At 66.0% G+C, this 56728-nt stretch carries 52 protein-coding genes and 1 tRNA gene (2 of these 53 running past the window's edge); 18 read left to right on the top strand and 35 right to left on the bottom strand.

All coding sequences use genetic code 11. From position 1 onward, the window contains the following. Together uvrA and A9D12_RS13660 are read left to right on the top strand one after the other, a co-directional pair. Positions 1-772, top strand: partial view of an excinuclease ABC subunit UvrA gene (uvrA, locus tag A9D12_RS13665; RefSeq protein ID WP_068352805.1) — the 3' portion only. Its footprint begins 2126 nt before the window's first position; the window shows 772 of its 2898 coding nt (coding positions 2127-2898); its start codon lies beyond the left edge, outside the window; it ends in the stop codon at positions 770-772. 274 nt (positions 773-1046) lie between these two features. Next, positions 1047-1682, top strand: a complete 636-nt coding sequence (locus A9D12_RS13660) for a hypothetical protein (protein WP_068352802.1) — start codon at positions 1047-1049, stop codon at positions 1680-1682. 114 nt (positions 1683-1796) lie between these two features. Here the strand turns inward: A9D12_RS13660 and A9D12_RS13655 are convergent, their stop codons facing one another. Together A9D12_RS13655 and A9D12_RS13650 are read right to left on the bottom strand one after the other, a co-directional pair. Next, positions 1797-2348, bottom strand: a complete 552-nt coding sequence (locus tag A9D12_RS13655) for a septal ring lytic transglycosylase RlpA family protein (RefSeq protein WP_082925569.1) — start codon at positions 2346-2348, stop codon at positions 1797-1799. A 239-nt stretch (positions 2349-2587) separates the two neighbouring features. Next, positions 2588-3808 carry an argininosuccinate synthase gene (locus A9D12_RS13650; RefSeq protein ID WP_068352799.1) on the bottom strand — a complete coding sequence of 407 codons (1221 nt, stop codon included), beginning with the start codon at positions 3806-3808 and terminating at the stop codon, positions 2588-2590. Positions 3809-3981: 173 nt separating this feature from the next. Here A9D12_RS13650 and A9D12_RS13645 point away from each other — a divergent pair, with 173 nt between their 5' ends. Next, positions 3982-5343 (top strand): acyltransferase family protein, encoded by a 1362-nt coding sequence (locus A9D12_RS13645; RefSeq protein WP_082925568.1) that lies wholly within the window; start codon positions 3982-3984, stop codon positions 5341-5343. Here the strand turns inward: A9D12_RS13645 and A9D12_RS13640 are convergent. Then, on the bottom strand, positions 5340-6566 hold the full coding sequence (locus tag A9D12_RS13640) for an SAM-dependent methyltransferase (protein ID WP_068352793.1): 1227 nt from the start codon (positions 6564-6566) through the stop codon (positions 5340-5342). The genes A9D12_RS13645 and A9D12_RS13640 overlap by 4 nt on opposite strands. Before the next feature lie 87 nt (positions 6567-6653). On the opposite strand from A9D12_RS13640, the gene A9D12_RS13635 reads away from it, so the two are divergent. After that, positions 6654-7094 carry a DUF1801 domain-containing protein gene (locus tag A9D12_RS13635; RefSeq protein WP_068352790.1) on the top strand — a complete coding sequence of 147 codons (441 nt, stop codon included), beginning with the start codon at positions 6654-6656 and terminating at the stop codon, positions 7092-7094. Here the strand turns inward: A9D12_RS13635 and A9D12_RS13630 are convergent. From A9D12_RS13630 to A9D12_RS13585, 10 genes are all read right to left on the bottom strand, one after another. After that, a complete protein-coding gene (locus A9D12_RS13630; protein ID WP_068352787.1) occupies positions 7091-7840 on the bottom strand; it encodes a molybdopterin-dependent oxidoreductase in 750 nt (249 codons plus the stop codon). The genes A9D12_RS13635 and A9D12_RS13630 overlap by 4 nt on opposite strands. Then, entirely contained in the window at positions 7833-8516 is a 684-nt protein-coding gene (locus A9D12_RS13625) for a cytochrome b/b6 domain-containing protein (RefSeq protein ID WP_068352784.1), read from the bottom strand. The genes A9D12_RS13630 and A9D12_RS13625 overlap by 8 nt, the downstream gene beginning before the upstream one ends. 13 nt (positions 8517-8529) lie before the next feature. After that, positions 8530-9321: an SDR family oxidoreductase gene (locus tag A9D12_RS13620; RefSeq protein ID WP_068352782.1), complete on the bottom strand. Its 792-nt coding sequence runs from the start codon at positions 9319-9321 to the stop codon at positions 8530-8532. Positions 9322-9406: 85 nt separating this feature from the next. After that, positions 9407-9781, bottom strand: coding sequence for a glycine zipper 2TM domain-containing protein (locus tag A9D12_RS13615; RefSeq protein ID WP_068352778.1), 375 nt, complete (start codon positions 9779-9781; stop codon positions 9407-9409). Between the two features lie 100 nt (positions 9782-9881). Further along, the gene (locus A9D12_RS13610; RefSeq protein ID WP_068352772.1) at positions 9882-10340 is read right to left on the bottom strand and encodes a glycine zipper 2TM domain-containing protein; all 459 of its coding nucleotides are present in this window, start codon (positions 10338-10340) and stop codon (positions 9882-9884) included. Between the two features lie 136 nt (positions 10341-10476). Continuing rightward, positions 10477-11118 carry an MOSC domain-containing protein gene (locus A9D12_RS13605; protein ID WP_068352769.1) on the bottom strand — a complete coding sequence of 214 codons (642 nt, stop codon included), beginning with the start codon at positions 11116-11118 and terminating at the stop codon, positions 10477-10479. 29 nt (positions 11119-11147) lie between these two features. Continuing rightward, on the bottom strand, positions 11148-12413 hold the full coding sequence (rlmN, locus tag A9D12_RS13600; protein ID WP_068352763.1) for a dual-specificity RNA methyltransferase RlmN: 1266 nt from the start codon (positions 12411-12413) through the stop codon (positions 11148-11150). 40 nt (positions 12414-12453) lie between these two features. Further along, positions 12454-12924 (bottom strand): hypothetical protein, encoded by a 471-nt coding sequence (locus A9D12_RS13595; RefSeq protein ID WP_068352761.1) that lies wholly within the window; start codon positions 12922-12924, stop codon positions 12454-12456. Then, a complete protein-coding gene (gene greB, locus A9D12_RS13590; protein WP_068352758.1) occupies positions 12917-13396 on the bottom strand; it encodes a transcription elongation factor GreB in 480 nt (159 codons plus the stop codon). The genes A9D12_RS13595 and greB overlap by 8 nt, the downstream gene beginning before the upstream one ends. An 11-nt stretch (positions 13397-13407) precedes the next feature. Beyond that, on the bottom strand, positions 13408-15300 hold the full coding sequence (locus tag A9D12_RS13585; protein ID WP_231889639.1) for a lytic transglycosylase domain-containing protein: 1893 nt from the start codon (positions 15298-15300) through the stop codon (positions 13408-13410). A 171-nt stretch (positions 15301-15471) separates the two neighbouring features. Between A9D12_RS13585 and dapA the strand changes: the two genes are divergently transcribed. Further along, a complete protein-coding gene (gene dapA / locus A9D12_RS13580) occupies positions 15472-16359 on the top strand; it encodes a 4-hydroxy-tetrahydrodipicolinate synthase (protein WP_068352755.1) in 888 nt (295 codons plus the stop codon). A 184-nt stretch (positions 16360-16543) separates the two neighbouring features. Here dapA and A9D12_RS13575 read toward each other — a convergent pair whose 3' ends face one another. Next, on the bottom strand, positions 16544-17614 hold the full coding sequence (locus A9D12_RS13575) for a succinylglutamate desuccinylase/aspartoacylase family protein (protein WP_231889638.1): 1071 nt from the start codon (positions 17612-17614) through the stop codon (positions 16544-16546). Between the two features lie 100 nt (positions 17615-17714). Between A9D12_RS13575 and smpB the strand changes: the two genes are divergently transcribed. The 7 genes from smpB to alaS all read left to right on the top strand — a co-directional run bounded on the left by smpB (position 17715) and on the right by alaS (position 28972). Further along, positions 17715-18197: an SsrA-binding protein SmpB gene (gene smpB / locus A9D12_RS13570; RefSeq protein WP_068352747.1), complete on the top strand. Its 483-nt coding sequence runs from the start codon at positions 17715-17717 to the stop codon at positions 18195-18197. 193 nt (positions 18198-18390) lie between these two features. Next, a complete protein-coding gene (locus A9D12_RS13565) occupies positions 18391-18945 on the top strand; it encodes a DUF2062 domain-containing protein (RefSeq protein ID WP_068354560.1) in 555 nt (184 codons plus the stop codon). A 127-nt stretch (positions 18946-19072) separates the two neighbouring features. Further along, on the top strand, positions 19073-21514 hold the full coding sequence (locus A9D12_RS13560; RefSeq protein WP_068354557.1) for a PAS domain-containing sensor histidine kinase: 2442 nt from the start codon (positions 19073-19075) through the stop codon (positions 21512-21514). A gap of 131 nt (positions 21515-21645) precedes the next feature. Further along, positions 21646-23154: a DUF4139 domain-containing protein gene (locus A9D12_RS13555; RefSeq protein WP_068352744.1), complete on the top strand. Its 1509-nt coding sequence runs from the start codon at positions 21646-21648 to the stop codon at positions 23152-23154. A 14-nt stretch (positions 23155-23168) separates the two neighbouring features. Further along, complete coding sequence (locus A9D12_RS13550; protein ID WP_156522891.1) at positions 23169-24791, top strand: DUF4139 domain-containing protein; 1623 nt, start codon at positions 23169-23171, stop codon at positions 24789-24791. A gap of 145 nt (positions 24792-24936) precedes the next feature. Beyond that, positions 24937-26004 (top strand): recombinase RecA, encoded by a 1068-nt coding sequence (gene recA, locus A9D12_RS13545; RefSeq protein WP_068352740.1) that lies wholly within the window; start codon positions 24937-24939, stop codon positions 26002-26004. Between the two features lie 310 nt (positions 26005-26314). Beyond that, positions 26315-28972: an alanine--tRNA ligase gene (gene alaS / locus A9D12_RS13540; protein WP_068352737.1), complete on the top strand. Its 2658-nt coding sequence runs from the start codon at positions 26315-26317 to the stop codon at positions 28970-28972. Between the two features lie 10 nt (positions 28973-28982). Here alaS and A9D12_RS13535 read toward each other — a convergent pair whose 3' ends face one another. The 4 genes from A9D12_RS13535 to cpdR all read right to left on the bottom strand — a co-directional run bounded on the left by A9D12_RS13535 (position 28983) and on the right by cpdR (position 32867). Then, positions 28983-30758: a cation:proton antiporter domain-containing protein gene (locus A9D12_RS13535; RefSeq protein WP_068352736.1), complete on the bottom strand. Its 1776-nt coding sequence runs from the start codon at positions 30756-30758 to the stop codon at positions 28983-28985. Between the two features lie 104 nt (positions 30759-30862). Then, positions 30863-32086 carry an NADP-dependent isocitrate dehydrogenase gene (locus A9D12_RS13530; RefSeq protein ID WP_068352735.1) on the bottom strand — a complete coding sequence of 408 codons (1224 nt, stop codon included), beginning with the start codon at positions 32084-32086 and terminating at the stop codon, positions 30863-30865. Positions 32087-32316: 230 nt separating this feature from the next. Further along, positions 32317-32391 (bottom strand) — tRNA-Val (locus tag A9D12_RS13525). A gap of 86 nt (positions 32392-32477) precedes the next feature. Next, positions 32478-32867: a cell cycle two-component system response regulator CpdR gene (gene cpdR / locus A9D12_RS13520; protein ID WP_068352732.1), complete on the bottom strand. Its 390-nt coding sequence runs from the start codon at positions 32865-32867 to the stop codon at positions 32478-32480. A 141-nt stretch (positions 32868-33008) separates the two neighbouring features. Between cpdR and A9D12_RS13515 the strand changes: the two genes are divergently transcribed. Continuing rightward, complete coding sequence (locus A9D12_RS13515; RefSeq protein WP_197489830.1) at positions 33009-33998, top strand: N-formylglutamate amidohydrolase; 990 nt, start codon at positions 33009-33011, stop codon at positions 33996-33998. A 97-nt stretch (positions 33999-34095) separates the two neighbouring features. Here the strand turns inward: A9D12_RS13515 and A9D12_RS13510 are convergent, their stop codons facing one another. After that, on the bottom strand, positions 34096-34890 hold the full coding sequence (locus tag A9D12_RS13510; RefSeq protein ID WP_068352729.1) for a SapC family protein: 795 nt from the start codon (positions 34888-34890) through the stop codon (positions 34096-34098). 75 nt (positions 34891-34965) lie between these two features. Continuing rightward, positions 34966-36465: an FAD-binding oxidoreductase gene (locus A9D12_RS13505; protein ID WP_068352726.1), complete on the bottom strand. Its 1500-nt coding sequence runs from the start codon at positions 36463-36465 to the stop codon at positions 34966-34968. Positions 36466-36643: 178 nt separating this feature from the next. Here A9D12_RS13505 and A9D12_RS13500 point away from each other — a divergent pair, with 178 nt between their 5' ends. The 3 genes from A9D12_RS13500 to A9D12_RS13490 all read left to right on the top strand — a co-directional run bounded on the left by A9D12_RS13500 (position 36644) and on the right by A9D12_RS13490 (position 39700). Beyond that, positions 36644-37234 carry a hypothetical protein gene (locus tag A9D12_RS13500; protein ID WP_068352724.1) on the top strand — a complete coding sequence of 197 codons (591 nt, stop codon included), beginning with the start codon at positions 36644-36646 and terminating at the stop codon, positions 37232-37234. Between the two features lie 147 nt (positions 37235-37381). Then, complete coding sequence (locus A9D12_RS13495; protein WP_068352722.1) at positions 37382-38818, top strand: DEAD/DEAH box helicase; 1437 nt, start codon at positions 37382-37384, stop codon at positions 38816-38818. Positions 38819-38857: 39 nt separating this feature from the next. Beyond that, a complete protein-coding gene (locus tag A9D12_RS13490; RefSeq protein ID WP_231889637.1) occupies positions 38858-39700 on the top strand; it encodes a sterol desaturase family protein in 843 nt (280 codons plus the stop codon). Positions 39701-39718: 18 nt separating this feature from the next. On the opposite strand, the gene A9D12_RS13485 is transcribed toward A9D12_RS13490, so the two are convergent. Then, a complete protein-coding gene (locus A9D12_RS13485) occupies positions 39719-42022 on the bottom strand; it encodes an ATP-dependent helicase (protein WP_068352715.1) in 2304 nt (767 codons plus the stop codon). A 282-nt stretch (positions 42023-42304) separates the two neighbouring features. Here A9D12_RS13485 and A9D12_RS13475 point away from each other — a divergent pair, with 282 nt between their 5' ends. Continuing rightward, positions 42305-42766, top strand: coding sequence for a hypothetical protein (locus A9D12_RS13475; protein ID WP_068352709.1), 462 nt, complete (start codon positions 42305-42307; stop codon positions 42764-42766). A gap of 3 nt (positions 42767-42769) precedes the next feature. On the opposite strand, the gene rsmD is transcribed toward A9D12_RS13475, so the two are convergent. From rsmD to A9D12_RS13460, 3 genes are read right to left on the bottom strand one after another with little or no spacing between them, the layout of a single operon-like run. Then, positions 42770-43345, bottom strand: coding sequence for a 16S rRNA (guanine(966)-N(2))-methyltransferase RsmD (gene rsmD, locus A9D12_RS13470; RefSeq protein ID WP_068352707.1), 576 nt, complete (start codon positions 43343-43345; stop codon positions 42770-42772). Then, positions 43345-44469, bottom strand: coding sequence for a pseudouridine synthase (locus tag A9D12_RS15160; protein WP_335645779.1), 1125 nt, complete (start codon positions 44467-44469; stop codon positions 43345-43347). Before A9D12_RS15160 ends, rsmD begins: the two co-directional genes overlap by 1 nt. 54 nt (positions 44470-44523) lie before the next feature. Further along, positions 44524-45675, bottom strand: a complete 1152-nt coding sequence (locus tag A9D12_RS13460) for an aromatic ring-hydroxylating oxygenase subunit alpha (protein WP_231889636.1) — start codon at positions 45673-45675, stop codon at positions 44524-44526. Positions 45676-45780: 105 nt separating this feature from the next. Here A9D12_RS13460 and A9D12_RS13455 point away from each other — a divergent pair, with 105 nt between their 5' ends. Further along, a complete protein-coding gene (locus tag A9D12_RS13455; RefSeq protein ID WP_068352701.1) occupies positions 45781-47493 on the top strand; it encodes an AmpG family muropeptide MFS transporter in 1713 nt (570 codons plus the stop codon). A gap of 154 nt (positions 47494-47647) precedes the next feature. Here A9D12_RS13455 and A9D12_RS13450 read toward each other — a convergent pair whose 3' ends face one another. The 11 genes from A9D12_RS13450 to A9D12_RS13400 all read right to left on the bottom strand — a co-directional run. Further along, positions 47648-48958: a bifunctional folylpolyglutamate synthase/dihydrofolate synthase gene (locus A9D12_RS13450; RefSeq protein ID WP_068352698.1), complete on the bottom strand. Its 1311-nt coding sequence runs from the start codon at positions 48956-48958 to the stop codon at positions 47648-47650. A gap of 9 nt (positions 48959-48967) precedes the next feature. Then, positions 48968-49819, bottom strand: a complete 852-nt coding sequence (accD, locus tag A9D12_RS13445) for an acetyl-CoA carboxylase, carboxyltransferase subunit beta (RefSeq protein ID WP_068352688.1) — start codon at positions 49817-49819, stop codon at positions 48968-48970. 5 nt (positions 49820-49824) lie between these two features. Next, entirely contained in the window at positions 49825-50610 is a 786-nt protein-coding gene (gene trpA / locus A9D12_RS13440) for a tryptophan synthase subunit alpha (protein WP_068352685.1), read from the bottom strand. Next, positions 50607-50963 carry a hypothetical protein gene (locus tag A9D12_RS13435; RefSeq protein WP_156522890.1) on the bottom strand — a complete coding sequence of 119 codons (357 nt, stop codon included), beginning with the start codon at positions 50961-50963 and terminating at the stop codon, positions 50607-50609. Before A9D12_RS13435 ends, trpA begins: the two co-directional genes overlap by 4 nt. Further along, a complete protein-coding gene (gene trpB / locus A9D12_RS13430; protein ID WP_068352678.1) occupies positions 50960-52174 on the bottom strand; it encodes a tryptophan synthase subunit beta in 1215 nt (404 codons plus the stop codon). Before trpB ends, A9D12_RS13435 begins: the two co-directional genes overlap by 4 nt. Further along, entirely contained in the window at positions 52171-52800 is a 630-nt protein-coding gene (locus tag A9D12_RS13425; protein WP_068352677.1) for a phosphoribosylanthranilate isomerase, read from the bottom strand. Before A9D12_RS13425 ends, trpB begins: the two co-directional genes overlap by 4 nt. Before the next feature lie 11 nt (positions 52801-52811). Continuing rightward, positions 52812-53318, bottom strand: coding sequence for a GNAT family N-acetyltransferase (locus A9D12_RS13420; protein ID WP_197489829.1), 507 nt, complete (start codon positions 53316-53318; stop codon positions 52812-52814). Next, a complete protein-coding gene (pyrF, locus tag A9D12_RS13415; RefSeq protein ID WP_068352675.1) occupies positions 53315-54001 on the bottom strand; it encodes an orotidine-5'-phosphate decarboxylase in 687 nt (228 codons plus the stop codon). Before pyrF ends, A9D12_RS13420 begins: the two co-directional genes overlap by 4 nt. Beyond that, complete coding sequence (locus tag A9D12_RS13410; protein WP_068352672.1) at positions 53998-54411, bottom strand: LapA family protein; 414 nt, start codon at positions 54409-54411, stop codon at positions 53998-54000. Before A9D12_RS13410 ends, pyrF begins: the two co-directional genes overlap by 4 nt. 75 nt (positions 54412-54486) lie before the next feature. Beyond that, positions 54487-55797, bottom strand: coding sequence for an adenylosuccinate lyase (gene purB / locus A9D12_RS13405; RefSeq protein ID WP_068352669.1), 1311 nt, complete (start codon positions 55795-55797; stop codon positions 54487-54489). A 59-nt stretch (positions 55798-55856) separates the two neighbouring features. Then, positions 55857-56728, bottom strand: the end of a protein-coding gene (locus A9D12_RS13400) for an acyltransferase family protein (RefSeq protein WP_068352666.1). It continues 1051 nt past the right edge of the window; the window shows 872 of its 1923 coding nt (coding positions 1052-1923); the start codon falls outside the window, past its right edge — the gene reads right to left on this strand; its stop codon occupies positions 55857-55859.

Genomic DNA, 56728 nt, shown 5'->3' with positions numbered 1-56728 from the left:
CGAAATCGACCAGTCGCCGATCGGCCGCACCCCGCGCTCCAACCCCGCGACCTACACCGGCGCCTTCACCCAGATCCGCGACTGGTTCGCCGGCCTCCCCGAAAGCCTCGCGCGCGGGTACAAGCCCGGGCGCTTCAGCTTCAACGTCAAGGGCGGCCGCTGCGAGAAGTGCCAGGGCGACGGCCTCATCAAGATCGAGATGCACTTCCTCCCCGACGTCTATGTCACCTGCGAGGAATGTGGCGGCAAGCGTTACAACCGCGAAACGCTCGAGGTGAAGTTCAAGGGCCACTCGATCGCAGACGTGCTCGACATGACGATCGAGGACGCGGAAGAATTCTTCAAGGCCGTCCCCCCGATCCGTGAGAAGATGCGGATGCTCAACGAAGTCGGCCTCGGCTACGTCAAGGTCGGCCAGCAGGCGACCACGCTGTCAGGCGGCGAGGCGCAGCGCGTGAAACTCGCCAAGGAACTCGCCCGCCGCAGCACCGGCCAAACGCTCTACATCCTCGACGAACCCACCACCGGCCTGCATTTCGAGGACGTGCGCAAGCTGCTCGAAGTGCTTCACCGGCTGGTGGAGGGCGGCAATTCGGTGGTGGTGATCGAACACAACCTCGACGTGATCAAGACCGCCGACTGGATCATCGATCTCGGCCCCGAAGGCGGGGTGCGCGGCGGGGAGATTGTCGCGGTCGGCACGCCCGAGACCGTGGTGAAAGAGCCGCGCAGCTTCACGGGTCAGTATCTGGCGCCGTTGCTGGTGCGGTGATCGCCTGCCCCTTCCGGCTTTGCGGGAGGGGCATTGTCGTCGGGAGGCGATGAAACCCGCAAGATCGCGATTGCCGACGGGTGCCCGATTTTCGGACGCGATGCCGTGCGTCCCCGAATGGCCAGGCGCAGTCCGTCGGGCATCGCCCCGCGCGCGGGGCTGCTGATGCCGGCTTGCGGCCCCCCAATCTCCATTTTCCTACTCTTGTTGCCCGCTGATATCCTCGCCGCCCTTCGCGCCCCTGTGCGGTGCGTCATGCCTGAGGAGTGGTGCCGTGTCCGATCAGCTATCCGAAAACCTGCCGACCTCTGCCGACAGCGCGGCGGCGCCCGATGATGCGCGTGCGCTGGTCGATGGCGGGGTGCTGCCCGATGCCCTGCCGCGCGAAGGCATGGCGACTTTCATCGAGGCGCTCGCGCAATGGGGCAATGTCCGCGCGGCGGCCTTGCAGGCGGGGATGAGCCGCGCGCATCTTTACCGGTTGCGGCGTGCCTGCGCCGAGTTCCGGCAATTGTGGGATGCGGCGCTGGTGCTCGCGCGCCCGCAGGTCGAGGAGGTGCTCGCCGACCGCGCCTTGAACGGGGTGCAGGAGGTGGTGTTCTACCACGGCGAGGAAGTGGCGACGCGCACGCGCTTCGACACGCGGCTGCTGCTGGCGCATCTGGCGCGGCTCGACCGGGTGGAGAAGACGGGCGGGACGTTCGGCGTTGCGGCCGAGTTCGACGAACGACTGGCGCGCCTGCGCGAACCGCCGGTCGCCGTTGAATGGGACGATGCGGAGGCGGACGACGAGGACGACGACGACGACCTGCTGTGGGACGAGGACGACGATTATGACGATGAGGATTTCGACGACGGCGAAGCCGCGGACACGGACCCGGGCATTGCGGAGCGCGCGGCGGGCGGTTGAACCCGGCTTATGCGGCAGGCCGGTTTTTCGCTCCTGGACAGTGTCTCATGTGTCTCCAACACCTGTGCGAAAGTTACCGGAGCGGGGCGGAGACGGGGCCTCTTAACGGCGTGATCAGCCCGCGATCAGCGCCAGTTCGACATCGCCGTGGCCGCGCGCGACAAGGCCCAGCTGGTCGGCAGCGGCGCGGCTGACGTCGATCATGCGCCCGCGGGTGAAGGGGCCGCGGTCGTTGATCCGCACCACCACGCTGCGGCCATTGGCGACATTGGTCACCCGCACGCGGCTGCCGAAGGGCAGGGTGCGATGTGCGGCGGTGAGGTCGGCGTTGTCGAACCGCTCGCCGCTGGCGGTGCGGCGGCCGTTGAAATGCGCGGCGTAATAGGATGCGCTCCCGCGTCCGACGATGCTTTCGCGCGGGGCGGAAGGCGCGGCCTCGGCGGTTTGCGCGACCGGCGCGGGAAGTTCGGCGACGGTGGTCAGCGGGACCATCTCGACCGCAGCGGCGCTGGCAACGGGTTGCACCTGCGGGCCCTGTTCCGGCGCTGCGGCGAAGGAAGCCGCGAGCGGGGCAACCCCGAACGCGCCTGCGACGAGCAGCGCAGCGATGTTGCGATGGGCGGTCTTGCGGGTCTGGTTGCCCGGGGTGCGATCTTGGTTCCGCATGGCGACGCGGTTAAGCGGAGCGCGCGAGCGATGGCAAACCAGGTTAGAATTTCATCGGCGGGAGACTTCGACTGAAGGTTGACCTGTCTCGGAAATGCGACGAGCTGTTGAGGCGAAGTGTGATCGCGTGGAACAATTCCCGCCGTTTTCGCTTGGCGACTCGAACGATCGGAGCCTTTCCGGCGCGAAAACCGCTGTGCGACAAGGCGCACGACCGCGCCTTATCGCAACAGAAGCGGTCAAGCGTCGCGGTTGCGGCGCGACAGCAGGCGCAGGCGCAAGCCGTTGAGCTTGATGAACCCTTCGGCGTCCTTCTGATCGTAAGCGCCCGCATCATCCTCGAAGGTGACATGCGCTTCGGAATAGAGCGAGTAGGGCGACTTGCGGCCCACGACGCTGGCGAGGCCCTTGTAGAGCTTGAGGCGGACCGTGCCGGTCACCTTGTCCTGGCTATGGTCGATCGCCGCCTGCAGCATCTCGCGTTCGGGGCTGAACCAGAAGCCGTTGTAGATGAGCTCGGCATACTTGGGCATCAGCTCGTCCTTGAGATGCGCCGCGCCGCGATCGAGCGTGATCTGCTCGATCCCGCGGTGCGCGCGGGCGTAGATCTCGCCGCCGGGGGTCTCGTACATCCCGCGGCTCTTCATGCCGACGAAGCGATTCTCGACCAGATCGAGCCGGCCGATGCCGTGCTTGCGGCCGAGGTCGTTCAATGCGGCGAGCAGCGTGGCGGCGCTCATCGCCGCGCCGTTGAGGGCGACGCCGTCACCCTTCTCGAAATCGATGGTGATGTATTCGGGCTGGTCCGGCGCGTCCTCGGGGTTGACCGTGCGGCTGTAGACGTAGTCGGGCGTCTCTTCCCACGGATCTTCCAGCACCTTGCCTTCCGACGAGGTGTGGAGCAGGTTCGCGTCGGTCGAGAACGGGCTGTCGCCGCGCTTGTCGCGGGGCACCTGGATCTGATGTGCCTCGGCCCACGCGATCAGCGACGTTCGGCTGGTGAGGTCCCATTCGCGCCAGGGGGCGATCACCTTGATGTCCGGGTCAAGCGCGTAGGCCGAAAGCTCGAAGCGAACCTGATCGTTGCCCTTGCCGGTCGCGCCGTGGGCGATGAAATCGGCGCCGGTCTGGTGCGCGATCTCGACCAGCCGCTTGGAGATCAGCGGGCGTGCGATCGAGGTGCCGAGCAGGTAGTCGCCTTCATAGCGGGCATTGGCGCGCATCATCGGAAAGACGAAATCGCGCACGAACTCCTCGCGCACGTCCTCGATGAAGATGTGATCGTCGGGAATGCCCATCGCGCGCGCCTTGGCGCGGGCGGGTTCGATTTCCTCGCCCTGACCCAGATCGGCGGTGAAGGTGACGACCTCGAGCCCGCGCTCCACGCTCAGCCACTTGGCGATGACGCTGGTATCGAGACCGCCCGAATAGGCGAGGACGACTTTCTGAGGCTGGGCCATGAGCAAGGGTTCCTTGGGATGGGAAAGTGCGCGGCCACCTATCAGCGCCGGGGCAAAGGGGCAATCGGCCAATCTTTGCGGGGGAAGGGCCGTTGGCGGCCATGCTCTTTTTACCAAAGGGCTGATAAGGCGGGACGAGGTGGCCGGATCGCGGCTGGAACACTGGGGAACCCATGCTGAGAATGTGGAGCAAGGCGCGTGAACTGGCCGAAATGACCCCGCCGGAACGCAACCGCTGGGTCGATTTCCTTCGCGCGGTGTCGATCATGGCGGTGGTGGTGGGTCACTGGATGATGGCGGGCCTGTATGTCGGCGCGGACGGGCAGTTGCAGCGCGGCGATCTCCTCACCGTCGCGCCGTGGGCGCACTGGTTGACGTGGGGCTTTCAGGTGATGCCGGTGTTCTTCCTTGTCGGCGGCTATGCCAATCAGGTGAGCTGGGCAGCGACCACCGCCAAGGCTGCGCCCGATCAGCCCGGCGTCTATCGCGACTGGCTGGCAAGCCGCGTGCAGCGACTGGTGACGCCGACCTTCCCCGTGCTGCTGCTGTGGGCGGCGCTCGCGCTGGCGATGACGCAGGCGGGGCTGCCGCGCGCGCAGGTGCGCATGGCGACCGAGGCGGCGCTGATCCCGGTGTGGTTCCTTGCGGTCTATCTGCTGGTCACCGCTTTCACCCCGCTGGCGCAGCGATTGTGGACGCGGCTCGGCTGGGGCAGCTTCGCACTGTTCGTGCCGCTGGCGATGGTGACCGACTGGCTGCGGTTCGTGCATGATGTGCCGTGGATCGGTTTTGCCAATTTCCTCTGGGTGTTCATCGGCCTGCACCAGCTCGGCTTTGCGTGGCGTGCGGGCAGGTTCGGCAGACAATGGTTCGCCTGGGGCTGGTTCGCAGTGTCGCTGGCGATCCTCGTCGCGATCACGGTCTACGGCTTCTACCCCGTCTCGATGGTGTCCGCGCCCGACGGCTTTTCCAATTCGCTTCCGCCGACCCTCGCGTTGTTCGCGCTGGGGTGCATGCAGGTGGGGCTGGTGCTCGCGCTTGAACCAGCGGGGCGGCGGATGCTCGAGAGCGTGCGTGTCTGGACCGCGACCGTGCTGATGAACGGGATGATCATGACGGTGTTCCTTTGGCACCTTACCGCCTTCGTGCTGGTGATGGCGGCCGACTGGTTGCTGCTGGGCGGCTGGGGGCTGGAGCCGGTGCCGGGAACGGGGCCGTGGTGGGTGACACGGCCGCTTTGGATCGTGATCTATGTCATCGCGCTCTTGCCGCTGATCGCGATCTTTGCGCGGCATGAGCGCAGCTTTGGCCCGGTGCGCGGCGGGCGCACGGTGCCGCGCTTACGCGCGGTGCTGGGCGTGCTCGCGATCTGCGCCGGGCTGGGCGCTACGGCGGGGTTGACGATCGCCAGCCCCGAAGGCGTGTCGGGCGTGCGCTGGTGGGTGATCGCGCTGCCGCTGGTGGGGGCGGCGCTGATGGGGTTCGGCCCGGTCTATTTCCCGCGCCAGCGCCCCGATGCCAACGAGGTCGCCTAAGCGGGGTAGAGGTAATCGCGCGTGATCGGCAGCGCGTGGCGGCTGCGGACATACTGGATCTGGTAATTGCCCATCCCGCCGTTCTCGAACACGGTCGCCGCGCCCGCGAGGTAGAACATCCACATCCGGAAAAAGCGCTCGTCATACATCGCCACGATCGCCTCGCGGTTGGCGAGACAGGCGGCATACCAGGCGTGGATCGTCCGGGCATAATGCAACCGCAGCGTTTCCACGTCGGCGGCGATCAGGCGGTATTTCTCCGACGCTGCCAGCGTCTCGGACAGGGCGGGGATGTAACCGCCGGGGAAGATGTATTTGCGGGTGAAGGCATCGGTGGTGCCCGGCCCGCCGAACCGGCCGATCGTGTGGAGCAGCATCACCCCGTCATCGGCCAGCATCCGGGCGCAGGCGGCAAAGAAGGTGTCGAACTGCGCGCGGCCGACGTGTTCGAACATGCCGACCGAAACGATCCGGTCGAACCGGCGCCCGCTTGCCGCGGTGTCGCGATAGTCTTCGAGCAGGATCGTGACGCGGTCCGCCACCCCCGCATCGCGCACCCGCGTGCGGGCGAGCGCGGCCTGTTCTTCCGACAGTGTGATCCCGGTGACATGGACATTGTGTTCGCGCGCCAGATGGATCGCCATCCCGCCCCAGCCGCACCCTATATCGAGCACATCCTGCCCGGGCGACAGGTTGAGCTTGCGCGCGATATGCGCCAGTTTCGCCCCCTGCGCTTCGCCCAGCGTCGTCACGCCTTCGGGCCAGTAGGCGCAGGAATATTGCCAATGTTCGGGATCGAGCATCAGCCGGTAGAAATCGTTCCCGATATCATAGTGATGCGCGACGTTCCTCTTCGAGCCGACACGATTGTTGATCTGTTCGGCAGCGAAACTCGCCCGGCCCAGCAGGCGTTTTAGCGGGCTGGGCTTGCCGATATCGCCGCCCTTGTCCCACGGATTGTTGGCGCGCAGCAGGCTGACGAGGCCCATCACATCGCCTTCCTCGATCACCAGCCGCCCGTCGATGAAGGCCTCGGCCGCGCCCAATCGCGGGTCGAGCAGGATATCGCGCGGCACCGCGGCATCGGTGAAACGGATGACGATGTCGGGAAAGCCCTCGGCTTCGGCGCCATAGGTGGCTGCGCTGCCATCGGCATGGACGACGCCGAGGCGGCCCTGCTTTACCGCGCGCGACAAAAAGCGGTCGAGGAGAGGCTTGCTCATGGTGCTCCTTTCACGGATATTTGCCGCGCAAGGTAACGCAGGCGGCGATGATCGCAATATGGCGCAGTGCCGTTCGGGAGGAGGGACATGGCAGAGGCCAAGACAGGCATCACCGGCGCGTCGGTTGACGACTTCATCGCCAGCGTCGAGCCGGCAGGCAAGCGCAGCGAAGCACAGGTGCTCGACGCGTTGTTCAGGAAGGTGACGGGGGCGACGCCGCAGATGTGGGGGCCCTCGATCATCGGATACGGCGAATATCGCACCACCTATGACAGCGGGCGACAAGTGCACTGGATGAGGGCAGGCTTCAGCCCGAAAAAGGCGAAACATTCGCTCTATCTGATGGGCGGATACGCCGACCCCGCGACCGGCGCCGAGCGCGATGCCGCGCTGACGCGGCTTGGAAAGCACGCGATGGGGGCAAGCTGTCTTTATGTGAACAAGCTCGCCCACATCGACATGGGCGTGCTCGAGGAGATCATCGCGGCCGACTGGGCGGCGATGCAGCGGCTCTATCCCGAAGGCTAGATGCCGGCATACCACTGATACCCGGCGATATCCTCCCAGAAACCGCCGCGGCCCTGACCGATGGCGGCAAAGCTTTCGACCGCTTCGATTGCCTTGACATATTTGGCGTGCTTGTAGCCCAGCTGCCGCTCGATCCGCATGCGCAGCGGCGCGCCGTTCTTTTCGGGCAGGGCCTCGCCGTTGAGCGTGTGCGCAAGAATGGTTTGCGGGTGATAGGCATCGACCAGATCGATGCTCTCGTAATAATCGCGCCCGTAGAGCACATCGGCACAGCGAAAGACGATGAACTTCGCGCTTGGCTTCACCCTGGCCGCATCGAGCAGCGCGGCGAGCGGCACCCCCTGCCATTCGCCGATCGCGCTCCACCCTTCGACGCAGTCGTGACGGGTGATCTGGGTGCGCTGGGGCAGCGCCTTGATCTGGTTGAGGTCCAGAGACAATGGCTGCTCGACCAGTCCTGTCACCGCCAGCCGCCAATCGGGAAATCCGCTGGCAAGCTGCGACCGGTAGAACGGATCGGCGACGGTGACCGACCCATTGCCGCGAAACGTGGGGGAACGCTCGGCGCGGGTATATTCGGGCACCAGACCCTGCTTGCCCGCGAGCGCGCGGTGCAGATTGCGGTGCCCGTCCTCTGCCGCCTCGAACAGGCTGCGCGTGGCGGCGCTGTCGTTGATTTTGGTGCAGGCCCCTGCACCAAGCGCCGCGATCCCGGCGAGCAGCGAACGGCGGGGAAGGTCAACCATTGGCCGCGTCCTTGGGCTTGGGGGCGTGGGCCGGTTTTCCGGTAAACATGCTCACGATCAACCGCCAATCGGCCAGCGCCAGCACCAGATGGATGACGACAAATCCGAACAAGGCAAAGGCGGCGATGAAATGGAGCGATCGCGCGCTCTGCCTGCCGCCCAGCACGTCGAGCAGCCACGGGGCCACGGCTTGAAAGCCCGGGCTGATCGCAAGCCCGGTGAACACCATAAGCGGCAGCAGCACGCCGAACACGATGCCGTAAAGGATTTTCTGCACCGGATTATAGCCCGCGGCCTGCGCGCCATCGGCGCGGTGCGCCTTGAGCGAGGCGATCACCGCACTCACCGTCCAGTCGGAACGGCGCGTTGTCAGGTCGCGCCGGAAGTGGCCGTTTGCCAGCATCGCGATCCAGATGAACATTAATCCCACCGCGAACGGCCACGCCGCGAGCGTGTGCCAATCGCGCGCCAGCGCCAGGCTGTAATATTGCGGGATCGTCGCCCAGCCGGGAAAGCGCACGACCGAAAGCCACGCGTCCCTCGCATCGAAGCCATAGTCGCCCCAGTAAAGATAGCGGTGCGCGTTCGAAATGTTCAGCCCGCTCATGAACAGGATCACGATCGCGACAGCATTCACCCAATGCCACAACCGGGTCGAAAGCGCGTGCCTGATCATGCGTCGATCTCCCTCAAACCTGTCCGCGTGCCAACCAGATGACATCGCGCGGCTGGTCAAGCAAGTGCTGCCCGCTGTCGACGAAGATGGTCTGCCCGCTGGCCAGCGCGCCGCTCGCCAGAAACAGCGCGGTTTCGGCGATCTCGTCGGCACCGGTCTTGCGCCCCAGCAGGTTCAACCGGTGCGATATCTCGGTTTCATCCTCGCTCTGGTCATGGCTCGCGAGCACCGCACCGGGCGCTAGTCCGTAAATCCGCACATCGCCTGCACCATGCGCCTTGGCGAGCATCCCGATCGTCGCGGAAAGCGCGTGCTTGGCCATCGTGTAGCTGAAGAAATCGGGGTTGGTGTTGGCGATCTTCATGTCGGTGATCTGGATCACGCTGCGCACGCCGGCGGAACGGGAATGCGCGATGAAAGCCTGCGCGATCCTGGCGGGGGCAAGCGCATTGACCTGCATCGCCTCGCGGTATGTCGCGGGATCGAGCGCAGCGGCATCGTCGTAATCGAAGACGGCGGCCGAATTGATCAGGCAGCACCATCCGGGCAGTCGCGCAGCCAGACCGGTGACGGCGGCGACCGATGCCGCATCGTCGCACAGATCGAAACCGATCGTCTCGGCCGATGGCAGCGTTGCGGCAAGCGCGTCGGCGGGGCCTGCGCTGCTGCGGTAATGGATCACCACGTGCCATCCGGCCGCAGCGAACCGCTGGACAATCGCGGCCCCGATACGCGTCGCCCCGCCAGTCACGAGGACGGCGGGGCGAGGGGTATTCGGTGCGCTGCTGTCAGGGGAGGGGGCCATGACAGCAGCGCTAACAGTCGGAACCGCGCGCGACAATCGGGGAGAGGGGGACGTGCGCGCGATTTCCGACGTTCAAGCAATCGGCTTAGCGGCAGCGAAGCTCACCGCGGTCGATCTCGCGGCCGAGCAGACCGCCACCGATCGCGCCGAGCAAGGTGCCTGCCGAACGGTCACCGCGGGTGTCGATCGTGCGGCCGAGCAGCGCGCCGACACCGGCACCGATCACGAGGCCCGTGGTGCCATTGTCGCGGCGGCAATAGTAACGGTTGCCGTCACGCCACACCCGGTCACCGCGCGCCAGGCGACGCGGTTCGTAATAGCGGCCGCGATCATCATAGATGCGGGCCTGCTGCGCGCGCTTGCCCCATGCCTTTGCGTGACGGGGCGGGTCGGCCATGGCCGGGGTCGCAAGCGGCAGCGTCATCGCGCCGGCAGCGAGGATAAGAGCGATTTTCTTCATGGCAGTTGTCCTTTCGGTTGCCTGCTGTCTGAAGGGTAGAAGCGGAGGCGGGGGCGGCAAGTTCCAGCGATGTGCGAACTCGTCTCACCCCCGCCACGCCTTAGCGGCAGCGTGCTTCGCCGCGGTCGACTTCACGGCCCAGGAGACCGCCACCGATCGCACCGAGCAGAGTGCCGAGCGAACGGTCGCCGCGGGTATCGATGGTGCGGCCGAGCAGCGCGCCGCCGACGGCGCCTACGACCAGGCCGGTGGTGCCGTTGTCGCGGCGGCAGTAGTAGCGGCCGTCGTTACCGCGCCACACGCGGTCGTTGCGCGACAGGCGGCGTTCGGCATAGCGGCGGTCGTCGTAGCGACGGTCGTCGTAGCGATAGCCGCGGCCGTCGCGATAGCGGCGGTCATGCCAGCGGCGATCATACTCGGCGGTCTGATCGAATGTTGCGGTCGTGCTGGTGTAACCGGCAGCGATGGGGGCGGGCGCGGCCGGAAGGACGGCCGCCTGCGCGGGAAGCGCGGTGACCAGCATGGTTCCGGTGGCGGCGAGCAGGGCGAGGTTCTTCATTGTCATTGTCCTTGTGGCGGCCCCTTGCGTGGGAGCGACCCCCTTTTCGTTCAGCTAGGAAGAACGTCAGCTGAACGATGTGGTCAGGAAACAGCAGTTTTTGTTCAGCTTGGCCCCATTCGCGATGAACCGTGGCTCAGCTGCGTTTGGCTGAGGCCTTGTCGCGCAAGCGCGTTGCTAGCGCCCGCAAATCGGCGAGCCGGGCCAATTCCTCAGGCGACCCTTGCCCCGCGATCAGCGCATGGAACACCCGGGCGACGCTCCATTCCCGGTGCCCGGACGCGATCCTTTCGAGTCGGTCGCCTGCCTGCACTTCGCCCTGTTCGAGCACGCGGAAATACCAGCCGGTGCGCCCCGTCTCGACGATTCGCGCAACCATGCCCTTGCAGCCGAAGCGATGGTCGATCTTCCAGCAGGGCTGGCGCGGCTGGCTGACCTCGATCAGCGCGGTGCCCAGCCGGAACCGGTCGCCGATATGCACCGCGTCTTCGCAAAGACCCGTCACGCCAAGGTTCGAGCCGAACCCGCCGGGCTCATCCAGCGCAGGGTGATCGCCGATGATGGTGCGCCACCAGGCATGATGATCGAGCGGGTAGAGATGCACCGCCATGTCCGGTCCGCCATGCACGCGGCGGTCCGCCTGTTCATCGGGGGCAAGGCCATCGGTCAGCACCTGGACCATCCCGTCGCGCGGCCGTTTGGCGATCGCGCTGGTTTCTGCCCCGTTGAAGGGGCGCGCGGTGCCGGTGCAGACCGCCTCGATCGTCCAGCTGTCCATGGCCTGCCCCCTTCGCGCCCGAAGCGCGGTTAGTCCTGAAGAGCCGCCGCGGCCGCTTCGGCCGCCTCGCGGTCGCGCTGGGCGCGGGACTTCTTTTCGGCTGCGGTCTTCAATTGCCCGCAGGCGGCATCGATGTCGCGGCCCCGAGGCGTGCGGACCGGAGCGGAGAACCCGCCTTCGAACACGATCTCCGAAAAGCGCCGCACGCGTTCGGGCAGCGATGTTTCATAGCCTGCGCCGGGCCACGGGTTGAACGGGATCAGGTTGACCTTGGCGGGCAGATTATACTGGCGCAGCAGGCGGACGAGTTCGCGCGCGTCATCGTCGCTGTCGTTCTTGTCCTTGATCATCACATATTCGAAGGTGATCCGCCGCGCGTTGGAGGCGCCGGGATAATCCGCGCAGGCCTGCAACAGCTCTTCGATGCTGTATTTCTTGTTCAAGGGCACCAACTCGTCGCGCACTTCCTTGCGCACGCCGTGCAGGGACACGGCGAGGTTGACGCCGATCTCCTCGCCGCAGCGCTCCATCATCGGGATGACGCCAGAGGTCGAGAGCGTGATGCGGCGCTTGGACAGGGCAAGCCCGTCTCCGTCCATCACCAGCTTCAAGGCATCGCGCACGTGATCGAAATTATAGAGCGGCTCGCCCATGCCCATCATCACGATGTTGGTGAGCAGGCGGCCATCGGCGGTGTAGTGGCCCGCCTCGTCATCCTCGTCGATTGCGTCGGCATCGGACACCATCGTCCCGCGCGGCCATTCGCCCAGCGCATCGCGGGCGAGCATCACCTGGCCGACGATCTCGCCCGGCGTAAGGTTGCGGACGAGCTTCATCGTGCCGGTGTGGCAGAACGAGCAGGTGAGGGTGCAGCCCACCTGGCTGGAGACGCACAGCGTGCCGCGGGTTTCATCGGGGATGAAGACCATCTCGAAATCGTGGCCATCGGCGGTGCGCAGCAGCCACTTGCGGGTGCCGTCGACCGAATGCTGCGCCTCGACCACATCGGGCCGGCCGATCACGAAGCGTTCCGCGAGCCACGGGCGCATCGGCTTGGCGATGTCGGTCATGTGTTCGAAATCGGTGACGCCGCGGTGATAGAGCCAGTGGAACACCTGCTTGGCGCGCAGCTTGGCCTGGCGGTCGTCGAGACCGGCTTCGGCAAAGAGTTCACGGATGCGCGGGCGCGGCAGACCGATCAGGTCGACGCGGCCATCGGCGCGCGGCGTGATGTCGCGCGAGGCGGGAACCGGGTCGACGAGGCCCGGGATGGACATGAGTGCGGTATCTGACATGAGGCCCGCGCATATAGGGCACAAAGCGCGGTTTGGCCAGTCAGCGCGATTTGGCGCAGGCAACGGTTGCCGCATCGATCGCGGTCGCCGCGCCCGCCAGCGTGTAGCGATCGGTAAATCCGCCCGCCGATACGCTCATCCGGCTGGCCGAGCGGATCGCGGCGATGATCGCGGCATCGCCCTGCGCGTCCCTTGCCCAGGCATTGCGGCCCTTGGCGACCAGTTCGAACCGCTTGCCGCCGACCGCCATGCGCACCGGGCCGGTGCCTGTCACTTCGCGCGAGAGCACCAGATGCACCGTACCGCGCAGGCCCCGTGCCGGCCAGTTGGCAATCGTCGCATAGGCGCCCCGCTCGCCGTTTTCGCCTGACGCCTTGGCGATCGCATAACACCGCAGGGGCGAGGCATCCCTGAACGCGCCCCAGCCGTCATAGACGCCAAGGCTGTCGCGCGCTGCCAAGGGTGACGCGGCCAGCGCAAGGATGATGGCAAGGACAACCCGGTTAGTCATAGGCGATCCTCATCACCTCCCATTCGCGCGTGCCGGTGGGCAGCGTGACCACCCGGACATCGCCGACAGCCGCACCGCGCAGCGCACGCGCGAGCGGGGCGTTCCAGCCGATCCGGCCCGCGGCGGCATCCTGTTCGTCATCGCCCACCAATTGCACGGTCTGGCGGTTGTCGTCCTCGTCCGCGATCTCGACCCGCGCGCCGAAGAACACGCGCCCGTGGTCGACCTGCGCGCGCGGATCGACCACCCGCAGCGCCTTCATCCGCCGCGCCAGATGCGCCAGTTCGCGGTCGATCTCGCGCATCTTCTTGCGGCCATAGAGATAGTCGCCGTTTTCGCTGCGGTCGCCATTGCCCGCTGCCCAGCTGACGATCTCGACGATCGCCGGCCGGTCGGTGCCGAGCAACTGGTCATACCGCGCCTTCAGCGCCGCCATCCCCTGCGGCGTGATCGGAGGCCCCCCCGGTTTCATCGCAGCCGCCCTCAGCGCAAAAAGCTGTCGACCGGGCGCGGCCGGCCCGCAAGCTCGGGATACATGTGCGCGTAGGTCACCGCGTTGCCGATCACGCGCATCACGTAATAGCGCGTCTCGAAGTTCGAGGGGATCTTCTCGATCCACGTGACCCAGTCGACCGCGCCGGTGCGCGGATCGCCGTTGAGGCGCAGCCACTGGTTCACGCGGCCCGGCCCGGCATTGTAGGCGGCGATGGCGAGCGGATAGGAGCCGCCGTAATAGCTCATCATCCGTGCGAAATACCCGTCGCCCAGCTGGATGTTGTATTGCGGCGAGCGGGTGATGTCGGCGGAAAGATATTGCATCCCCATCTTGCCCGCCTGTTCGCGTGCGGTGCCGGGCATCAGCTGCATGATCCCGCGCGCGCCGGCATGACTTTCGCGGTTGCGGTCGAACTCGCTCTCCTGCCGTCCGATCGCGTGGACCATCACCCAGTCGTTGACCACCGGCGGGGTGGCAACCGTGGGAAAGCCGATCCGCTCAAGCCCCGTGACCCCGGTTTCGCCCATCTTCAGGCCGAGCACGACGGCAAGTTCGTCCATCTGCAATTCGCGGGCGAGCTGGCCCGCCATCTGCAAGGTGGCGGGCGTGTTCGCCTCGTCGCCCAGGGCTTCGAAGAACCGGCGCTCGGTGCGCCAGTCGCGGCGGTTGTTCGCCAGCGCGCGGATCGCCTTCACCACGGGCCGCGCTTCGAACTCGGCGCGCGCGCGGGCATCGACCTCGCCTTGCGGCAGGGGCGCGAACGCGGGCATCGGACGGTTCAGCGCCGACAGCGCCAACTGGCCGTAGTAATAATCGGGCGAACGCGCGGCGAGCTCGAAATATTGCGCTGCGCCCGCCTGATTGCCGGCCTGGCGCGCCGCGCGGCCTGCCCAGTAATAGCCCTTGGTCTTGGTCAGCGGGGTCTTGGCTGCCTCGGCATAGCGCGCGAACAGCGGGGCTGCGGTGTTACCATCGCCCAGATCCCACATCGCGCGCGTGCCGCCCAGCCACATCAGATCGGTCAGCCGGTCGCGCAGCGTGAAGCTGGCATCCGACAGCGTGGCGCCGCGATCGAACAGGTCATCGGTGCGTGCGGCGATATTGGCCGCCTCGCGCGCGCTGACGCTGCCGGCGACGCCCAGCAACTGGCCCACGAAGCCTTCGGGATCGAGCGCGGGGCGGGAAAAGCCCGGGCGATTGGTGAAAACGCGGGCGGCTTCGGCGTTCTGGCCGCTGCCGCGCAGGAACTTCACTAGGTTGAAGACATAGCCCGGATCGGCGTCCGCACCGGCAGGAACGATCACCCCCGCCATTTCGGGCCTGGTGCCGCGCACCAGCGCCATGCGTGCCAGCGCCATCGTGCGCGCCTGTTCGGAGAGGTAGGGCAGCTGGCGCGCGGCGGCATCGGCCTTGCCCTGCCACAGCAGCGCATCGACCCGCGCGGCGTAATCGTCAGGCAGGAACTGGCCGGGGAAAAGCTGCGCGAGATAAAGCTCGGCGCTGTCGGCCATCTGCCCGCCGCGCCATGCCCGCCGCGCTTCGGCCAGCGCTTCGGGCCGCTGCAGCGCGGCAAGCGCCAGCGCATAACGCGCGCGGCCCGGATTGGTCAGCGGCGGATTGGCATCGAAATAGCGGACCACATCGGAGGCCTGCGGCGCCTCGTTCTCCAGCGCCGCTTCGGCGCGCAGGCGCAAAGTCTCGACGCGCGGGAAGGTGGGATAGGCAAGCACGAAGCCGGCATAATCGGCGAACATCGCCGTGCGGCTGGCCTGCAGCACCTCCCACCGCGCGACCGCAGCGTCGATTGCGGCAGGCTGGCGCGCGACAAGATCGTTGCTGCCGTTCCAACCCTGCGCCGCAAGGGGAAGAGGCAGGGCCACGCCAGCCGCAAGGCCGGCGATGACAGCACATATCCGGGGGGAATTTACAAGTTTACGGACCATGCTGGACATTGTGCCAATCGGCTCCTTATTGAGCGCTGAACGATTTCAGGGGAAAGCGGATAAGCCGCTGATCTGGCGATACCTAGCGATGAAGGCAGGACAAAGGCAATGTTCAGCGGTTCCATTCCGGCTCTTGTGACTCCTTTTCGCGGCGGGGCGTTCGACGAGCCCGCCTTCCGCCGGCTGGTCGACTGGCAGATCGAAAACGGCAGCGCCGCGCTGGTCGCCTGCGGCACCACGGGCGAGGCGTCGACCTTGTCCAATGCTGAACATCACCGCGTGATCGAAGTGTGCATCGAACAGGCCGCGGGCCGCGTTCCGGTGATCGCGGGCTGCGGGTCGAACGACACGCGCAACGCCCAATTGCACATGAACTTTGCCAAGAAATCGGGCGCGGCGGCAGGGCTTTGCGTGGCGCCCTATTACAATCGCCCCAGCCAGCGCGGGCTGATCGCGCATTTCAGCTATCTGGCGGAAAACTGCGACCTGCCGATCGTGCTTTACAATGTGCCCGCGCGCACGGTGACCGATATCCTCGACGACACTGTGGTCGAACTGGTGACCAAATATCCCGACCGGATCGTCGCGATCAAGGATGCCAGCGGCGATCTTAGCCGGGTGGCGGATCACCGCATGGGGATCGGCCGCGATTTCTGCCAGCTTTCGGGCAATGACGAATTGTGGCTGCCGCATGCTGCGGCCGGCGGGCGGGGCTGCATTTCGGTGACCGCCAATGTCGCGCCAAAGCTGTGCGCAGAATTTCATGCGGCGATCGCGGCGAACGAACTGAAGCTGGCGCGCGAATTGAACGACCGCCTGTTCCCGCTGCATTATGCGATGTTCTCCGATGCATCGCCTGCGCCGGTGAAATACGCGCTCTCCCGCGTTCACGACTGGCTCCAGCCCGAAGTGCGCCTGCCGCTGGTCGAATGTTCCGACGAGGCAAAGCGCGCGGTGGACGAGGCGCTGGTGAGCGCAGGGGTGCTGGCGGGGTAGGGCGGCAAGCAGGGCGCTTTCCTACGCGCCGCGCGCGCGTCACAGTGCCCGGACGATGTCCGCCCGCTACATCTTCTTTGCTGCCAGACCCTACGCAGCAGAGCTGTGTCCGGGGGTGGTTTTTCGCTTTCAGGACAGTGTCTCAAGTGTCCCATCGTTCAGGCTTGCAGGCGCAAGGCTGAACTCAGACCACCTCGTCTTCATCGAGCATGCCTTGCGCGCTGCCCTGCGGCTCGCTTGCGAGGATCGCGTCGGTGATCGAATCGATCAGTGCGCCGATGCGTTCGGGATGGTCGATCGCGGCGATGTGGAACAGGGCGTCGCCCTGATGCACCACGGGCAGCGTCGCATGGCCGATGATGATGCCGTCGACCGGGCTGACCATCGCGCTTGGCGCATCGCCGAACAGTCCGGTGACCTGCGCCAGCACATCGCCCTTGCGCACCGGATCGCCCGAGGTGCGCACCGCATGCATCACGCCGCCGCGCGGGGACCGCACCCACACCGAACGGTTCGCGCGCGCGGGCACGCCGACCGCGCTCAACCCGTCATCGGCTTCGATCATGCCGAGATGCGCGAGCACGCGCAGCACGCCTTCGACGCCGGTCTCGATCGACAGCCGGTCGAACCGCAGCGCCTCGCCCGCTTCGAGCAACAGCATGTCGACGCCCTTCTGCCGCGCAAGATCGCGCAGGGAGCCATCGCGCAAGGGGCTTTCGATGATCACCGGCGCGCCGAACGCCATCGCCAGTTCGACCAGCCGCCGGTCGCCCGCCGCGATCCGGATCTGGGGCAGGTTGTAGCGGTGGATCGCAGCCGAATGGATGTCGATGCCAAGGCTGCACCGCGCCACCACCTCGCGGTAGAAGACATGTGCCAGCTGCCCGGCCAGCGATCCGCCCGCGCTGCCCGGAAAGCTGCGGTTGAGATCGCGCCGGTCGGGCAGGTAGCGGTTGTGCGAGATGAAGCCGAAGATATTGGCAACCGGCACCAGCAGCACCGTGCCCGCCAGCGTGGCCGGATCGAGCATCTGCGCCAAGCGCTGGATCACCGCGGTGCCGGTGATCTCGTCCCCGTGGATCGCCGCGCTGACGAAGATCGCCGGGCCCGCCTTCGCGCCATTAAGCACCCGCACCGCCAGAGAGGAGGACGTGCCCGTTGCCATCGTCGTGATCGGGAATGCCACATCGCACGCGGTGCCGGGCGCAACGCTTTGCCCGGCGATGATGAACGGCTCGGCTGGCGCCATGGCCATTGTGCTCCCCTCGTGATTTATCGCCGCAGCCTAGGCGGCGCGCGGCAAAATCGCAAAGGGCCTCGCTTTTTTGCCCGCGCGCTCCTACATCGCGCGTCCCATGGCACGCCCCAAACCCGTCACCTTCGACAAGCTCAAGATCGTCGCCGAAAACCGCCGTGCGCGGTTCGACTATTATATCGAGGACACCTTCGAGGCGGGCCTTGCCTTGCAGGGCACCGAGGTCAAGGCGCTGAGAGCGGGCGAGGCGAGCATCGCCGAAAGCTATGCCGAGGTGAAGGACGGGCAGGTCTGGCTGATCAATGCCAACATTCCCGAATACAGCCACGGCAACCGCCTGAACCACGAACCGCGCCGCCCGCGCAAATTGCTGCTGCACGAGCGCGAAATCGAGAAATTCGTCGGCGCGGTCGAGCGCAAGGGCATGACGCTGGTGCCGCTGATGGTCTATTTCAACCGCACCGGCCGCGCCAAGGTCGAACTGGCGCTCGCCAAGGGCAAGCAGAACCACGACAAGCGGGCGAGCACCAAGGAGCGCGACTGGAAGCGCGACAAGGCCCGCCTGATGCGCGAACGCGGATAGCGGCCGCATAAATCGCACGGGGTCGCGATTCACCACCTAGTCAGCACTGCTGCGCTACCCATATGGGCAACACCATGCCGAGCATCCTCTCCTCACGCGACGATATCGCCGCATCGCGCATCGCGGTTCTGTCCGCATGAGCATCGATCCATCGCGCAAGGCCGGTCTGGGGCCGCGGTCCAAAACCTGGGCGATGGATGTGATCCGCAAGAATACGCCGACGCGCGAAGAGATGGCGCAGAACAAGTATCTGGCCCCGATCGCGCACCGGTTCCTGTCGCCCGAATTGTGGCGCTTTACCCGCCGCTCGGTGCCGCGCGGGGTCGCGCTGGGGCTGTTTGCAGGCTTCATCGTGCCGATCGGGCAGATTTTCCTTGCCGCGTTCCTCGCGCTGCCGACGCGCGCCAATGTGCCGCTGGCGGCGCTGGTCACCTTCGTCACCAATCCCTTTACCCTGCCGTTCTGGATGGTGGTCGCCAATCGGATCGGCGAATTCTTCCTGCGCTTCGAAGCCGCGCAGGCCGGGGTCGCCGCGGCGGCATCGGACAATGGCACCTGGGCCTATCTGACGATGGCCTACCAGATCGGCGCGTCGACCTTGCTGGGCTGCCTCGTGCTGGCGGTGGTGTCGCCGATTCTCGGCTATTTCGTCTCGAGCTGGGTGTGGCGCGCCGTGGTGTCCCGAAAGCGCGCCAGACGGTTGAAGGCGATGGAAGCGCGGCTCGACCAGCGGCTTGGCGCGCAGTAAGACGGCCCCGCCGGGCGGTGCAATCGCGCATCCGCCCGACCAGAGGAGTCGCCCCGTCTTGTCCCGCCCCGCCGGCAACCCATTGCCCAGCCTGATCGCATCCGAAGACGTCCGTTCGCTCGCCGCGTTGCCACCGGCCCAATTGTTGTTGGCCTTGGGCGGCGGCTTGCTGGTTAGCGCCTTCGTGCTGTTCATCGCCACCGGCAGCTGGCTGGTCGCATTGACCTTCATCGCGGCCACCGGGCTGCTGCTCGGCGCGGTGGTGATGCTCGACCGCATGCGCGCGCCGGTGGGGGCCGATGCGCCTGCCGCGCCCGACTGGAGCGTGACCGTCGCCGCGATCGAGCGCGCGGGCGAGGCGATCGCGATCACCGACCGCGCCAACCGGATGGTCTGCGCCAATCTGTTCTTCCTCGACAGCTTCGGTGCGAATGCCGCGCCGCCCGCGCTGCCGATGGCACGCCCCCAGCTTGAAGCGGTGACGCTGCTGGCGCGCAATGCCTGGCGCGATGGCCACGCTTCGCTCGACGAGATCGAGGCAACCGATGAAACCCGCTGGCATATCAGCGCGACCCGTGCAGGGCGCGGCGAGGATCATCTGATCTGGCGGCTGAAGCCGATCGCGCGCGCGCGCGGCGCGGAACTGGGCGCGCTCGATCTGGCAGGGCCGTTCGGCAAGATGCTCAGCCGCGCCGGGATCGAAACCGCGATCACCACCGCCGACGGCGTGGTGCGCGCGGTCAGCGCGGGCTTTGCCGAACGCGCGGCAGGCGATGAACGCGCCAGTCTGGTGGGGCAGGATTTCGTCAGCTTCCTGCGTTCGGACGACCGCGACCGCATTTTCTTCGCGCGCGAAGGGCGGGGCGGCACGCCGCAGACGCTGGTCGACATCCCGCTGGTCGACCCTGACGACCGCGCCGCGCCCGCCGGGCCCGACGAGGCGACCTCGCTGATGCTGCTGATCGACAGCGGCGTAGGGATCGGTTCGGGCTTCGATGGCGCGGCGCAGGCCGGCGTGGCGCAGCTCGACGCGCTGCTCGCGCAATTGCCGCTGGGCCTTGCGATGACCGACCGCGACGGGCGGTTCCTGTTTGCCAATGACGCCTTCATGCGCAGCGTCGACCGCGAAGGACGCGGGCTGCCCGCCTTCCCGACCGATCTGGTGGTGCGCGAGGACAAGGCAGTCTTGTCCGATGCGGTGCGCCGTCACGGGCGCGGGCCTTCCACCAGCGGCGATGTCGCGGTGCGGCTGACCAATTCGCCCGAAGAACCCGTCAGCTTGGGGCTTGCCGGGGTGCGCGGGCTGGGCGAGGCGGCGGTGCTGCTCAGCCTTGCCGACACGTCCCAAGAAAACCAGCTGCGCCGTCAGGTGGCGCAGGCGACCAAGATGCAGGCGGTCGGCCAGCTCGCCGGCGGGGTCGCGCATGATTTCAACAATGTGCTGACCGCAATCATCGGCACCTGCGATCTGATGCTGCTGCGTCATATTCCGGGTGACAGCGATTATGACGACATCCAGCAGATCCGCGCCAACTCCAACCGCGCGGCCTCGCTCACCCGCCAGCTGCTCGCCTTCTCGCGCCAGCAGACGCTGCGGCCCGAGGTGATCCAGTTGCCCGATGTGGTCAGCGAGGTCAGCCCGCTGATCAAGCGGCTGCTGGGCGAGAAGATCACCTTTTACGTCCAGCACGACCGCAACCTTGGCCCGGTGCGCGCCGATCCGCAGCAATTGGAGCAGGTTGTCATGAACCTTGCGGTCAATGCGCGCGATGCCATCCAGGGCAACGGCGGGCCTGCGCGCGGCAATGGCACGGGGCGGATTTCGCTGTTCACCCGCGCGTTGCAGGCCAAGCAGGTGGTGCAGCTGGGATCAGAAGTTCTGCCCGCGGCCGACTACACCGTGCTGATCGTGCAGGACACCGGCGGCGGCATTCCGCCGCAGATCCTGCCCAAACTGTTCGAACCCTTCTTCACCACCAAGGAGCAGGGCAAGGGCACCGGGCTCGGGCTGTCGACCGCTTACGGGATCGTCAAGCAGTCGGGCGGGTTCATCTTTGCCGACAATATCACCGACAAGGCAGGCCATCCGACCGGCGCGCGCTTCACGGTCTATTTCCCGGTCCACCGCGGCGAGGTGGCGCGCAAGCGCCCGGTGCAGGAACTCGTATCCTCCGACTGGTCGGCGGGCGGCAAGGTGCTGCTGGTCGAAGACGAGGACATGGTCCGCACCGTCGCCGAACGCGCTCTGACCCGCGCGGGCTACGAAGTCACGCCTTGCGCCAACGGCGAAGAAGGTCTTGCCGCGATCACCGAAGGCACGGCCGCGTTCGATATCGTGGTAAGCGACGTGGTGATGCCCGGGATGGACGGCCCGGCGATGGTCCGCGCGATTCGCGCGCGTCATCCCAACCTGCCCGTGCTGTTCATGTCGGGCTATGCCGAGGAGCAGCTGCGCCGCGATATCGACATTCCCGACATGCACTTCATCGCCAAGCCGTTCAGCGTCGCCTCGATCGGGGACAAGGTCGGCGCGGTGCTGCGCGAGGCGAAGGCGGGCGCCGGGGCCTGATCGCTCCCGGGCCTGCGCAGATATTTGCGCAGTTTTTCAACCCCCTTTGCAGGCATTCACCTTGGCGAAAGCTGCCGGAGCGTTCATTCTGGCAGACGATACGAGGGACACATGGGACAAGGGGGACGGGCATGAATATCCGGGCAATCACCGCAGGCTGCGGCATGTCGATCGGAATCGCGCTGGCTTCGGGCGCGCTGGCTTCGGCGGCGGCGGCGCAAGCGGTCCCCGATCCCGATGCGACCGCGCAGGGCGACGTGTCACTGACGATCTACAATAACAACCTCGCGCTGGTGCAGGATGTGCGCAATCTTGCGATCGCACAGGGCAATATCCGGATCGAGCTGCCCGATGTCTCGGCGCAGATCCGGCCCGAAACGCTTAGCTTCGCCGCTGCCGGGACCACGATCGTCGAGCAGAACTTCGACTATGATCTCCTCACCCCTGCAAAACTGATGGAGAAGGCGGTCGGCCAGACCGTCACCCTGCTGCGCACCAACCCGGCCACCGGCACCGAAACGCGCGAGCGCGCCAAGGTGCTGTCGGTCGCGGGCGGCACCGTGATCCAGATCGGCGAGAGGATTGAGGTGCTGCGCGATGACGGCCTGCCGGTCCGCGTGATCTTCGACCGCGTCCCGCCGGGTCTGCGCGCGCGCCCGACGCTGTCGGTCAGTCTCGATTCGGCGCGCGGTGGCACCCGCCCGGTATCCCTGCGCTATCTCACCGGCGGGCTTGGCTGGAGCGCGGATTACGTCGCGCTTTATAACGAGGGCGCGGGCACGATCGACATGCAGGGGTGGGTCACGCTGACCAACAACACCGGGACCACCTTCCACAAGGCCGACACCGTGCTGGTCGCGGGCAATCCTAGTGGCGGCGGCAATGGCTATGGCTACAACCAGCGCGGGGTGGTGCGCCCCGGCACCCAGGCCGCCGCGCGCGAACGGCTGGGTGATTTCTACCTCTATCCCATCAGCGGGCGCACCACCGTCGCCAACGACCAGACCAAGCAGGTCAGCTTTCTCGATGTGCAGGCCGTGCCCGCGCGCAAGATCTACGCTGCGACCGCCGGCTTCCAGCAGAACGACGAAGAGGCGCGCAACGTCCAGTCGCGGATCGCCTTTTCCTCGTCGCGCGATCAGGGGCTGGGCGACGCATTGCCCGCGGGCACCGTACGCTTCTACCAGCGCGACCGCGAAAATACCCCGCAGTTCATCGGCGAAAACGCGATCGGTCACACCCCGATGGGCAGCGAATTGTCGCTGGTGACAGGCGATGCCTTCGACATCACGATCAAGGCCGAAGTCGAAAAGCGCGAGACGATCACCAGCGCGGAATGGGAAAAGAGCGCGCGTTACCGCGTCACCGATGGCGCGCGCACCCGCACGATCACGCTCGAACGGCCAAAGACCTTCTACCGCACGACGATGCGCTACACCCTCACCAACGCCAAATCTGCGCCGGTCGAAGTCGAATTGCTCCAGACCGGCCTCGATCGCGGCTGGTGGGCGGACGATTTCCGCATCACGTCCGAAGACTTGCCGGGTGAACAGATCAACGCCGATCAGCGCCGTTACAAGGTGCCCGTTCCGGCCGAGGGCGAACGGGTAATCCGCGTCACCTACGAAACGCGTTACTGAAGGGCGCAGGAGCGATGCGCTCTGTCTGGCTGTGCGGGGCTGCAGGTCTTGCCGGTGTGCTCGCCGCACCGCTGCTTGCACGCGAAGTGGTCGATGCCGCCGCGCCGTCCGATCTTGCGGTGACGATCTACCGCGATGCCGACCGCGGGCCGGACGAAAAGCTCGACCGCGATGATCCGCGCGGGCTGGCGATGATTTCCGAAACCCGCCGCGTGACGCTGCCTGCGGGCGAATCGACGATCCGCTTCGAAGGCGTCGCCGAAGGCATGATCGGCGTGTCCGCGATCGTCACCGGCCTGCCGGGCGGCACGATCGAGAAGAACCGCAACGCTGCGCTGCTCTCCCCCGCAGCGCTGGTCGACGGCACGCTGGGCAACCGGGTGACGATCACGCGGATGAACCCTGCCACCGGCAAACAGGTCAGCGAAGACGCGGTGGTGCGCACGCGGGCGGATGGCGGGGTGGTGCTCCAGACCGGGCAGGGCTTCGAGGCGGTGCGGTGTTCGGGCCTGCCCGAAACGCTCGGATTTGACCGCGTGCCTGCCGGGTTGTCCGCGCAGCCGGTGTTCTCGGTCGACACGCGCAGTGATACCGGCGGCACCTATGACGTGACTCTCACCTATCTTGCTTGGGGTTTCGACTGGGAGGCCAATTACGTCGGCACCATGACCGGCCGCCAGTCGGGCGACGAGTTCGAGATGGGATTGCTGAGCTGGCTGACGCTGGTCAACGACAACGGGCAGAGCTTCGATGATGCACGGCTCCAGATCGTTGCCGGACGCCTGAATGTCGACAGCGATTACGAAGATCTCGCCGATCCCCCGGCCGCGGAAGGGCTCTATCTCACCTGTTATCCGCTGGGCAGCACCAGCAGCGGTCCGCTCCCCGAAATCGTGCCCCCGCCGCCGATGTTCGCCCCGCCGCCCCCTCCACCACCGCCTCCGCCGATGGCGATGGCAGAGATGATCGTCGTCACCGGATCGCGGCTGAGCGCGCGAGACAGCGCCGTGGTCACCGCGAGCGAGGAAGACCTCGGCGATCTCAAGCTGTTCCGCGTTCCGGGCCGGATCGATGTGTCGGCCAAGGCGATGAAGCAGGTCGCGTTTCTCGACAAGGATGCGGTCAAGGCGCGGCTGCTCTACCGGGCCGGGTGCGATTCCAGCAACCGGATCTATCCAGACAGCGATACGCCCGATGCCGCGGACGTGCTGCTGCTGACGAAGAACGAGGACAAGAAGGGGCTGGGCATCGCGTTGCCGCAGGGCAGGCTCGCCTTGTTCGAGCCCGGGCCGCGCGGCGATCTGCTCGCCGCCGAAACGGACTTGCGCGATTACGCGCGCGGTCAGGATGTCGAACTTGCACTGGGGCAGAGCAATCAGGTCTTTGCGCTGTGCGGCGCGATCGGCGACCCGCCGGACGACGCACGCGGCTGGACGAAGATGCAGGCGCACCTCACCAACGCCAATCCGCATCCCGTGAAATTGCGGCTGAATCTGGCCTATGGCGGAGATCAGGACATCCGCTTTCCACGGCACGCGGTCGCGCTGAAGAACGGCTATCAGACGGTCGAGGTGACGGTGCCAGCCAACGCCACAAGGGTGTACGACTGGAAGTTGCGCGACGCGGCCGGCGACTAGGCGCAGGGTAGGGACCGGGACGCAGCTGTCCCCGTAAAAAATCTTTCGTTCCCTACTTGTTCCATGAGAACAAAAGCGATACATAGCATGCCATGGGCAGCGGAAAACTCGCGCTGGCCCCTAGGCAAGCGAAGGAGCGCGTGCGATGGCTACCCAATTGAAATTGGTGGATGAGGACAAGAAAGCCGTGGACCGTCAAAAGGCTCTGGAAGCCGCTCTGGCACAGATCGATCGCGCGTTCGGCAAGGGCTCGGCGATGAAGCTCGGCTCGAAGGAGACGATGCAGGTCGAATCGATTTCGACCGGATCGCTGGGTCTGGATATTGCGCTGGGCATCGGCGGTCTGCCGCGCGGCCGCGTGATCGAAGTCTACGGCCCTGAAAGCTCGGGCAAGACCACGCTGGCGCTGCATGTCATCGCCGAAGCGCAAAAATCGGGCGGCACCGCCGCCTTCGTCGATGCCGAACACGCGCTCGATCCGGTCTACGCCAGAAAGCTGGGCGTCGATATCGACGAACTGATCGTCTCGCAGCCCGACACCGGTGAGCAGGCGCTCGAAATCGTCGACACGCTGGTGCGCTCGAACGCGATCGATGTGCTGGTGGTCGATTCGGTCGCGGCGCTGGTGCCGCGCGCCGAAATCGAAGGCGAGATGGGCGATTCGCACGTCGGCCTTCAGGCGCGCCTGATGTCGCAGAGCTTGCGCAAGCTGACCGGCTCGATCAGCCGTTCGCGCTGCATGGTGATTTTCATCAACCAGCTGCGCATGAAGATCGGCGTGATGTACGGCAACCCGGAAACCACCACCGGTGGCAATGCGCTCAAGTTCTATGCCAGTGTCCGGCTCGACATCCGCCGCACCGGGCAGATCAAGGACCGCGACGAGATCACCGGCAACGCAACCCGCGTGAAGGTGGTCAAGAACAAGGTCGCGCCGCCGTTCAAGCAGGTCGAATTCGACATCATGTATGGCGAAGGCATCTCCAAGATCGGCGAGATCATCGACCTCGGGGTGAAGGCAGGCCTGGTGGAGAAATCAGGGAGCTGGTTCTCCTATGATTCGATCCGGATCGGGCAGGGCCGCGAAAACGCCAAGAACTACCTCAAGGAGCACCCCGATGTGTGCGATCGCCTCGAAGCGGCGATCCGCGCCCGCACCGACAAGGTCGCCGAAGAAATGATGACCGGTCCCGATGCGGATTCGGATGATTGACGCCGTGACGGCGCCCCGTCCCGCATAGGCGACTGGTCCCGCGTGTCCCGCGCGGTCTCCTTTCCCGCCGCAAGGGTGCCCGAATGTGCGCTGCGCCGGTCCTGTGTTCTTCCCCAAGGCACATGGCCGGCGTTTCGCTTTGGGCGGCAGGAAACGCGATTTTCAGGCCCGGCTTGCACTCCTTTAGAGCCATCCTGACCGGGCCCTGACCCCGGCTTGACCCCCTTCAGACCCTTGCCAGACCCCCTCGTTCAGCGCCTTTTTTCGCGCTCCATTGCGAAATCCGCGCGGTTTGCCTAACTGCACCGCCATGACCTCGACGAACGATATCCGCCGCTCCTTCCTCGACTATTTCAGTAGGCATGGCCACGCCGCCACGCCGAGCGCGCCGCTTGTTCCCTACAACGATCCCACGCTGATGTTCGTCAATGCGGGGATGGTGCCGTTCAAGAACGTCTTTACCGGGCTCGAAACCCCTGCCAGCCCGCGCGCCGCTTCGTCGCAGAAATGCGTCCGCGCCGGGGGCAAGCACAATGATCTCGACAACGTCGGCTACACCGCGCGGCACCATACCTTCTTTGAAATGCTTGGGAATTTTTCCTTCGGCGACTACTTCAAGGAAGAAGCGATCACGCATGCCTGGACCCTCCTGACCAAGGAGTGGGGGTTGCCGGCCGACAAGCTCACCGTGACGGTGTATCATACAGACGACGAGGCCGCCGCATTGTGGCGCAAGATCGCCGGCCTGCCGGACGACCGGATCATCCGGATCGCTACGGCCGACAACTTCTGGTCGATGGGCGATACCGGCCCGTGCGGGCCCTGCTCCGAGATTTTCTACGACCACGGCGACCACATCTTCGGCGGCCCTCCCGGCAGCCCCGACGAGGATGGCGACCGCTTCGTCGAGATCTGGAATCTCGTTTTCATGCAGTACGATCAACAGCTTGACGGGACGCGCCGCGACCTGCCCAAGCCTTCGATCGACACCGGCATGGGGATCGAACGCGTTGCCGCGGTGCTGCAGGGCGTTCACGACAACTACGACACCGACACTTTCAAGGCGCTGATCGCCGCATCCGAAAACCTCACCGGTGTCGCGGCGGAGGGCGAAACCGCCGCCTCGCACCGCGTGATCGCCGACCATCTGCGTTCGACCAGCTTCCTCATGGCCGACGGCGTCCTCCCCTCGAACGAGGGCCGCGGCTATGTCCTGCGCCGCATCATGCGCCGCGCGATGCGCCACGCGCACTTGCTTGGCGCTTCCGAGCCGCTGATGCACCGCCTTGTCCCTTCGCTCGTCACCGAAATGGGGCAGGCCTATCCCGAGCTTGTCCGTGGTCAGGCGTTGATCGAGGAAGTGCTCGAGCGCGAGGAAACGCAATTCCGCCGCACGCTCGACAAGGGTCTGAAGCTGCTCGACGAGGCAACGGGCGATCTGGCCGCCGGCGGCGAACTCGATGGCGAAGTCGCCTTCAAGCTCTACGATACCTACGGCTTCCCCTATGATCTGACCGAAGACGCTCTGCGCGCGCGCGACATCGGGGTTGACAAGAAGGGGTTCGACGCCGCGATGGCGCGCCAGAAAGCCGCGGCCCGCGCCGCCTGGAAAGGTTCGGGCGAGGCGGCGTCGGGCGAGGTCTGGTTCGACATCGCCGAACGCGAAGGCGCGAGCGAATTCACCGGCTATGCCTCGACCAGCGGTGAGGGCAAGGTGGTCGCAATCGTGCGCAACGGCGCCGAAGTTGCGCAGGCCGCGGCGGGCGAAGAGGTCGTGATCCTCACCAACCAGACCCCGTTCTACGGTGAAAGCGGCGGCCAGACCGGCGATGCTGGCACGATTACCAGTCTCGCTGGGCTCAGCGCGCAAGTTACCGACACGTCGAAGCCGCTGGGCCGGCTGCACGCGCATCAGGTGCGGATCAATGCTGGCACGGTGGCCGTGGGCGACACGGTGGAGCTCAAGGTCGACGCCGACCGGCGTGACCGGGTGCGCGCGAACCATTCCGCCACGCACCTCGTCCACGCCGCGCTGCGCAATCGCCTTGGCGGGCATGTGACGCAAAAGGGCAGCATGGTCGCCGAAGACCGGTTGCGGTTCGATTTCTCGCATCCGGTCGCGCTGACCGCAGAGGACATCGCCGCGGTCGAAGCCGAGGTGAACGCCGAAATTCGCGCGAACGAGCAGGTATCGACCCGGCTGATGACGCCGGACGATGCGGTCGCCGCCGGCGCACTGGCGCTGTTCGGCGAGAAATACGGTGACGAGGTGCGCGTGCTTTCGATGGGCCGGACCGGCGGCGAAGGACGCAACTATTCGGTCGAACTGTGCGGCGGCACCCATGTGCGCGCCACCGGCGATATCGGGATCTTCCGGATCATTTCCGAAAGCGCGGTCTCGTCGGGTGTGCGGCGGATCGAGGCGATGACCGGTGAGGGCGCGCGCCAGTGGCTGGTCGGACGCGAGGAGGCCTTGAAGGCTGCCGCAAGCGTGATCCGCGCGACCCCCGAGGAAGTGCCGGCACGGCTTTCCGCGTTGCTCGACGAACGTCGGCGCCTTGAACGCGAATTGGCCGATGCGAAGAAGGCGCTTGCGCTGGGCGGCGGCAATGCGGGCGGCGGCGCGGCGCAGGCGGACGAAACGATCGGCGATGTCACTTTCGCAGGTCAGGTGCTCGACGGGCTCGATCCGAAGGAACTGCGCCCGCTTCTCGATGCCGCCAAGCAGCGGATCGGCAGCGGCGTGGCGGCGATCATCGCGGTCAATGACGGCAAGGCAAGCATCGCGGCAGCGGTGACCGATGATCTTACCGCGCGGTTCAGCGCGGTCGATTTGGTACGCGCCGCGGTGGATACGCTGGGCGGGAAAGGCGGCGGTGGCCGGCCCGACATGGCGCAGGGCGGCGGCCCGGATGGCAGCAAGGCCAGCGAGGCACTGGCAGCAGTGAAGGCCGTTCTGGCGGGCTGAGCCGGAAGCCTCACGCCTCGCGTTCGCGCAGGCTGCCCGTCTTCAGCCGCGGCTTTTCACTGAGCCCGCCGTCGCGTTCGAGCTGCTCGCGAAACTCGTCGCGCTTGGCGTGGATCGACGCGATCACCGGTCCCATCGCCACGCCGATATCGACCAGCACCGCTTCGGAAAGCTGAAGTGAGGCTTCGAGCGTTTCGGGCACCGCGTGGCTTGCGCCGGCGCGGTACATCGCGGCGGCATGGTCGGGATCGCGGGCGCGCGCGACGATCAGCAGATCCGGATAGGCCTGTCGAAGCTTGGCGACGAGACGCTGGGCGAGCACCGGTTCGTCCATGGTGAGGACGACTGCCGGTGCATCTTCGACGCCGAGGCGGGCGAGGGTGTCCCCGCGCGCGGCATCGCCGAAGGTCGCGCGGTAGCCATCGCGCTTGGCGAGCTCGATCAGATCGGGGTTGCTGTCGATCATCACATAGGGCTTGGTATGGGTGCGCATCATGTCGGCGACCAGCCTCCCAACGCGCCCGCCGCCGACGATGATCGTACGGGCGGTGGCCGGCTCCTCTTCCTCGGAGTTCTGCGCAGTTGCATCGACCCGCCGCGCAACCGCCGCCCCGAGCTTGGCGAGCAGCGGCGTGATCGTGAGGCCGATCGCGGTGACGGTCTGCCAGAAGCGCGCGGTTTCGGCGTCAAGCACCAGCGCACTGGTGGCGGCGGCAAGAACGATCAGCGTGGTTTCCGATGGCGATGCCATCAGCAGCCCGGTTTCAGCCGCCGTGCTGCGCCGAGCGCCCATCAACCGCAGCAGCGAGCCGGTGATAATCGCCTTGAACATCACCACCCCGGTCACCGCCAGCGCGATCGGCCCGATCTGCTCGGCAATTTCGGCCAGATTGATGCTCATGCCGACGGTGATGAGGAAGACCCCCAGAGCAAGGCCTTTGAACGGCTCCATGATCTGTTCGACTTCGGTGTGATATTCGGTTTCCGCAATCAGCAGCCCTGCGATCAGCGCGCCGACGATCGGCGAGAGGCCGACGAGCGCGGTCGCGAGGCTCGCACCGATCACCACCAGCAGCGAAGCGGACAGGAACAGCTCGGGGCTTTTGGTGCGTGCGGCCTGCGCGAAGAGACGGGGGAGGAGAACCCGGCCCGCCACCAGCAGCACCGCGACCACCAGCCCGCCCTGCCACAGGGTTCGGATCATCCCGCCCCAGCCTTCATCGGCGGCATTGGGTGCGAGCGCGCCGAGGATAAAGATGATCGGCACGATCATGATGTCTTCGAACAATAGCATCGAGAGGGCGGCGCGGCCCACGGGCGATTTGGTGCCCGAAATCGGCAGAACGATGGCGGTCGAGGAAAAGGCGAGCGCGAAGCCCAACGCCAGCGCGGCGGCGGTGTTCATGTCGCCTGCCAGCCCCATGAACAGCGCCAGCGCGCCGCCGCTGATCAGCACCTCGAGCGCGCCGAGCCCGAATACCAGCTTGCGCATCTGCCACAGGCGATTGAAGCTGAGTTCCAGCCCGATCGCGAACAATAGCAGGATGATCCCGAAATCGGCGAAGGGAACCAGCCTCACCACATTGGTGATGGTTATGTAGTAGAGCCATGGATGCTCATCGACGAGCGAGCCGAGGCCCGAGGGGCCGACCAGAACCCCGATCAGGATGAAGCCGATGATCGGCGTGATCCGGAACCGGGCGAACAGCGGAATGACGATCCCTGCGGAGCCGAGAATCACCAGCGCGTCCGAAAGGACGGGGGAAAGGGTCAGTTCGCCAGCCATGCCTAGGGCTTAACCGGGCGGGGCGGGGCTGTCACCCTTGCATCAGGCGCAAAAAAGCCGGGCAGGCCGCAAGGCCGCCCGGCTTCTGCGATTTCGCAGGAAAATCAGGCCGAGGCGGCCATTTCCTTTTCGAGATTTTCAACGATCGTTTCGAAGAACTGCTCGGTGGTCTGCCATGCCTGGCCCGGGCCGATCAGCAGCGCGAGATCCTTGGTCATGTAGCCCTTCTCGACGGTCTGCACGCAGACCCGTTCGAGCGTTTCGGCGAACTTCACAACCTCGGGCGTGCCGTCGAACTTGCCGCGATACATCAGGCCGCGGGTCCATGCGAAGATCGAGGCGATCGGGTTGGTCGAGGTTGCCTTGCCCTGCTGGTGCTGGCGGTAGTGGCGGGTGACGGTGCCATGCGCGGCTTCGGCCTCCACCGTCTTGCCATCGGGCGAGAGCAGCACGGAAGTCATCAGGCCGAGCGAGCCGAACCCTTGCGCGACGGTATCCGACTGCACGTCGCCGTCGTAGTTCTTGCACGCCCACACGAACTTGCCCGACCACTTGAGCGCCGAGGCGACCATGTCGTCGATCAGGCGGTGTTCGTAGACCATGCCCTTGGCCTTGAACTGTTCGGCAAAGCCTTCGTTGTCGAACACTTCCTGGAACAGATCCTTGAAGCGCCCGTCATAGGCCTTCATGATCGTGTTCTTGGTCGACAGATAGACCGGCCAGCCGAGGTTCAAGCCGTAGTTGAACGAGGCGCGGGCAAAGTCGCGGATCGAATCGTCGAGGTTGTACATCGCCATTGCGACGCCGCTGCTGGGGAAATCGAACACGTCGAGATCGATCTTCTCGCCGTTCTCGCCGTCCCACACCAGCCGCAGCTTGCCCGGGCCGGGGATCAGCGTGTCGGTCGCCTTGTACTGGTCGCCGAAGGCGTGACGACCGACCACAATGGGATCGGTCCAGCCCGGCACCAGTCGCGGCACGTTGTCGATCACGATCGGTTCGCGGAAGACCACGCCGCCAAGGATGTTGCGGATCGTGCCGTTGGGGCTCTTCCACATCTTCTTGAGGCCGAATTCCTCGACGCGCTGTTCGTCGGGCGTGATGGTGGCGCACTTCACGCCCACGCCATACTGCTTGATCGCGTTGGCGCTATCGACCGTGACCTGGTCATCGGTCGCGTCGCGGTTCTCGATCGAGAGGTCGTAATACTTCAGATCGATATCGAGGTAGGGCAGGATCAGCCTTTCGCGGATCCACTGCCAGATGATGCGCGTCATCTCGTCGCCATCAAGCTCGACGACGGGGTTGGCGACTTTGATTTTTTGCATGTTGATTGCCCTATCCTTCGTGCCCCGACTTTCGCGGGGCGAGGTGTGACTGACAGGAAGCTTTGATCAGATCCCGCGCGGGCTTTAGCAGAGGAGGGCGGGCATGCAAGCATCCGGGTTGCAAATGAAATGCAACAGCCGTTTCCCCGTTCACGATACCAAGGCGCAGGCACAAAAAAACCCGCCGAAGGGCGGGCTTTCTTGGATCGCGGAAGCGATCGGGTTTCCGGTGGTGGGCGTAGCAAGGATTGAACTTGCGACCCCTACGATGTCAACATAGTGCTCTACCACTGAGCTATACGCCCGCACCATCGGAGCGCCCCATCCCGGGGCGGAGCGGCCCTTTATCGCAGCACTTTCGAACGTGCAAGCGATTTGCGCCGAGAAATTTTCACATCCTTGCCGCGTCGGCTTCTTCGAAGACCCGTTCAACCTCGAGCACGAGGTCGCGCAGGTGGAACGGCTTCGACAAAACCTTGGCGGCGGGCTGCTCGCGGCTTGCGCGCAGCGATACCGCGGCAAAGCCGGTGATGAACATGACTTTCGTGCGCGGCGAGATTTCCGCGCAGCGCTGCGCCAGTTCGATCCCGTCCATTTCCGGCATCACGATATCGGAGAGCAGCAGATCGAAATCGCCCGTTTCAAGCAGCGGCACCGCATCGGTGCCGCGGTCGACCGCGCTGACGTGGTAACCGGCATTGGTAAGCGCGCGTTCAAGATAGGCGCGCATCGCGTCTTCGTCTTCGGCCAGAAGGATACGGGGGGTACGGGTCGATGTCATGGCATGCACGTTAGCATATCGGACTTAAGAAATCTTTCCTCTTCGGTGCATCCTGCTCCGGCATGGTGCGAATTGTTCGAGCCTGACGGCCCGATCAGCCTTTGACATGGGATGGCAAACGCGCCAGCACGGCGGACGACCATGGCACCGCCGTCCCGCTCCCTCGATGCCCGCGCGGCCGGCCCGCTGTCGTCCCAGCGCCGCGCTGTGAGTGGCGGATTCATTCCGGGATTGGGCGATGCGCCTGCTTTCACGCTGACGCGGCCCCCGCGCCTGGGCCTGCCGGTGCTGGTCGCGGTGCCGCATGCGGGCAGGGCCTATCCCGATCATGTCACGGCGCGGATGCGCGATCCGGGCCACGCGCAGCTGCGGCTCGAAGATCGCCACGTCGACCGGCTCGCGATAGCGATAGCGCGCGAAGCGGGGGCCGCGCTGCTGGTGGCGCATGCGCCGCGCGCGCTGCTCGATCTCAATCGTGCACCCGGCGATATCGACTGGGACATGATCGAAGGCGGCCGGCCTGCCGATCTGCCCGCGCACATTGCGGTGCATCACGGGAACGCGCGCGCGCGCAGCGGGCTCGGTCTGGTGCCGCGGCGCTTGCCGGGATCGGGCGAAATCTGGCGCGGCCGGCTGAGCCGCGATGAACTGACTGCGCGGATCGAGGGCATCCACACCGCCTACCACGCGATGCTCTCGGACGAATTGGCGCGGATCCGCCAGGAATGGGGCGTGGCCTTGCTCGTCGACCTGCATTCGATGCCGCCGCTGCGCGCAGGCGAGGGCGAGGCGCGGGCGCCGCTGGTGGTGATCGGCGACCGGTTCGGCGCCTCGTGTCACAACCGGCTGGCGGGAAGGGCGCTCGCGCATCTGGAAACCCGCGGTGTCACCGCCACGCACAACCGGCCCTATTCGGGCGGTTACGTGCTCGACCGTCACGGCGCACCGCAGGACGGCACGCATGCCGTCCAGATCGAGGTGTGCCGCACGGCCTATCTCGATCGCAATCTGGCCGAACCTGCCGCGGGGCTGCCTGCGGTTGCCGCGATGCTGACCTCACTTGTGCGCGAACTGGGCGCAGAGGCCGCGCGGATCGGGGGCGCGCACGCGCTGCGTCAGGCAGCCGAATAGCGCGGCCCGGGAAATGCAAAGCGGGCGGGCCGACCATCGTCCACCCGCCCGCCAATTTCCTGCATCGGCCGGAGTGTCGCCACCCCGGCCACTGCTATCAGTTCAGCGCCGCTGCCGGTTCACCCTGCGCGTTCATCGGCACCTTGCCCTGCGAGAGTTGACGCTCGAAGATCGTGCGCATCAGGTTGAGCGAGAAGAGGTGTGCGTGGATCAGCATCAGCATGCCGTTCTTCGACAGTTCCTCAAGCTTCTCGGCCGAAAGCTCGCGCAGCTTGTTCTCGTCGACCATGCGGAAACCGCGATAGATGAACGGGGTGTCGGGCATGTCGCCGCGGGTGATCGCGATTTCGCCGTCCATCAGGATGTTGAGCTTTTCGAGCTCTTCCATGAACAGCTTGGTGCGCTGGCCGGCTTCTTCGAAGCGGCGGCAGAAGTCGAGCACGCCTTGCGTGTATTCGGTCGGCTGACCGGCGTCGTCGAACAGCGCGAGGCCTTCGTCGAACTTCCCCAGCAGGCCGGGAACCGGATCGAAGCACAGCGACATGTCATCGTTGCCGGGCTGCAGCTTGGCGAGGATGAAGGGATAGCGGCGCGCATAGGCGGGCAGGTAGATCGCTTCGTTGATCTTCATGTCTTCGCCGACAAAGGTGTTCACGCCTTCGTTGAGGCCGAACAACGCGATCGGCAGCGGGTTTTCGCCCGAGGTGAACACGATCGGGAAATGGCGCTGTGCGTCGACGAATTCATCCGAGGTCACCGGGATCGCGTGCGTCACGGAAAGGTATTCGGCGCTGTCGAGCGTGCCAGCCTTCCAGTCGGCGTGATCGCGGCTGTTGAGCGGAAGCAGGTCCTTGTAGAACAACGGAAGTTGCGGTTGCGGCGCGCTGGCCATAACAAAATCTCCGAAACGGAAGTGGATGATCCCCTCAGCGGAAAAAACATTCCCTCCCCGCCGAATGGGCGCGCACTAAAGCACAGCGCGCGCGGGTGCAAGCGGTCCGGAATGGGACGCAGACGGGCCGGGCAGGAGTTTCCCCGGATTGAGCAGATTGTCCGGATCGAGCGCGCGTTTGACCGCCGCCATCACCGCGAGCGCGGCGGGATCGTGCAGCCGGGCAAGCTCGGCCACCTTCATCTGGCCGATCCCATGTTCGGCACTGATCGAGCCGCCCCATGCGGTCACAAGGTCGTAAACCTGCGCGCTGATCGTCTTGCCTTGCGCTTCTTCCCAGGCCCCGCGCACCGCGCTTGCCGGGGCGATCACGTGAAAGTGGACGTTGCCATCGCCAAGGTGGCCGAAAGCGATCGCGCGGGTGCCGGGAAACGCGCTTTCCAGCGCAGGAATCGCAGCGAGGATGAATTCGGGCATCCGTTCGACCGGAACCGAGATATCGTGCTGCATCGCCGGGCCAAGCGCGCGTTCGGCCGCGGATATGCCATCGCGCAAGGCCCAGAACGCTTCGGCCTGGGTGTCGTTGGCGGCGATCACGGCGTCGGCAATCAGTCCGTCGTCCAGCGCGGCGGCCAGCGCGGCTTCGAGCGTTTCGCGCAGCATCGCGTTGTCGCTGGAGGGGGACACGCATTCGATCAGCGCGTTCCATTCGTGGCTTTGGCCCAGCGGCGCGCGGGCTGCGGGCTGATGCGCTAGCACCGCATCAAGGCAATGCGCCGGCACCACTTCGAACCCTTCGAGTGCCTCGCCCATCGCGCGCTCGATCTGGCGCAGCAGCGTGCGCGCCTCGACAATCCCGCCAAGCCCGACCCATGCCGTCACCCTGCCGGCGGGGGCGGGCAGCAGCTTCAGGCAGGCGGCGGTGACAATCCCGAGCGTGCCTTCCGATCCGATCAGAAGCTGCTTCAGATCAAAGCCGCGATTGTCTTTCTTCAGCGGGGTCATCAGATCGAGCACGCTGCCATCGGCAAGCACGGCCTCAAGACCCAGCACCTGCGCACGCATCGTTCCGTGGCGCAGCACCTGCGTTCCCCCGGCATTGGTCGCGATCAGCCCGCCGATCGTGGCCGAGCCCTTGCCGCCAAGTGTGAGCGCAAAGCGCATGCCTTTCGCTTCGGCGGCTTCGTGCAGTGTCTGCAGCACCACGCCCGCCTCGCACACCGCCTGCCCCGCATCGGCCGACACGGCGCGGATCGCGTTCATCCGGCGCAGCGACAGGATGATCGCGGTGCCGCTGTCATCGGGGGTCGCGCCGCCTGCCATGCCGCTGTTGCCGCCCTGCGGCACGATCGGAATGCGATGCTGCGCGCACAGCCTGACCAGCGCGGCAACTTCCGCGGTCGACGCCGGCGACGCCAGCGCACATGCGCGCCCGGTGTAACGGCCGCGCCAGTCGGTCAGCCAAGCGTCCATCCGCTCGGGATCGGAAGTCAGCCCGCGCGGGCCGAGCAGCAAGGCCGCTTCGCGCATGAATTCATCGGCGCTTTCGCTCTGGGCAGAAGACAGGTCGGTCATTGTTGCTGCCATGCCACACCAATGGGGCAATGTGCCATCGGTTTTGCAGCACATCCGGGGCAGCAGTTAAGCGGTGGTTCAATTGAAAGGCTTAGGGCATAGATCGCCTGCGCTGCGGATGCTGCGCGGCGCGCCATCGCCGATCCCGTCGAACCTTGGGAGGTAATCTCTTTCGTCCATGCACGGCTCGTTCGCTCTTGCTGCGCCGATTGCGTTTCTGCTGCCGCTGTGGGGTGATGCCGCTGCCGTCCTGAGGGGCGGTGATGACGCTGTCCCGCACCGCGACGCGGCGTCGGCACCGCAATGCGACGAGGCTGCATCGGCGGGGCAATCGATGCTCACGGCAATCAATCCGCTGACCGCAATGCGGCAAAGCGCCCGCGCGCAGCAGATCCGGATCGAACAGCGGGTGTTGGTGCGGATCGTCCCGCAGCCCGGGCCGGCGCGGCTCAACCTTGCCCCCGTCATGCCCGATCGTCAGTCGGCTCCGCGGCTTGAGGAGCGCGGCAAGGAGAAATGCGTTGCGATCGGCGAGATTGCCGGCGTGCAGACCGGCAGCGGCAACCGGCTGGTGCTGTTCCTGCGCGATTCCCGGATGGTTTCGGTCAACCTCGAAAAATCCTGCCGCGCGCGCGACTTCTATGCCGGGTTTTATGTCGAGAAGAACAAGGACGGGCGCCTGTGCGTCGATCGCGACAAGCTGCGCTCGCGCACCGGCGCATGGTGCGAAGTCGCCACGATGCGCCAGCTGGTCGTGACCCGCGGTTGACGCGCGCGGGGCAGACAGGCGCGTTTTCTTGACTTTTGCGCCTATTTGCGGGAAAGGCGCGGCGGCCCTCTGGTCGTGCATCTGTGCGCAGCAGGCCCGCAATCCCGGCAGCAACCCTGCCCGCTATTCTCGGACACCACACCAAGCATGACTTTCGCCGATCTCGGCCTTTCGCCCGAATTGCTCAAAGCCGTGGAGGACGCGGGCTACACCACGCCCACTGCGATCCAGGCCCAGGCAATTCCGACCGTCCTGATGATGAAGGACCTGATCGGCATCGCCCAGACGGGGACGGGCAAGACCGCAAGCTTCGTGCTTCCGATGATCGATGTGATGGCCGCCGGACGGCGCCGCGCGCTGATGCCGCGCTCGCTGATCCTCGAACCCACGCGCGAACTGGCCGCGCAGGTTGCCGAGAATTTCGAGAAATACGGCAAGAACCACGATCTCAAGATGGCGCTGCTGATCGGCGGCGTGCAGATGGGCGACCAATTGAAGGCGCTGAGCGACGGGGTCGACGTGCTGATCGCGACGCCGGGCCGCCTCATGGACCTGTTCGAACGCGGCAAGATCATGCTCAACGGCTGCGAACTCTTGGTGATCGACGAGGCCGACCGGATGCTCGACATGGGGTTCATCCCCGACATCGAATTCATCTGCTCCAAGCTTCCCGAATCGCGGCAGACGATGCTGTTTTCGGCCACCATGCCCGCGCCGATCGAGAAGCTGGCGAAGAAGTTCCTGACCAATCCCAAGCGCATCGAAACCGCGCGTGCGGCGACGACCAACAAGGATATCACCGCCTTCAAGGTGCCGGTGAAGTCGAAGCAGAAGCGCGAGACGCTGCGCTGGTTCCTCGAAAACGATCTGGTCGAGAACGCGATCATTTTCGCCAACAAGAAGACCACCGTGCGCGAGCTCAACCAGAGCCTCAACCGCCACGGCTTCCGCGCCAGCGAGATCCATGGCGACATGGACCAGTCCTCGCGGATCAAGGAGCTCGACCGGTTCAAGGCGGGCGAGGTCAACATCCTCGTCGCGTCGGACGTTGCGGCGCGCGGGCTAGACATCAAGGGTGTGAGCCACGTGTTCAACTTCGACACGCCCTGGCACCCTGACGATTACGTCCACCGCATCGGGCGCACGGGCCGCGCAGGCGCAAAGGGACGGGCTTTCACCTTCGTTTCCGAAGAAGATGCCGAAGCCATCAGCAATGTCGAAAAGCTGACCGGAAGTCCGATCAAGGTGTTCGGCAAGGACGATGTGCGCATCGATCTGACCGAAGCGCTCGCGAAAGCCGAAGCGGCCAAGGCGAAGGCCAAGCCCGAACCCGAAGCGCGTAGCGAAGACGATGCGCCGCCCTCCGAACGCAAGCCGCGCCGCAGCCGCGAAGACCGCGAGCCGCGTCAAGAGCGCGCGCCGCGGGAAGAACGACCGCGCCGCGAAAAATCCGCGCCGCGGACCGACCGCGTCACCGCCAGCGACGACCGGAAGCCCCGGCGTTACCGCGAGGACGACGAACCCGTTCCCGCCGGCGAATGGAATGGCCCGCGTCCGAGCTTCCTCGACGTCGGCTTCGGCTAGGACCTGCCCCGCGCGCGATTAACGCTTTCTTGGCGGATGGTGCCTATCCTTGCCGCCGTGATTGCAGAGATTGCCCAGACCGCTCGCCACGAAATGGCCGAGCTTTTGCCTGTCGCACTGGTGTTCGGCACGCTGGCCTATGTCACCAAGCGCAAGGCGATCATCGCCAGCCTTCGCCGTGCGCGCGGCGAAAGCGTCACCAATATCGTTCTGATGCTGGTCAACGCGCTGATCTTCGTGCCCTTGATTGCCGTGCCGGTGTTTGCCGGATTGCTCTTGCTGCCGCGCGCGGCGGTGTTGACCGGTTTCTGGGACGCGATGCCGGGTACGGTCAGCGTGATCGGCGCGGTCGTGCTGGTCGAATTTGCCGCCTATTGGCGCCACCGTTTCGAACATTCTCCCGCGCTGTGGCGCATCCATGCGACGCATCACGCCGACGAGGCGATGACCTGGCTGAGCGTGCGCCGCAAGCATCCGCTGGGCGAGGCGCTGGCGCTGGTGATGGACAATGTGCCTGCAATCCTGCTCGGCGTGCCATTCTGGGCGATCGCGGTTTCGGTGATCATCCGCGGCTGGTGGGGCTATTTCATCCACGCCGACGTGCCATGGACATTGGGCGTGCTGGGCAAGGTGCTGATCTCGCCCGCGGCACACCGTCTGCACCACATCCGCGACGAGACATTGATGGGGACCAATTACGGCAACATGCTGACGGTCTGGGACAAGGCGTTCGGCACCTATTGCGACCCCGCACCGCATCTCAACTGCGAAACCGGGATCGCCGAAGGTACGCGCGATGCCTGGGGCGAACTCCTCCGCCCGTTCGAGCCGCGCTATTGGCGCAAGGCCGATGCGCCGCCGGCGGGCGAACTGGCCGGCTGACTGCCTGTAACCCCGCGATCAGCCGATCACGGTGACAAACGAGTCGAGCACGCGCTTTTCGCCGACCTCCTCGAACATGATCGTCAGCTTGTTGCCTTCCTGATCGATCACGCAGCCGGTGCCGAAGCGCGTGTGCGAAACCATCGCCCCCACCGCGACATCGACACGCGCCGGTGCGGCAAAGCTCGCCGCCGAGCGGGTGTTTTCCTTGATCCGCACCGGCTTGGGATCATAGCCCGAAGCTATCGCGCGCTGCCATCCGGGGCCGCGCTGCTGCGCGCGTTCTGGCCGGTCGCGCGCGACATGCGCGAAGGGATCGTCCTGCTCGCTCCAGTTGGCGCGCCACAGCGATGCGCCGCCGGTCAGCGTGGTTTCCTGGTCGATATGCTCCTCGGGCAGTTCCTCGATGAAGCGCGAGGGAATGCTGCTGGTCCACTGGCCATAGATCCGGCGGTTCGCGGCGTGCAGGATCGTGCAGTGCCGCCGCGCCCGGGTGATCGCGACATATGCCAGCCGGCGCTCTTCCTCCAGAGAGGCAAGCCCGCCTTCGTCGATCGCGCGCTGCGAGGGGAACACGCCTTCTTCCCAGCCGACGCAGAAGACATTGTCGAACTCCAGCCCCTTGGCAGCGTGGATCGTCATGATCGTCACCGTCTCGCCTTCGTTGGCGCGGTCGTTGTCCATGACGAGGCTGACATGTTCGAGGAAATCGCCGAGCGTTGCGTATTCCTCCATCGCGCGGGCGAGTTCGGACAGGTTTTCCGCGCGCCCCGCACTCTCGGGCGAGCGATCGGCGGCGAGCATCGCGTTGTAGCCGCTTTCCTCCAGCACCAGCCGCAACAGATCCGAAGGCGACAGCACCTCGGATTGTTCGCGCCAGTGGAGGAACTGGCGCATCAGCGCGCCGATCGTGATCGCGCTGCGCTTGGGCAATTCGTCGCTGTCGGCCAGTTGCAGCGCAGCGGCCGCCAGCGGCAGGCCGGTGCGCCGTGCGTGGCTGTGCATCGCTTCGAGCGCCTTGGCACCGAGCCCGCGCTTGGGCTGGTTGTGGATTCGTTCGAACGCCAGATCGTCCTGCGGCTGTGCGATCAGCCGCAGATAGGCGAGCGCGTCGCGGATTTCGGCGCGCTCGTAAAAGCGGAAACCGCCGATGATCCGGTAATTGATACCGATCTGGATGAAGCGGTCTTCGAATTCGCGCGTCTGGTATTGCGCGCGCACGAGGATGGCGACCTGATCGAGCGCTGCGCCTTCGCGTTCGAGCCGCTCGATCGCCTCGCCCACGCGGCGCGCTTCCTCGGGCGCGTCCCACACGCCGATGACCTTGACCTTGTCGCCGCCATTGACCTCGGTCCACAGCGTCTTGTCGTGGCGCTGCGAGTTTTCGGCGATCAGGCCCGATGCCGCGCCAAGGATATGCGGGGTGGAGCGGTAATTCTGTTCGAGCCGGATCACTTCGGCGCCCGGGAAATCCTTCTCGAACCGCAGGATGTTGGCAACCTCGGCCCCGCGCCAGGAATAGATCGACTGGTCATCGTCGCCGACCACGCAGATGTTCTTGTGACCCTGCGCCAGCAGCCGCAGCCAGAGATACTGGACCGCATTGGTGTCCTGATATTCATCCACCATGATATAGCGGAACCGGCGCTGATAGTCGGTCAGGATGTCGCGGTGCGTCTTGAGGATCGTGACCATGTGCAGCATCAGGTCGCCGAAATCGCAGGCGTTCAATTGCCGCAGGCGTTCCTGATAGCGGGCATAGAGCGCGGTGCCCTTGCCATTGGCGTAAGCCTCGTTCTCGGTCGCATCGAGATCGGACGGGAGCAGGCCGCGGTTCTTCCAGCGGTCGATCAAGCCGGCCAGCTGGCGCGCGGGCCAGCGTTTCTCGTCCAGTTCGGCCTCTGCGATGAGCTGCTTGAGCAGGCGCAGCTGATCGTCGGTGTCGATGATGGTGTAATTGTGCTGCAGGCCGACCAATTCGGCATGGCGGCGCAGCATCTTGGCGCAGATCGAGTGGAAGGTGCCCAGCCAAGGCAGTCCCTCGGCCTGCGGGCCCAGATGATGCGCAACACGTTCGCGCATCTCGCGCGCGGCCTTGTTGGTGAAGGTAACGCACAGGATCTGCGAAGGGTAGGCGCGGCCCGTGGCGACAAGGTGCGCCAGCCGCGATGTCAGCGCGGCGGTCTTGCCCGTGCCGGCACCCGCGAGCATCAGCACCGGCCCTTCGGTCGCAAGCACGGCGGCACGCTGCGGCGGGTTCAGGCGCGCCGCATAGGCGGGAACCGATTCGGGCGAAGCGGGGGAGGGCAGGGTGTTGCTCATGGTGTCAGGCGAACAGGTAGGGAACAATGGGGCGGGGGGCAAGCAGCGCGGCGCGGAATAAAGCCTGTCGCAGCGCGAATGCCGGAATCGGCCCGCCGCTTTTCAGCCACATTTCCCGCCCGGTCGGGCCCGTGGCGGGATATCCGGCGCTCGGCACGATTGCGTCCCGAAATCGCGTGGGCATATTGATCCTGCCCGGCAAGCAGGGGATTGCACCGCCGGGCCTGGAAATTCGCTTTTTGCGTTCGTCGTGCTTGGGACACTTATTGATTGGAGTTACCCATGCACAAGTCTCTGAATACCTTCGGTCTCGCAACCGCTGCCGCTGCTCTGGCGATGACGCCGGCACTGGCCTTTGCGCAGGATCAGGCCTCCGTGGATACGGCAGAGCAACCCGCAGCCGAAGCCCCCGCGCAGGATGCTGCGCCCGTCGATGCCGCCGCAGCGACCCCGCCGGTCGAAAGCACGCCCGCCGATGCCGTGACCGCCCCGGCCGCCGCGCCGACGCTGTCGAGCGAGGAACAGGCCGCCAAGATGGAGGCCTGGCCTGCCGAACAGCGCACCGCCTTCGGCACCTGGACGCCCGAGATCCAGTCCTATTTCTGGACCTTGAGCGAAGATCGCCAGACGCTGTTCTGGCGGATTGCCGACGGCGACAAGGCAACGCTCGCCGCGATGGCCGAACCCCAGCGCGAAGCCACGTGGGTCGAACTCGAAACCCGCGTGAAAGCGATGAAGGGTTAAGCCCTAGCGGGTCGCAGCCGGGTCGGCGGGGGTATCAGGATCCATCCGCAAGAGATGGAGCTTCCCCTTGCCGACCCGGCGCTCCGCATCCTTGACGAGGCCCTTGATCGCGACATCCTCGTTGAAGGCGGTTTCGAGCGCGATCCAGGTCTCCGGCCCGATCCAGCCGAGCCGCAGCAGGCGATCAAGCGCGACTTCCCCCGCACCCGAATGGTAGGGCGGATCGGCCAGAATGAGGTCGAGCGGCCGGGTCGCCGATCGCAGGCCCATTACCGAACCCGTTTCAACCCGCGTCCGCAGCCCGGCATCCAGCGCCGCGATATTGGCGCGGATGACATCGACCGCCGCGCGGTCCTGCTCGACAAACAGACAATGCTCCGCGCCGCGCGACAGCGCCTCGAGGCCCAGCGCGCCCGAGCCTGCGAACAGATCTACCACCTGCAATCCGGCAAAATCGCCCAGCCGGCTGGTCAGCATCGCGAACAGCGTCTCGCGTGCGCGGTCGGCAGTGGGGCGCGTGGCCTCGCCCTTGGGGGCGACAAGCTTCCGGCCGCGCCATTCGCCTGCAATGATCCGCATTACCGGTTCCTCGTCGGCGGCGTCTTGCCGCGGGTGGGGGAGGGCCGCTTGCGCTGGCCTGCACCGGGCGAGCGCGGTTTTCTAGGGGCGACGCGATCCTTGCGCGCCGGGCCGCCATCACGGCTGGTCGGGCCACGGCGCGGGGCGTTGGTCAGCGTTTCGGCGCCCTTGCGCGGGCGCGAACGCGCATCGTCTCGCGGCGCCGGGCGTGCCTCACCGCGCGGAGCAGGGCGGGGCGCTGCGGATTTGCGCGGCGACGCGTCACGTTCGGGCGCAGCCACGCGCGGCGGCGGCGACTTGACCGGCGCGCCAATCGCGATCCGGTCGGCCTTCTTGACCCCGCCGCGCGGAATCGGCTCGCCCGTCATCTCGGACAGGAAATGCGCCACCGGCTTGCCGGTCAGCTCGACCGCCTGTCCGCGCGGCAGATCGCCGATGTTGAACGGGCCGTATCCGATGCGGATCAGGCGGTTCACCTGCAGCCCCATGAATTCGAGCACGTTGCGCACTTCGCGGTTCTTGCCTTCGGTGATCGTCATCTCGATCCACAGGTTGCGACCCGAGGAACGTTCGAGGTTGGCATCGATCGAGCCGTAGCGCACGCCGTCGATCTCGATCCCGTCCATCAGGCCTTCGAGCTGCGCCTGCGTCACCTCGCCGAAAGCGCGCGCGCGGTAGGTGCGCGGGATCTTGGTTGCGGGCAGTTCGAGCGTGCGCTTCAACCCGCCGTCATTGGTCAGCAGCAGCAGGCCTTCGGTGTTGAGGTCGAGCCGTCCCACCGGCATCAGCCGCGGCGTGCCCTTGGGCAGCGCGTTGCGCAGCGCGGTGTAGATCGTCGGGCGTCCGGCAGGATCGCGCTCGGCGGTGATGAGGCCGGCGGGCTTGTGGAACGCAAACAACCGGGTGGCTTCGGCGGCGGCGACCGGATTGCCGTCGACCGTCACGCCCTTGAGGTTGGTGAGGATCGTCGCGGGGGTATCGAGCACCTTGCCATCGAGCGCGACGCGCCCTTCGGCGATCATGCGCTCGATCTCGCGGCGGCTGGCGATGCCGGCGCGCGCAAGCAGCTTGGCGATGCGATCGCCCTCGGGGCGGTCGGCGGAGCGGGGAGGAAGGGTAGGCATGGCCGCGCGCCTAGAGCATTTTGCCGGCAAATGCGACCGGCGATAATATCGCGGTCAACCCGTCATGCGCTCGCTTGCGTCCAGCGCCGCGCGAACGATCTGGTCGAACCGCGCGATCCCGCCTTCAAGCGTGCCAAGTGTGATATGATCGACCGCGCCGCTCGAAAGCCCCTGCTGGCCCAGTTCCGCCGCGCGGAAATCCTCCGAAGCGAAGACCCCGCCATCGAGCAGGTTCCAGCTTTTTTCCCAATGCGCCAGCGCCTTTTCGGTCTGCGGCGCTTCGGGGATCAGCATGAAATCCTCGACCAGCGTGAGGTCGGCGGCCTGCGGCATCAGCACCATCACGTTGACGTAATCGGGGCTGGGAACGATGATCGTGGCGGGAAGCAACTGGTAGGCGAAGGTCACCACGCGGCGCAGGCTGGCCATGTCGGTGAGGTCGACGTGTTCCATCTCCTCCAGCCGTCCGACCGCGCTGCGCTGATGCGGGCCGATCTGGTCGCCGGCGGTGATCCCGTCCTTGAAGAAGGGGCCGATCGTGCCTGCGTGCAACCGGGTGACATGGTAGCTTTCGAGGAAGGCATCCATGATCAGCTTCCAGTTGCCCTTTACCGTGTGCAGCTTGCGCCGGAACAGGTGCGCCTGCGGCAGCGCAAACGCGTCGAGATCGCTGCCCAATTCGCGGGCAGGGCCGAAATCGGCACCGGGCCGCGGCGCAAACCAGATCAGCCCGCCTGCCTCGAAACTGGGCAGTTCGATGAGGCCGTAATCCGCCTTGTCGAGCCCGGGAAAGGTCTCGGGCCGGGGCAGGGCGAGCAATCCGCCATCAAGCCGATAGGTCCACGCGTGATAGGGGCACACCAGCCGCTTGGCGCATTGCACCTCGGTGCCTTCGACCAATCGCGTGCCTCGGTGGCGGCAGACGTTGAGGAAGACATGCGCGGTGCCGTCATTGTCGCGGGTGATCAGCAGCGGGCGGCCGGTGGCATCGTGCGGCACCGCCATGCCACTTTGCGGCAACAGCGCGGAGGGCGCGATCACTTGGGGCAGCCGGTCGAACAATGCGGCCTTTTCGCGCGCGAAGTGATCGGGGCAAGTGTAATTGCTCGCCGGCACCGTCTGAATGCCGCTCGCTTGCCGGCCCGCCCCACCCCGGATCGCCTCGGCCAGCGCCAATTGGCCCGGCGTTGGGCGCAATATGGGCATATCTGTTGTTGCGGCGTTCATCGCTCTTTTCTCATCCTCTCATGCCCGTCTAGTGTGCCACGAAACGGGGCCAGAGCAAAACTGCCGGACTAGATGGGATCGCCAATGGCTGAAGCCGCAACCACCAAGCCTACACGCCTGTCGCGCTGGATCGCGCTGATGGCGGCGCTGCGCCATCACAAGACCGCCTATGTCCTGCTGTTTGGCTTTGCCAGCGGCCTGCCCTATGCCCTTTTGTTGGGCACGCTTTATGCCTGGCTGAGCGACGCTGAGGTCGATGTCGAGACGATGGGCGTGTTCTCGCTGATCGGGCTGGCCTATGCCTTCAAGTTCCTGTGGTCGCCCGCGCTTGACCGGGTCGACATCCCCGGCCTCAGGCGGCTGGGCAAGCGCAAGCAATGGATCGTCACCGCGCAATTGCTGTTGGGTGCGATCCTGGTGATCCTGTCGCTGCTCGATCCGCTCTCGTCGCTGGGCGTGTTCTCGCTGCTCGCCGGGATCGGCGCTTTCGCCAGCGCGACGCAGGACGTGGTGATCGATGCCTGGCGGGTCGATGTGGCCGACGAGGTCGCGACGATCGACATCCTCTCGACCGTATTCCAGATGGGCTACCGTGTTGCCGCACTGGTCGGCGGCGCGCTCGCGCTGTTCATGGCTGAACGCATAGGCTGGCCAAGCGTGTTCGCCAGCATGGGCGGCATCCTGCTGTTCGTCGGCTTCCTCGGCCTGTTCGCGCCCGATGCTGAGCGCAGCCTTGCCGCGATGGAAAGCGAGCGCGCGAACCTCGGCACGCTGCGGCAGGCGGGCCAGATCGTGCCGCGCGTGCGGGCCTATGCGCTGGGCGCGGTTGCGCTGCTATGGGGCTGGGCGCTGTTCATCGTGCTCGACTTCATGATCGCCTCGCTGACCGCAACGCCCGAGACGCGGCCGGATTCGACCGAATTCGTCAGCCAGATGGGGCCGCTGATCGTGATCGCGACCGTGGTAATCCCCGGGCTGATCGCGGGATGGCTCGAAGCGATGCGCAAGCGGGGCCGCCACGTGCTTGCCGCCGATGCGCCCGCGAGCAGCGGCTGGGGCACCGCGCTCGACCACGGTTACCGCGCGCTGATCCTGCCGCTGGCCGAGATCATCGGGCGGCTGAAATGGGCCGCGGTGCTGGTGATCGCGCTGGTGCTGACCTACCGGATCACCGACGCGATCTGGGGCAGCTTTGCCTACCCGTTCTATCTGGGCGAGTTGCAATACACCAAGGACGAGGTCGCGATCGCGTCGAAGTTCTTCGGTGTGGGCGCGTTGATTGTCGGCCTTGCGCTGGGCGGCACATTGCTGACCGTGATCGGCCGGATGACCACGTTGACACTGGGCGCGGTGATCGCGGCACTGACCAACCTGCTCTATGCCGATCTAGCACTGGGCGGCGCGCAGATGCAGGCGGTCAGCGATGCGATCGGTTTCACCACGCTGATCGCAGGCTTTGGCGCGGAGGAGCGGATGGGCCGCCTGATGCTCGCCATCGCCGCGGAAAACATCGCGGTCGGCATCGCGGGGGCAGCCTTCGTCGCCTACCTCTCCAGCGTGGTCGCCAAGGGATACAGCGCGGTGCAATATGCGCTTCTGTCCTCGCTGACGATGCTGGTGGGCACGCTGGGCCGCCCGGCCTTGGGCCAGATGATCGAGGAGCGCGGCTATTACGACGTGTTTCTGCTGACCACGGGCATCGGAGGATTTGCGGTGGTGCTGTGCGTGGTCGAGTGGGTGCGGCAGGCCCGCTCGGGCCGCGCGGAAAACGCGCCGCCGCCCGAGCCTGCGATCTGAAGCGGCTTTCCTACCCCGGTTTCTGGCGGCAACCTTGTGCGGATGATGATCCCCGCGCACCTTTTTGCTATCGCTGCAACGGTGGCGGTGCAGGGGCCGGGTTTTTCGCTTCAGGACACTGTCTCATGTGTCTCCTACAGCGCGGCAGACGCGTTCAGTCGGGCAGTTCGCCGTTCAGCCGCAGCACTTCGCCCGCGAGGTAGAGCGAGCCCGCGATCAGCACCGGCAGGCCATCGTCGGGGATCATCGCCAGCGCAGCCGGCACATCGCGCGCGGCCCGCGCATCGGGGCCGAAGGCGGAGGCCGGGTGCCAGTCGTGTCCTGGCACGGGGACGGCGGTGATGCTGGCAAGCGAGCCGGCGAGCGGGCCGATCAGCGAGGCCGGGTCCTTGCCTTCGATCATCCCGATGATGAGGTGGAGCCGCTGCCCCGCAAAATGCGCGCCGACCATCGCACCGGCCTGCGGGTTGTGTCCGCCATCGAGCCACACCGCGCGCCGCCCCGTCAGCGGGCCGGGCGACAGCCGCTGCATCCGTGCAGGCCAGCGCGCCTGCTGCAAACCGAGCGAATACGCCCCGAAGCCGACCGGGATCTTGGTCTGATGACGCAGCATCGCGATCGCGAGGCCCGCGTTCTGGAACTGGTGCGCGCCGGCCAGCGCAGGCGCGGCGAGGTTCATGATATCGACCCCGTCGCCATGCGTCGCGTCGCCATAGCCGAGCCCGCCGTCGAATTCGGACGCGGTCCATTCCTCGCCCTGCACGAACAGCGGCGCACCTTTTTCGCGCGCCACGGCGGCGATGGTATCGGCCTCCAACTGCGGGCGGGCAATGCTGACCAGCGGAACGCCGCGTTTGGCGATGCCCGCCTTCTCGAACGCGATCCGCGCCATCGGCTCGGCCGGCACGCCCTCCTCGGGCGCGAGGAGGAAGCGTTCGTGATCGATGCCGAGTGCCGCGATCCCGCAGGCGGCGAGCGCCTCGGGTTCGAGCACGTTGGTCGCATCGAAGCGCCCGCCAAGGCCGACTTCGACCACGCAGGCATCCGCTGGCACGCGGGCAAAGGCGACGAACGCGGCGGCGATGGTGACTTCGAAGAAGCTGGGGGCGAGGTCTTCGCCTGCGTCGAGCACTTCGGCCAGCACCTCGGCGAGCAGCGCATCGTCGATCAATTCGCCCGCCAAGCGGATACGCTCGTTATAGCGCACGAGGTGGGGCGAGGTGGTGACGTGGACGCGGTAGCCCTGCGCCTCCAGCATCGCGCGCAGGAAGGCGCAGGTCGACCCCTTGCCGTTGGTGCCCGCGACATGGAACACCGGGGGCAGGCGATGGTGCGGGTTGCCCAGCCGCTCCATCAGCGCAGCGATCGTCTCCAGCCCAAGCCGTCCTTGCGGCAGGCTCAGCGCGGCAAGGCGATCGAGCTGGGCCTGAACGCGCGCGTCGTCCGACCGGCCGAAGTCACGCATGGGATGCGGTTACGCCGCTTTCACCGGGCTGAGGAAATCGAGCACCTGGCCCAGCGTAGCCTTCAGATCGTGGCGATTCACCACCATGTCGACCATGCCGTGCTTGTGCAGATATTCGGCGCGCTGGAAACCTTCGGGCAGCTGTTCGCGGATCGTGTCCTGGATCACGCGCTGGCCGGCAAAGCCGATCAGGGCGCCGGGTTCGGCAATGTGGATATCGCCGAGCATCGCGTAGCTTGCGGTCACGCCGCCGGTGGTGGGATCGGTCAGCACGACGATATAGGGCAGGCCCGCCGCCTTCAGCCGCCGCGTCATCACAGTGGCGCGGGGCATCTGCATCAGGCTGAGGATGCCCTCCTGCATCCGCGCGCCGCCCGCCGCGGTCACCACGACATAGGCGCAGCCGCGATCCAGCGCCTTTTGCGCGCCGTTGCAGAAGGCCTGACCCACGGCCATGCCCATCGAGCCGCCCATGAAGCTGAAATCCTGCACTCCGACCACCGCAGGCTTGGCGTCGATATGGCCCGAGCCGACCACGAAGGCATCATGATGCGGGTTCGCGGCGCGCGCGGCCTTGAGGCGGTCGGTGTATTTCTTGGTGTCCTTGAACTGCAGCGGGTCTTCGGTGACGCGCGGCAGCGGCAAAACCTCGAACCCGGCATCGAGCAGCAGCGCCAGCCGCGCATCGGCACCGATCCGTCCGTGATGCTCGCACTTCGGGCAGACCGAGAGGTTCGCCTCGTAATCCGCGACGAACAGCATCTCCTGGCACGAGGGGCACTTGATCCACAGATCCTTCTCGGTGGTCTTCTTGTCGGGCGAGAAGCCGAGCGAATTGCGGACGCGGTTGAACCAGTTCATGGGCGTTAGTCCTGTCGTGCGGTGTGGACCGCGTGAGCGAGAGCCGCGGTCAGCTCCTTTAGCTTGGCGGGCGCATTGGCGCCATACTCGGCGCAGATTTCCACCAGCGCCGAGCCGACGACAACGCCATCGGCAACGCGCGCGATGTCGGCGGCCTGCTCGGGCGTGCGCACGCCGAAGCCGACCGCGACGGGGATGTCGGTCGCTTGCTTGATCCGCGCGACATTGGCTTCGATGCTGGCGATCTGCGCCTGCTGCTTGCCGGTGATTCCGGCGACCGAGACGTAGTAGAGGAAACCTTGCGAGCCTGCGAGCACGTGCGGCAGGCGCGCGGCGTCGGTGGTGGGGGTGGCGAGGCGGATCGGGGCGATGCCCTTGGCCCGCAGGGCCGGGCCGAGCGCGTCGTCCTCCTCGGGCGGAATGTCGACGCAGATGACGCCGTCAACGCCAGCGGCGGCAGCGGCTTCGGCGAACCACTCGGGACCGCGGCGGACCATCGGGTTGGCATAGCCCATCAGCACCAGAGGCACGTTGGGGTGCCGGACGCGGAATTCCGTGGCGTAGTGCAGCACGTCCGCCGTGGTCGTGCCCGCGCCGAGGCTGCGCAGGTTGGCGCTCTGGATCGCGGGGCCATCGGCCATGGGATCGGTGAAGGGCATGCCGAGCTCGATCACATCCGCACCGGCTTCGACCAGCGCATCGAGATTGGCCGCGGTGTCCCCGTCGCCTGCGGTGATGAAGCAGACGAGCGCGGGGCGGGGGGCGGCGAAGGTGGTTGAGAGGCGGGTCATGCAAGCTTTCGATATGCGCTGAAGTAGAGCGCCATCGCCAAAGAAGCGATGGAGCATTTGATCAGTGTTTCAGTCCAGCGAATTTCCATTTCCGGAAAGATGACATGGGCCAAGGCGTACACCCCCACCATCACCAGAAAAATGATCGGCCATCGTTTGACAGCCTCGATAGGCCGAAGCCGGAGTTCCCCGCGTGACATTCGCATCGTGGCATTGACGGCAAGCAGCAACATCCCGGCAAATATCAGGAGAGCGCTGACTGCCATCAGACCGACATTATCCTGCGCAAGGAAATTCCACACGAACGCCAAAGCGAAGCCAAGGCAAGTGAGGATCCAGCCGGCTGCCTTCAAAGTTCGACTCCGAGCCTCTCAGCCACTGTGAAGATGTCCTTGTCGCCGCGCCCGCACAGGTTGGCGAGGATGATGCTGTCTTTCGGCATCGTCGGCGCAACCTTCTTCACCGCTGCAATAGCGTGCGAGGGTTCGAGGGCGGGGATGATCCCCTCGGTCGCGCACAGCAGCTGGAAGGCGTCCAAAGCCTCCTCGTCGGTGACTGCGGTGTAATCGACGCGGCCGCTTTCCTTGAGCCACGCGTGCTCCGGCCCGATGCCGGGGTAGTCGAGGCCAGCGCTGATTGAGTGGCCTTCGGTGATCTGGCCGTCCTCGTCCTGCAGCAGATAGGTGCGGTTGCCGTGCAGCACGCCGGGAACGCCGCCCAGCAGGCTCGCGGCGTGCTCGTTGCCGTCGAGGCCGTGGCCCGCCGCTTCCACGCCGAGCATCTTCACGCTCGGATCATCGAGGAAGGGATGGAACAGCCCCAGCGCATTCGATCCGCCGCCGATTGCCGCCACCAGCAGATCGGGCAGGCGTCCGGTGCGCTCGAGCAGCTGCGCACGCGCTTCCTTGCCGATCACGCTCTGGAAATCGCGCACCAGCTCGGGGTAGGGGTGCGGGCCGGCTGCGGTGCCAATGATGTAGAAAGTGTCGTGTACATTCGCGACCCAATCGCGCAGGCCCTCGTTCATCGCGTCCTTCAAGGTCGCGCCGCCGCTGGTGACCGGCACGACTTCGGCGCCCAGCAGCTTCATGCGGAAGACGTTGGGCGATTGCCGCTTCACGTCCTCGGCGCCCATGTAGATCACGCAAGGCAGGCCGAAGCGCGCGCACACCGTCGCGGTGGCGACGCCGTGTTGCCCCGCGCCGGTTTCGGCGATGATGCGGGTCTTGCCCATCCGGATCGCGAGCAGGATCTGGCCGATGCAGTTGTTGATCTTGTGCGCGCCGGTGTGATTCAATTCGTCGCGCTTGAACCACACCTGCGCGCCGCCCAATTCCTCGGTCAGTCGCGGCGCGAAATAGAGCGGCGAGGGGCGGCCCACGTAATGTTCGAGCAGGTCGTCGAACTCGGCCTGAAACGCCGGATCGGCCTGCGCTTTCCGGTATTCGCGCTCGAGATCGAGCACCAGCGGCATCAGCGTCTCGGCGACATAGCGCCCGCCGAACTGGCCGAAATGGCCGCGGTCGTCAGGCTGGTTGCGGAAGGAATTGAGAGGTGTGTTCATATCCGGGTCGCTTTGCAGAAGGCCGCGATCTTGTCCACGTCCTTGATACCGGGGGAACGCTCGACCCCCGAGGAAGTATCCACCAGAGGCGCGCCGGTCAGCCGGATCGCCTCGGCGACATTGGCGGGGGTGAGCCCGCCGGCGAGCCCCCAAGCCAGCGGTGCCTGCCATCCTGCAAGCAGGCTCCAGTCGAAACGGGTGCCGTTTCCGCCGGGCAGCGCGGAGGCTGGCGCATCGAGCAGCACGCGATCCGCCGCGCCCCGGAAGGCGGCAACTTCGGCAAGGCTCGGCGCATCCTTCACCGCCATCGCGCGCCACGCCTCAATCCCGGTTTCGGCGCGGAAGCGGACGAGCGTTTCGGGACTTTCGCCGCCGTGAAACTGGACCACATCGGGCGCGACAATGCGCACGGCTTCGTCCAGCAACGGCGCGTCGGGGTTCACCAGCAGCAAAACGGCTTTCACATGATCGGGCACCTGCCGCCGCAGCATCGCGATTGCGCCAAGCGCCAGATGGCGCGGGCTTTTGGCGAAATGGACAAAGCCGACATGGCTCGCGCCCGAACGAATCGCGGCGGCGAGCGTTTCGCTCGTGGAAATCCCGCAAATCTTGACAAGCGTCGGCATCGCGAGCGCACTTAGGCGCGCACGAGCGGCTTTTCCAGCACCACGAAGGTAATCGGCGGATCGCGCAGCACGGGGAAGGGCCGCGTTTCGCCGGTGCGGGCATAGCCGCGCCGTTCATACCACGCGATCAACGCATCGCGCCCGTCGATCACGGTCATCTCCATCGCCGCGATCGCCTCCCGCTGGGCAAGGTCTTCCGCCGCGTCGAGCAGCTTCCGGCCAATGCCCGAAGATTGCAGCGTCGGCCGCACGCACAGCATCCCGAGATAGGCAAGGCCAGCGTGTTTGCGCGTCACCGCGACGCAACCGATGAGGTTTTCGCCTTCGCGCGCGGTCAGGATCGTAACCGCCGGATCGCAGAGCAGTGCGGCAAGCTCGTCAGCACCGATGCGCTCATCGTCGAGGATATCGGCCTCGTGATTCCAGCCGGCCCGCGCCGAATCGCCGCGATAGGCGGTTTCGAGCAGGTCTTTAAGCGCAGGTGCGTCGGCCAGAGTTGCCGCGGCGATGCGGATCAAAGCGTCGCCTCGATTGCGCGGGCGGCAGCGACAGGGTCGTCGGCGCGGCTGATCGGGCGGCCGATCACCAGCACGCTCGCGCCGCTGTCGCGCGCGGCGCGCGGGGTGACGACGCGTTTCTGGTCGCCCGCTCCGCCGCCGTTCTTTGCGCCGGTGGGACGCAGGCCGGGGACGACGAAGAACCCGTCGCGCCATGCCTTGCGCACCATCGCGACTTCCTGTCCCGAACACACGATCCCGTCGAGCCCAGCTTCGTGCGCCAGTTCGGCGAGCCGCATCACCTGCGTTTCGGCGCTGCCATAGACGCCCGTGGCAGTCAGATCATTGGTGTCGAGACTGGTCAGCATCGTCACCGCGACCACCTTGCAACCTTCTGCGGCCGCCGCCTTGGCATCCTCCATCATCGCGCGCCCGCCGGTGGCGTGGACGGTCACGATTGCAGGTTCATGCACGTGGATCGCCTGCATCGCCTTGGCTACGGTGTTGGGGATGTCGTGGAACTTGAGGTCGAGGAAAATCGGCAGGCCCATGTGCGCGATCTCGTGCACGCCGTGCGCGCCGTGCGCGCAGAAGAATTCGAGGCCCAGCTTTACCCCGCCGATATGCGCCTTGACCTTTTGAAGCAGCGCCTTGGCCGGTTCGAGCTGCGGAACATCGAGCGCCAGATAGATCGGATTGCTCATTCGCCGCCTCCTCCATCGCCAGAGCCGCCGTCGCCGGTGTCCCCTGCATCATGGCTTGCAAAGCTGTCGGCGCTGTCTCCACCGGTTTTGCCGGATTTTTCCACAGGGCTGTCCGACGCGAAGGCCGTGTTGCTGACCACGGTCCCATCGCTGCGATGCGACAGCGCCGAATTCTTGAGCGAGGTTTCGAGCGCGCGGATGCGGCGGTTCTGGTTCCAGACCACGCTGCGATGCAGCGCCCACATCGGCACGAAGCCCGCGAGGAAGGCGAGCAGCACCAGCATCGGCACCTTGGTTTCCAGTACGAGGTTCTGCCACAGGGCCAGTTCGACCGGCTCCCAGTTGTAGATCGCAAAGATCAGGAACGCGATGGCGAGCAGAACAAGGATGATGGTGCGAAGGATCTTCACGAGGGGGAGTTCTCCACTTGGCCCGGCTACGAAACTAGGCAAAACGCGCGGCGTGTCCAGCCGCGCGCCTTGCGCCTATCCGAAGACGCGGGCGAAGATCGTGTCGACGTGCTTGAAGTGATAGGCCAGATCGAACTTCTCATCGAGCTGTGACGGCGTCAGCGCGGCGGTGACATCGGCATCGGCCTTGAGCAGGTCAAGCAGCGACAGGTCGCCATCCGATTCCCACACCTTCATCGCGTTGCGCTGAACCAGCCGGTAGCTTTCGTCGCGCGTCAGGCCCGCCTGCGTCAGCGCCAGCAGCACGCGCTGCGAATGGATGAGGCCGCCCATCCGGTTCATGTTCTTTTCCATGCGTGCAGGATAGACCAGCAGCTTGTCGATCACCCCGGTCAGCCGCGCGAGCGCGAAGTCGAGCGTGATCGTCGCATCGGGCCCGATGTAGCGTTCGACCGAAGAGTGCGAGATATCGCGCTCGTGCCACAGCGCGACGTTCTCCAGCGCGGGGGTGACAGCCGCGCGCACCACGCGCGCAAGGCCCGTGAGGTTTTCGGTGAGGATCGGATTGCGCTTGTGCGGCATCGCGCTCGACCCCTTCTGACCGGGCGAGAAATATTCTTCCGCCTCGAGCACTTCGGTGCGTTGCAGGTGGCGGATTTCGACCGCGACCCGCTCGATCGAACTGGCGATGACGCCCAGCGTGGCAAAGAACATCGCATGGCGATCGCGCGGGATCACCTGCGTCGACACGGGCTCAACCGCCAATCCCAGCTTCTGGGCGACATATTCCTCGACCGCGGGATCGACATTGGCAAACGTCCCCACCGCGCCGCTGATCGCGCAGGTCGCGATTTCGGCGCGCGCTGCGATCAGCCGGTTGCGGCAGCGTGCGAACTCGGCATAGGCTTCAGCGAGCTTCAGCCCGAAGGTCACAGGCTCGGCATGGATGCCGTGGCTGCGGCCGATGGTGGGGGTGTATTTGTGTTCTTCGGCGCGGGTCCGGATCGCGGCGAGCAGCGCGTCGAGATCGGCCAGCAGGATGTCGCTCGCCCGCGCCAGTTGCACCGACAGTGTCGTGTCGAGCACATCGGAAGAGGTCATGCCTTGGTGCATGAAGCGCGCTTCCTCGCCCACTTCGCGCGCGACCCAGTCGAGGAAGGCGATCACATCATGCTTGGTCACCGCTTCGATCGCGTCGATCGCGGCAACATCGATAGCGGGGTTCGTGGCCCACCAGTCCCACAGCGCCTTCGCCGCGGACTGCGGCACCACGCCCAGATCGGCAAGCTTCTGCGTCGCGTGCGCTTCGATCTCGAACCAGATGCGGTATTTTGCTTCCGGCTCCCACAGTGCAGTCATCGCGGGGCGGGCGTAACGGGGGACCATGTTCGACTCCAGTTGTCAGGCGCGGACGTGTTGCAGCCGCGCCTAGGGAAGGGGGCCGGTCAAGGCAAGGTCGCCTGCATGCGCGACGCCTGCGGGACAAGCGCCGGATCGATCGATTCTGCCACCCGGCGCGCGGCCGACAACGTCATGTGGCTGCCGTCCCAATAGTTGAGCGTTCCGTCCTGCACGAACCAGCATTGCGCCGGGCCGCACAGGCTCGTCGCGGGATCGATATAGGCAAATCCGGGGGTCGCGGCGGCAAAGGCTTTGAGCTGCGCACTGATAGCGCGGCCCTCGGCCAAGGCAGCGGGATAGCCCATCGGGCAATCGGTATTGAGCGGGGCGCGGCATCGCAGCCAGCCCTCGGCGTATTGCTCGCCCGCTGCCCATGCGGTGGGCGAATTGCCGACGAGCACGATTCGCGTGTCTTGCGGCAGTCGCGTCTTCATTCGGCGGAGCGCGGCGAGCAACAGCGCCGCGCCGCGCGCTTCGGTGGTCGATCCGATCGCCTCGCCCGATCCCTCGCGATAGAGCGTGCGCTCCCACCGCTGCGCCCAGATCACCGTGCGCACGCCGCGGTCTTGCAGCACGTCGGCCAATTGTCCGGGCAGGGCATCGCAATCGGCGGAGTATTTCCAGTCCGGCGGATTGTTGCGCAGGTTGTCCGCGGCAAGGCAGCCCGATTGGCTGATCAGCGCGCCGGGTCCGAACCGCTCGGCCAATGCGGGGTAATATTGCGCCGCGTGGCTATCGCCGTAGAGCACGAATTCAAGCTTGCCCCGGGGCGGGATGATGACGGGGATATTGGCAAGCGGCGGTTTCAGCCCGTCCATCCGCACTGCCGCTGGCCCGCTGGCGGGCAACAGCCAACCGGCAAAGCCTGCCGCCCCCAGCGCTGCCGGCACCGCCAGCGCGAATATCGCGGCGAGCA

It is taken from the genome of Erythrobacter neustonensis (genome assembly GCF_001663175.1).
Classification (GTDB): domain Bacteria; phylum Pseudomonadota; class Alphaproteobacteria; order Sphingomonadales; family Sphingomonadaceae; genus Erythrobacter; species Erythrobacter neustonensis.
The sequence above is the reverse complement of the archived record's forward strand: the minus strand, read 5'-3'. Positions and strand labels throughout refer to the sequence as shown.

What these genes read in the sequence shown, in the direction of transcription:
- A9D12_RS15160 (WP_335645779.1), bottom strand. Translation starts at nt 44,469, where the DNA reads ATGCCTACCCTTCCTCCCCGCTCCGCCGACCGCCCCGAGGGCGATCGC.
- A9D12_RS13450 (WP_068352698.1), bottom strand. Translation starts at nt 48,958, where the DNA reads ATGCGTGACTTCGGCCGGTCGGACGACGCGCGCGTTCAGGCCCAGCTC.
- A9D12_RS13595 (WP_068352761.1), bottom strand. Translation starts at nt 12,924, where the DNA reads ATGACTAACCGGGTTGTCCTTGCCATCATCCTTGCGCTGGCCGCGTCA.
- A9D12_RS13620 (WP_068352782.1), bottom strand. Translation starts at nt 9,321, where the DNA reads ATGGCCCCCTCCCCTGACAGCAGCGCACCGAATACCCCTCGCCCCGCC.
- A9D12_RS13575 (WP_231889638.1), bottom strand. Translation starts at nt 17,614, where the DNA reads ATGGCCATGGCGCCAGCCGAGCCGTTCATCATCGCCGGGCAAAGCGTT.
- A9D12_RS13475 (WP_068352709.1), top strand. Translation starts at nt 42,305, where the DNA reads ATGCACAAGTCTCTGAATACCTTCGGTCTCGCAACCGCTGCCGCTGCT.
- A9D12_RS13645 (WP_082925568.1), top strand. Translation starts at nt 3,982, where the DNA reads ATGCTGAGAATGTGGAGCAAGGCGCGTGAACTGGCCGAAATGACCCCG.
- recA (WP_068352740.1), top strand. Translation starts at nt 24,937, where the DNA reads ATGGCTACCCAATTGAAATTGGTGGATGAGGACAAGAAAGCCGTGGAC.
- A9D12_RS13495 (WP_068352722.1), top strand. Translation starts at nt 37,382, where the DNA reads ATGACTTTCGCCGATCTCGGCCTTTCGCCCGAATTGCTCAAAGCCGTG.
- A9D12_RS13510 (WP_068352729.1), bottom strand. Translation starts at nt 34,890, where the DNA reads ATGGCCAGCGCGCCGCAACCGCAACTTCCGTTGTTCTACAAGGACCTG.
- A9D12_RS13505 (WP_068352726.1), bottom strand. Translation starts at nt 36,465, where the DNA reads ATGACCGACCTGTCTTCTGCCCAGAGCGAAAGCGCCGATGAATTCATG.
- A9D12_RS13565 (WP_068354560.1), top strand. Translation starts at nt 18,391, where the DNA reads ATGGATGTGATCCGCAAGAATACGCCGACGCGCGAAGAGATGGCGCAG.
- trpB (WP_068352678.1), bottom strand. Translation starts at nt 52,174, where the DNA reads ATGAACACACCTCTCAATTCCTTCCGCAACCAGCCTGACGACCGCGGC.
- rlmN (WP_068352763.1), bottom strand. Translation starts at nt 12,413, where the DNA reads ATGTCAGATACCGCACTCATGTCCATCCCGGGCCTCGTCGACCCGGTT.
- A9D12_RS13610 (WP_068352772.1), bottom strand. Translation starts at nt 10,340, where the DNA reads ATGAAGAACCTCGCCCTGCTCGCCGCCACCGGAACCATGCTGGTCACC.
- accD (WP_068352688.1), bottom strand. Translation starts at nt 49,819, where the DNA reads ATGAACTGGTTCAACCGCGTCCGCAATTCGCTCGGCTTCTCGCCCGAC.
- rsmD (WP_068352707.1), bottom strand. Translation starts at nt 43,345, where the DNA reads ATGCGGATCATTGCAGGCGAATGGCGCGGCCGGAAGCTTGTCGCCCCC.
- smpB (WP_068352747.1), top strand. Translation starts at nt 17,715, where the DNA reads ATGGCACGCCCCAAACCCGTCACCTTCGACAAGCTCAAGATCGTCGCC.
- trpA (WP_068352685.1), bottom strand. Translation starts at nt 50,610, where the DNA reads ATGACCCGCCTCTCAACCACCTTCGCCGCCCCCCGCCCCGCGCTCGTC.
- A9D12_RS13605 (WP_068352769.1), bottom strand. Translation starts at nt 11,118, where the DNA reads ATGGACAGCTGGACGATCGAGGCGGTCTGCACCGGCACCGCGCGCCCC.
- A9D12_RS13515 (WP_197489830.1), top strand. Translation starts at nt 33,009, where the DNA reads ATGGCACCGCCGTCCCGCTCCCTCGATGCCCGCGCGGCCGGCCCGCTG.
- dapA (WP_068352755.1), top strand. Translation starts at nt 15,472, where the DNA reads ATGTTCAGCGGTTCCATTCCGGCTCTTGTGACTCCTTTTCGCGGCGGG.
- alaS (WP_068352737.1), top strand. Translation starts at nt 26,315, where the DNA reads ATGACCTCGACGAACGATATCCGCCGCTCCTTCCTCGACTATTTCAGT.
- A9D12_RS13485 (WP_068352715.1), bottom strand. Translation starts at nt 42,022, where the DNA reads ATGAGCAACACCCTGCCCTCCCCCGCTTCGCCCGAATCGGTTCCCGCC.
- A9D12_RS13625 (WP_068352784.1), bottom strand. Translation starts at nt 8,516, where the DNA reads ATGATCAGGCACGCGCTTTCGACCCGGTTGTGGCATTGGGTGAATGCT.
- A9D12_RS13555 (WP_068352744.1), top strand. Translation starts at nt 21,646, where the DNA reads ATGAATATCCGGGCAATCACCGCAGGCTGCGGCATGTCGATCGGAATC.
- A9D12_RS13455 (WP_068352701.1), top strand. Translation starts at nt 45,781, where the DNA reads ATGGCTGAAGCCGCAACCACCAAGCCTACACGCCTGTCGCGCTGGATC.
- A9D12_RS13615 (WP_068352778.1), bottom strand. Translation starts at nt 9,781, where the DNA reads ATGAAGAAAATCGCTCTTATCCTCGCTGCCGGCGCGATGACGCTGCCG.
- A9D12_RS13650 (WP_068352799.1), bottom strand. Translation starts at nt 3,808, where the DNA reads ATGGCCCAGCCTCAGAAAGTCGTCCTCGCCTATTCGGGCGGTCTCGAT.
- A9D12_RS13530 (WP_068352735.1), bottom strand. Translation starts at nt 32,086, where the DNA reads ATGCAAAAAATCAAAGTCGCCAACCCCGTCGTCGAGCTTGATGGCGAC.
- A9D12_RS13425 (WP_068352677.1), bottom strand. Translation starts at nt 52,800, where the DNA reads ATGCCGACGCTTGTCAAGATTTGCGGGATTTCCACGAGCGAAACGCTC.
- pyrF (WP_068352675.1), bottom strand. Translation starts at nt 54,001, where the DNA reads ATGAGCAATCCGATCTATCTGGCGCTCGATGTTCCGCAGCTCGAACCG.
- A9D12_RS13635 (WP_068352790.1), top strand. Translation starts at nt 6,654, where the DNA reads ATGGCAGAGGCCAAGACAGGCATCACCGGCGCGTCGGTTGACGACTTC.
- cpdR (WP_068352732.1), bottom strand. Translation starts at nt 32,867, where the DNA reads ATGACATCGACCCGTACCCCCCGTATCCTTCTGGCCGAAGACGAAGAC.
- A9D12_RS13460 (WP_231889636.1), bottom strand. Translation starts at nt 45,675, where the DNA reads ATGCCCATATTGCGCCCAACGCCGGGCCAATTGGCGCTGGCCGAGGCG.
- A9D12_RS13630 (WP_068352787.1), bottom strand. Translation starts at nt 7,840, where the DNA reads ATGGTTGACCTTCCCCGCCGTTCGCTGCTCGCCGGGATCGCGGCGCTT.
- A9D12_RS13655 (WP_082925569.1), bottom strand. Translation starts at nt 2,348, where the DNA reads ATGCGGAACCAAGATCGCACCCCGGGCAACCAGACCCGCAAGACCGCC.
- greB (WP_068352758.1), bottom strand. Translation starts at nt 13,396, where the DNA reads ATGAAACCGGGGGGGCCTCCGATCACGCCGCAGGGGATGGCGGCGCTG.
- A9D12_RS13535 (WP_068352736.1), bottom strand. Translation starts at nt 30,758, where the DNA reads ATGGCTGGCGAACTGACCCTTTCCCCCGTCCTTTCGGACGCGCTGGTG.
- A9D12_RS13640 (WP_068352793.1), bottom strand. Translation starts at nt 6,566, where the DNA reads ATGAGCAAGCCTCTCCTCGACCGCTTTTTGTCGCGCGCGGTAAAGCAG.
- A9D12_RS13550 (WP_156522891.1), top strand. Translation starts at nt 23,169, where the DNA reads ATGCGCTCTGTCTGGCTGTGCGGGGCTGCAGGTCTTGCCGGTGTGCTC.
- A9D12_RS13500 (WP_068352724.1), top strand. Translation starts at nt 36,644, where the DNA reads ATGCACGGCTCGTTCGCTCTTGCTGCGCCGATTGCGTTTCTGCTGCCG.
- purB (WP_068352669.1), bottom strand. Translation starts at nt 55,797, where the DNA reads ATGGTCCCCCGTTACGCCCGCCCCGCGATGACTGCACTGTGGGAGCCG.